Genomic DNA, 55,890 nt, shown 5'->3' on the forward strand with positions numbered 1-55,890 from the left:
AGTCGGATCTCGTCACGATCGTCCGGCTTCTGGCCGACGACGATCTCGGCAACGCCAGGGAGATCGTCTCTGATCCCGTCGATGCGCGTTATCTCTCGGCCTTCGCGGCGATCGAGGCGGATCCCAATCAGCTCTTGGCCGTCGCCATCGACGCTTCCGATCGGGTCGTCGGCTGCCTGCAACTGAGCTTCATCCCCGGCCTGTCGAGGACGGGCATGTGGCGCGGCCAGATCGAAAGCGTGCGTGTCGCAAGGGATGTTCGCGGCTCGGGCCTCGGCTCCGCCTTCATCGAATGGGCGATCGGGGAATGCGCCGCGCGCGGCTGCGGCCTCGTGCAACTTACCTCGGACAAGACGCGGGCGGATTCGATTCGCTTCTACGAGAGGCTCGGTTTCGTGGCGAGCCACGAAGGGCTGAAGCGCACGCTCTGAACAACTACTTCAGCTTGCCCTTCATCGTCGCCTCGGGAAAGCAGGTCGGCGTCATGCCGTTCTTCGCCTGCCATTCACCGATCGAACGCCGGGTCTTGTAACCCGGCAGGCCGTCGGGGCCGCCGACATCGTAGCCCTGCCGCTCCAGCGCCTTCTGCATGGCGGCGACATCGGAGCGCAGCATCTTGCCGACATCGCCCCATCGGCCTTGAAAGGCGCCGCCATTATAGGCGATCCGATCGGCGAGATTGCCGATATAGAGCGCGTAGAGATCGGAATTATTATATTCCTTGATGATATAGAAATTCGGCGTGACGATGAATTCGGGCCCGTCACGGCCGGCCGGCACCAGCATCATGCTTTGCGCTTTTAGCTCGCCGGCGGGAAAGCCCTTGCCGGAGATGCGGTCGATGCCGAGCGAGGCCCAGTGCGACAGCGGCTTTGCCAGATCCGGCCCCTCCTGGGCGCAGGAGACCGCCGCTGGTATCGACACCTCGAAGCCCCAGTCGCGGTCGCGCTGCCAGCCCTTCTTGACCAGATAGTTGGCGATCGAGGCAAGCGTATCCGGCACCGAAGTCCAGATATTGCGGTGGCCGTCGCCGTCGAAATCGACCGCATATTTCAGATAGCTCGTCGGCATGAACTGCGGCTGGCCGAGCGCGCCGGCCCACGAACCCTTGAACTCGGCAGGCGTCACGTCGCCGCCGTCGAGAATATGCAGCGCCGCCATCAGTTCGGTGCGGAACATCTCCTTGCGCGTCGACATGAAGGCCTTGGTCGCCAGCACCTCGATCGCCGGATTCGGGATCTTCGCAGCGCCGAAGCCGGTCTCCCGGCCCCAGATGGCCAGCACGATCGAGCCCGGCACGCCATAGGTCTTCTCGATCCGCTTCAGCGTCGAGCCATATTGCGCGGCAAAGCCGCGCCCGGTTGCGGCAAGCCTCTTCAGATGGTCCTCGTTGAAATAGGGACCGGGCGAGGAAAACTCCGCCTGCGTCTGCTTCTGCTCCTTCGGTGGCGGGAAACCAGGCGGGGCGAGATCGGGCAGGTTCCAGTTCAGCTCAATGCCGGAGAAGGCCGCCTTGAAGGTCTTCTCGGAAATACCGTTCGCTTTCGCCTCGGGCCAGAGATCCTTCTGCACCCAGGTCTCGAACTGCGCCTCGACGTCGGCTTTCGAAGGGGCTGCATATGAGGGGAGAGGGAGGACGGCGGTCATTATCGCCAATGCGAGTATCCGCAGCCGTCGTGGAACACCCCCCTCTGTCCTGCCGGACATCTCCCCCACAAGGGGGGAGATCGGCTGGGGGCACCCTCTCGTCCGAACCAAACGCTGCAGATCGCCGCCGCCTGGCACGCGGTCAAGATTTCGCGACGCCGGTGAAACTTGCCGATCTCCCCCCTTGTGGGGGTCCGAAGGACGGGTCGAGACCCGCGGCTCGACCCCGGGCCCGGCAGGGCAGAGGGGGGTATCTTTCGACATATACAAATCCCTCATATCACCGTCCGCGCCCGAAGGGCCGCCGCCAGCGTGCCCTCGTCGAGATAATCGAGTTCGCCGCCGACCGGCACGCCATGCGCCAGCCGGGTGATCTTCACCTCAAGCCCCTGCAATTGGTCGGTGATGTAATGCGCGGTCGTCTGTCCCTCGACGGTGGCGTTGACCGCGATGATCAGCTCCCGGATGCCGCCTTCGCCGATCCGGTCGATCAGGCCGCGAATATTCAGATCGTCGGGCCCGATCCCGTCGAGCGGCGACAGCGTGCCGCCGAGCACGTGATAGGCGGCGTTCATCGCGCCGGCCCGCTCCAGCGCCCAGAGGTCGGAGACGTCTTCGACGACGATGATGATGGATTGATCGCGCTGCGTGTCGGTGCAGACGGTGCAGGGATCGACGGTATCGACATTGCCGCAGCGCGAGCAGATCTTCACCTTGTCGTAAGCCTCGCCCATCGCATTCGACAGTGGCCCCAGCAACTGGTCCTTCTTCTTGATAAGGTGCAGTGCAGCCCGGCGCGCCGAGCGCGGCCCGAGGCCCGGCACCTTTGCCAGAAGCTGGATGAGTTTTTCGATTTCGGGGCCGGTGACTCGTTTTGCCATGCGCCGTTCTTAACTGATATGCAGCGAAAACGGAATCGCGGAAGGATCGGCCGTCCCATGAAAATCCAGGCGCTATGCATCGGCAATCCGGAACGGCTGCCGGGCAAGAGCTACAAGACCGGCATCTTCAAACATGCCGTCAACGGCGCGGTGATGATCGATGCCGAAGGGCTGGTCGGCGATGCCATCTGCAACCGCAAACACCATGGCGGCGTCGACCAGGCCGTCTATATCGAGGGATCGCTGACGCTCGATTGGTGGACGCAGCAACTCGGCCGTCCGTACGAGTCAGGCACGTTCGGCGAAAACATGGTGATCTCAGACCTCGACAATCGCGACGTTGCCGTCGGCGACCGGTTCGTCTCAGGCGATCTCGTCCTCGAGGTCAGCGCCTGCCGCATTCCCTGCGCCACCTTCGCCGCCAGGATGGCCGATCCGAAATTCGTCAAACGTTATACCGTGGCCGCCCGTCCCGGCATCTATTGTCGCGTCATCCGCGGCGGCGTCGCCGAAGCCGGAATGCCGGTGGAGCATCAGTCCTTTCCCGGCGAAAAAGTCACAATGGCGGAACTGATGGAAACTTTTGGCCGACGGCTTTCGGAGGCGGACCGGGCGCGATATCTCGCTGCTCCTATTCACTACAAGTTGCGCGCGATGCTTGACGCGCAACGGTAGGCGCAGGCTTGCCGGTGCGTCGCGAACGCGATTGTTACATCGTCCATCGCAACAGTGGTGAAAGTAAAGATTGAATCGCCGGCTGTCAGAACGGCAGCTTGAAACCGGGTGGAATCGGCAGGCCGGCGGTCAGTGCCTTGGTCTTTTCGGCGGCGAGCGCCTCGGCCTTGTCCTTGGCGTCCTTGTGGGCGGCGACGATCAGGTCCTCGAGGATCTCGACATCGTCTTCCTTGAACAGCGACGGGTCGATCTTCAGGCTCTTCAGCTCGCCCTTGCCCGAGATGACGGCGGTGACGAGGCCGCCGCCCGCCTTGCCTTCGGCCGTGAGCTCGGCGATCTCCGCCTGCATCTGCTCCATCTTGGCCTGCATTTCCTTGACTTTGCCCATCATGCCCATGATGTCGCGCATCGTCTCGCTCCTTCTTGAAATCAGAATTCTATATCGTCGCCGGGCAGGATATCACCGTCTTCCGATTCGGCGGCGGCAGGCGGCGTCGCCTCTTCCGCTTCTTCCTCGGGCGTCGGCGCCCTGACGCGCACGTCGATGATCTTGGCGCCCGGAAACTGCGCCAGGATCGCCGCGACATCCGGGTCCTGGCGGGCATCGCTGACGCGCTGTTGCTGTGCCTTGGCTTCCGCCTCCACCATCGTCGGTCCGCCTTCTTCGCGGCTGGTGCTGACGATCCAGTGGATGCCCGTCCATTCCTTCAGTTTGACGGCAAGCTCGTTCAGCAGCGTGCCCGGTGCGCCCTCGGTGAGGTTCACATCCAGCCGCCCGGATTCGATGCGGACGGGCCGCACGAAGTTGCGCACCAGTGCCTTCAGCTTGACGTCCCGTTTTTCGGCGGCGAGATCGACGATATCACTGATCGAATTGACCGGGACGAGCGGCTTCGGTGTCTCCGCCGGTTTCGTCTCGATCCGGCCGACTGGCATGGTCTCCGGCTGGCTGCTGGGCACGGCGCGCAGCATCGCCACCGGCGCGGACGCCTGCGGCTTGCCGGGCGCGATTTCCGGCGCGCGCGCCGCGACGCTGCTTTGATAGGGAACGCGCGTGCCGCCGCCGCCATTGCCGGAAGGCGGGGAGGCGGGCCGCGGGCCGGCATTGTCGGCGGAAAATTCGGCAAGCCGCCGCGCTGCATCCTCGGGCGCCGGCAGATGCGCCGCATGCGTGAGCCGGATCAGCACCATTTCGGCCGCACCCGCCGTCCGCGACGAGCCTTCCGTTTCCGGAATGCCCTTCAGCAGCATCTGCCAGATGCGCGACAGCGTCGTCACCGCGACGCCCTTGGCGAATTCCGCCGCCTTGGTGCGCTCGACTTCGCTGAGCGAAGGGTCGTTTGCCGCATCCGGCACATATTTCAGCCGCGTCACCAGATGGGTGAAATCGGCAAGATCGGTCAGCACCACCACCGGATTGGCGCCGGCCTCGTACTGGCTCTGAAATTCGCCGAGGGCTGCGGCCACATCACCCTTGACGACATGCTGGAACAGATCGACGATCCGGGCGCGGTCGGCAAGGCCGAGCATCCCGCGCACGGCTTCCGCCTGCACGGCGCCGGCGCCATGGGCGATCGCCTGGTCGAGCAGCGACAGGCCGTCGCGCGCCGAGCCTTCGGCCGCGCGTGCGATCATTGCCAGCGCATCCGGTTCGGCCTCGATGCCTTCCTTGGCGGCGATCGTCGAAAACAGCCCGACGAGATCCGACGCGCTGATGCGGCGCAGGTCGAAGCGCTGGCAGCGCGACAGCACCGTGATCGGCACCTTGCGGATTTCGGTGGTGGCGAAGATGAATTTCACATGCTCAGGCGGCTCTTCGAGCGTCTTCAGCAGGCCGTTGAAGGCCTGCGTCGAGAGCATGTGCACTTCGTCGATGATATAGACCTTGTAACGCGCCGAAACCGGGCGGTAGCGCACCTGCTCGATGATCTCTCTTATATCGTCGATACCGGTATGGGAGGCCGCGTCCATCTCGATCACGTCGACATGCCGGCCTTCCATGATCGCCTGGCAGTGCTCGCCGGGGGTGCGAAGGTCGATCGTCGGTTTGTCGATCTCCGACGTCTTGTAGTTCAGCGCCCGCGCCAGGATGCGTGCCGTCGTCGTCTTGCCGACGCCGCGCACGCCGGTCAGCATATAGGCCTGGGCGATGCGGCCGGTCTCGAAGGCATTGGTCAGGGTGCGGACCATCGGCTCCTGGCCGACCATCAGGTCCGTGAAATCCTTGGGGCGGTATTTGCGAGCCAGCACCCGGTATCCGGTGCCCGTCGAGGCGGCATCTTTTGATTGTCGCTCGGTGTCGCTCATCGCCCTGCTTGTCGCCCGGATCGTCGGGCACTTCGTGGAGAGAAGGTGGGAGGCTGGCACGATGACCCGTGCCGGGCTCGTTAGGGCTGCTTCCTTCCGGACCTGACCCGGTTGGCGAGTGGCTCGTCCACCACCAACCTCCCGGATGCACATATCGGCAATATCGTCATCAAAAGCAAGCCAACATGCGAAAAAACTGCTAGTCGTTGGAAAACATGGGAGGAATGCCTTTTGAACGGTTTCGTGCTCGACCCCCGGCTGGAAAACGACAGCACCAGCGTCATGGTCACCGGCCTCTGTGATCTCAGATTGTCGAGGGATGCCCGCTGGCCCTGGCTCATTCTCGTGCCGCGCCGGGCCGATATCACCGAAATCTTCGAGCTGACGCCGCTCGACCAGGTGCTGCTCGCCTTCGAGACGGACCTCGTCGCCAAAGCGCTCAAAGAGATCACCGGTGCTGCAAAAATCAATGTCGGGGCTCTTGGCAATATCGTCCGCCAGCTTCATGTTCATGTCATTGCCCGCTTCGAAGGCGACGCCAATTGGCCGGGTCCCGTCTGGGGGTTCGGGCGCGCGGAACCCTACGAGGACGGAAAGAGAGACGAATTCATAGCGAAGCTGCGGGAAGCCCTTTCATCATGAGTCATTCGCTTTTCGATTCGGATGTGCCGCATCCCGAACCCAGCAATCTCACGGCTTTTGCCGCCAATGACCTCAATCGCGATTCCGAGCATCGCGACGAACACTCCGTCGAAAAGGCGCTGGCAAGGGACGGCACGCATATCTTCGCCTTCGCCAGAGACAGGCTGGTGCTGAAGCATGACGGCCAGGTGCTCGATCCGCTTTTTGCCCGCTACGAGCTGCAGGAATTGCAGCCGGATTGGGACGAGACCGTGCTTCTCGGCTACCGCAAATCGGGCGAGCCGCGGCTCGCCGTCCCCGTCGGCATCGACGTCGACGATCTTGCCAGCCATTACAAGCCTGCCGACGGCCGTACTTTGTTTCGCGAAATGCTGATCGACGAGGTGCTGCTCGGCGAATTCGCCCAGGCCGCGAGCCTCATCCGCTGGAATGGCGACAACCGCTTCTGCGGCCGCTGCGGCTCGGCGATGGAGATCCACATCGGCGGCTACAAGCGGGTCTGCGCCGCCTGCGAACACATGATCTTTCCGCGCACCGACCCCGTCGTCATCATGCTGACGATCGACGAGAGCCGCGACCTCTGCCTGCTCGGCCGCAGCCCGCATTTTGCACCTGGCATGTATTCCTGCCTCGCCGGCTTCGTCGAACCCGGCGAGACCATCGAGAACGCCGTGCGCCGCGAAACGCTGGAGGAATCGGGCATCCGCACCGGCCGCATCCGCTACCACGCCTCGCAGCCCTGGCCGATGCCGCATTCGCTGATGATCGGCTGTTACGCCGAGGCGAAATCCACCGACATCAGCCGCGACGAGACCGAACTCGAGGATTGCCGCTGGTTCACCCGCGAGGAAACGATCGAGATGCTGGAACGCCCGAGCGCGACTGGCAAGGCCTCGCCGCCGAAAGGCGCGATCGCCCACCGCCTGATGCGCGACTGGGTGGAGTGGAAGCGCTAACACCATGCCGGTCGCCCGCTCGGAACGGCTGCTGACGCTGCTCCAGACGCTTCGGCGTTACCGGCGGCCGGTGACCGGCACCGTGCTTGCCGAGGAGACCGGCGTCAGCCTGCGTACGCTCTATCGCGACATTGCCAGCCTGCAGGCCCAAGGGGCGATGATCGAAGGCGAAGCCGGGATCGGCTACGTGCTGAGGCCGGGCTTGATGCTGCCACCGATGATGTTCTCCGAGGAGGAACTGGAAGCGCTGGTCCTCGGCTCGCGCTGGGTCGCGCGCGCCGCCGAACCGCGCCTGGCCGGCGCCGGCGCCGATGCGCTGGCCAAGATAGCCGCGGTGCTGCCGGCCGATATGCGGGAGATGATCGATTCGGCCGCCCTTTTCGTCGGCCCCAAGCGCCGGGACGAGGACAAGGCTGACGTTTCGGCGATCCGCCGGGCGATCCGTCTGGAGCGTATTCTCGAACTGCACTATGGCGACGAGCAGGGTCGAATTTCGCGCCGCCGCGTCTGGCCTTTCGCACTCGGCTATTTCGAGCATGTGCGGGTCCTCATGGCCTGGTGCGAGTTGCGCCAGGACTTCCGCCATTTCCGCACCGACCGCATTATCGACATGACGCTGCACGAGGTGCGTTATCCGCGCCGCCGAACGGTTCTCCTCAAGGAATGGCGCGAGCAGGACGTGCCGCTCGAGAACTGAAACGCTGCTGCCATAAACTGTCAGCAGTCGGCGTTATCATCAGTACCAGTCCACTACAGCGCCGCGCGTCTTTGGACGCGCAAAGGACGCTGTAGCATCCAAGGTTCCGCGCATCGTGCCGATGCGCTAGGGAAGGAGTACTGATCATGGCAATGCCTCCCGCCATCCATTTCGCCAACGAGCGTTTTACCGCTGAGACCTTTGCCGATGTGATTTCGGCCGAAACTTTTGCCGACGCCCACCAATCGGCGCGCTCCGGCTTGCTGCGACTGGTCATCGGCTTTCTCCGGAATCCCAGGGGAAGCCGCCCGAAACTCGATCTGGAATCGACACCGGATTCCTTGAAGCGCGACCTCGGCTTCATGGATGGGCGCGGCCCGCGCCGCGAGAATCGTTTTCCAGTCTAAATTCATCACCATTGACATTCCACCGGACGAAAACGGGGCGCCGCAGTTGCAGCGCCCCCACATCCTGCTGCCATCCATTGGCAGCAGCCGGGTCCGTCGTCCCTACCATTTCACATCAACGGGAGAGCCGAAAATGCCCAGCCCCAACCTGATAATCCTTTACGTCAAGGACCCCGGCGAAAGCGCCAGCTTCTACCGCAACCTCCTGAACCGAGAACCGGCCGTGGAAGCGCCGAATTTCGTTGCCTTTCCACTCGAGGGCGGCTTCACCCTCGGCCTCTGGCGGCGCAGCAAGGTCGAGCCGCAGCCCTCCGCCATCGGCAACCGCGGCGAAGTGGCGTTCATGGTGGCGGGGGAAAATGCCGTCGCCCGGCAGTATGAGGATTGGCGCGGCCGCGGCCTGCCGATCGCCCAGGAACTGACCGAACTGGATTTCGGCCCGACCTTCGTCGTGCTCGACCCGGACGGTCATCGACTGCGCGTCTGTGAGCCGGATAAATAATACTGATGTTGTGCCCGGAATGTGCAGCGCTTCCGGGCACATGCATAGAACAAAGACCTAAAGCAGGCCTCGCATCGCATGCCCCGTGTAGACGCCGAGGATGCGCACCTTCTCGGAGAAGAACCGCAGCTCCTCCAAGGCCCGGCGCACGTTCGGGTCGTTCGGATGGCCTTCGATATCGGCGTAGAACTGTGTCGCCACGAATCGTCCGCCGAGCTGATAGCTTTCGAGCTTCGTCATGTTGATGTTGTTGGTGGCAAAGCCGCCGAGCGCCTTGTAGAGCGCGGCCGGAATGTTGCGGACGTTGAAGACGAAGGTGGTGACGACCTTTTCCTCAGCCGAATTCCGTTGCGCCCATTCCTCGTCGCGCGACAGCACGACGAAGCGGGTGACGTTGTTTTCCGTATCCTCGACGTTTTCGGCGACGATCTCGAGCCCGTAGAGATCGGCGGCAAGGCGCGGCGCGAGCGCAGCCATCGTCCGGTCGCCGGTTTCCTTGACGAGCTTCGCCGCCCCCGCCGTATCGCCGGCGATGACAGGCTTCCAGCCATGGGCGCGGACGATCTTGCGGCACTGGCCGAGCGCGTGGATATGGCTGTGCACCGTGCGGATCTCGTCCTTGGTCACGCCAGGCAGCACCATTAGCTGGAAGCGGATCGGCATGAAATATTCGCCGATGATGTGGAGCCGCGATTCGGGCAGCAGATGGTGGATATCGGCGACACGCCCGGCGATCGTGTTCTCGATCGGGATCATCCCGATATCGGCGTCGCCATTGTCGACCGCCGTGAACGCATCCTCGAAAGTCTGGCAGGGCAGCGGCTCCATGGTCGGAAACATGTCCCGGCTGGCCATGTCGGAATTGGCGCCGAATTCGCCCTGGAAGGCGATCCTGTTGGTCTTGATGTTCATGATAGTTCCGTCAGTTCGACTTAGAGCATGATGCCGAAAAGTGTGAGCGGTTTTCGGACGACATCATGCTCTAACTCTTTAATTGAGAACAGGATTCAGATTTTAGGCCAACCGAGCCTAAAATCATCCTGTTCTGGCGGAGAGGATGCGCCGCGCTATTTCGAGGTCGGCGGGAGTATCGACACCGAGCGGAACCGTGTCAACGATCTCGGCGTCGATGCGCATGCCGGCCTCCAGCGCCCGCAGTTGCTCCAGCGATTCGCGCCTTTCGAGCGTCGAAGGTCCGAGCGAGACAAAGCGTTCCAGCGCCGCGCGCCGATAGGCGTAAAGGCCGATATGGTGGTAGAGCGGACCCTTGCCGTAAGGTGCGGTCGCCCGCGTGAAATAGAGCCCGCGCAGCCGGGTGTCGGAAACCGGCGAACCGACGACCTTGACGATGTGCGGCGCGGTTTTATCCGCTTCATTGTCGATTTCGGTCGTCAGCGTGCCGATATCGACCGCCTCGTTCTCGAGAGGGCGCAAAGCCGCGCGCACGGTTGCCGGATCGATCGTCGGCAGATCGCCCTGGACGTTGACGATGAATTTCGCCTTGCCGGCAGGATCGACTTTCTGCAGCGCCTCGAAGATCCGATCGGAACCCGATTGGTGATCCGAGCTGGTCATGACGACTTCGAAGCCGGCGGCAGAAACCGCGTCGAACACCCTGGCGTCGTCGACGGCGACGACGACGCGGCCGATCGCCGCCTCCTTGGCGCGCAGCGCCACCTGAACGATCATCGGCAGCCCGCAAATATCGGCGAGCGGCTTGCCCGGAAGCCGGGTGGAGGCCATCCGCGCCGGGATCAATACGAGCACACCGTCTAAATTTGAATCACTCATGGGTCGGGCCTTCTATTCCGGGCTGAAAAGTGTCAAAAAGTCTCACGCACAAGACCATTTAGACAGTTGCAACGATCAGCCAAAAGACATAGGTTCCGCGCGATTTCAAGATGGTCCGGTTATGGTCTGCCGGCTGCAAGGGGAGCATTGCAGATGAATTCATACGTCAATACGGCCGTGGGGGCGCTGCTCGGAACGATTTTCGTTCTGATGTCGGTCTCTATCGCGTCCGAAGGGATCTTCCATTCCGAAGCACCGGAAAAGGAAGGTTTCGCGATCGTTGCCGAAGAGGCGCCCGCCGCTGGTGGCGAAGCTGCGCCTGCCGCTGCTGCCGTTCCGATCGCGCAATTGCTTGCTTCTGCCGATGCCAAGGCCGGTGAAACGGTCTTCAAGAAGTGTCAGGCCTGTCATGACGGCACCAAAGGGGGACCGAACAAGGTCGGTCCCAACCTCTTTGGTGTCGTAGATCGCCCGATCGCCTCGCATGAGGGCTTTGCCTATTCCGCTGCCATGAAGGATTTCTCCAAGGGCAGCAGCGAAAAGTGGACCTTCGAATTCCTCAACAAGTTCCTGCTGGCGCCGAAGAAGGACGTTCCGGGCACCGCGATGGGCTTTGCCGGTCTGGCAAAGGATCAGGACCGCGCCAACGTCATTCTTTACCTGCACACGCTGGCCGATTCGCCGGTACCGCTGCCGGACCCGAACACCGCGACGCAGTAACGCGGACGCAACCATCGCACCTCGTGAAGAGCCCGGCCCGCGAAGCCGGGCTTTTTGTTGTGCGGAGCGTGTTCAGGCCCCCAGGAAATAGGCCCAGAGCGAGACGGTGATGGCGCCGAGCGCCGTCGTCACGGTGATCGTCGAGGCAGCAATGCTATGGCCGACGCCGAATCGGTTGGCGATCAGCCAGGCATTGACGCCCGTGGGCACCGAGGATGTCAGCACGATCGCCGCCGTCCATGCCGGGCTGAGGCCGAGTAGATGGCTCGCCGCCCAGACGCAGCCGGGCAGCAGCAGCAGCTTCAAGCTCGATGTCACGCTGGCGATACCGAGATTGCCGGAGATGCCGTATTTCTCCAGCGCCATGCCGAGCGAGATCAACGCCGCCGGACCGGCAATGCCGGCGATCTGCTTGACGACGGTTGCCAGGGTGACCGGCATGGCGAGACCGGAAAGATGCATGGCCATGCCGGCCGCAAGCCCGATCACCAGCGGATTGCGCACCAGATTGACGGCGATCTGGCGCAGCACCAGCACCATGCTGCGATCGCTTTTGCCGGCGATCTTGCGCTCGGCATGCTCCATCAGCACCGTGCCGGCGACCATCATCACCGGCAGATGCACGGCGAGCAGGATCGACAGCGCCACCAGTCCTTCGTCGCCGACCGTGCGCTCAACGAGCGGCAGGCCGATGAAGATATTATTGGCGAAAGCCGAGGAAACGCCGGCCAGCACGCCGATCCGCTCGTCGCGGCCGAAGAGGCGTGTGGCGGCGATATGGCCGGTCGCCCAGGTGATCGCAACGCCTGAGAAATAGACGATCCACAGCCGGAAAGGCGAGGCGCCGTGAAAATCCGCCTCGGCGATGGTGCGGAAGAGTAAGAGCGGCACGGCGATCTTGAAGACGAATTCGCTGAGCGCTTCGCCGACATTCGATGCCATCAAGCCGCTGCGGACGATCACCCAGCCGATGAGGATCAGGATGAAAATGGGAAGAACGTCGAGAATGATAGCTGACATGGGGGAGGCTGCTTTGCGCGGGGAATAAACGACCACAGCGCCGCGCCTCTCGTGAGACGCGTAAGGACGCAGCAGCACTTTGAATTCCTTATGCAGTAGCAGCAAACGGCTTGGATTGAAAAGGCAATCGCCGCCGCTCCGGCGGCATTCGGAAAACAAAAAAAGCGGGCACAGCCCGCTTTTCCGCTCCGGCCTTGCCGGATATCCGATCGCAAAGCTGCCAGTTCATCCGTGGTCAGCATCGCGCCGGTAAGATCGAGGGCATCATCCCTCGTGCGCCCGGCTGCAACCGAAAGCTGCTCATGCCGGTCTTCTTGCGACTATTTCTAGATTCGGAAAATGACAGGGGCATGACGAATAGGCGGCAGTTTGCGAAGAAATAGCCGCGCCATCCACCATTTATTCTTCCAAAGCGCGGAAATTTCGCTAAGACCAAACCCCGGCTATCACAAATCCGGGACTCCCCATTTCATGACAAGATTCGATGTTCTGACAGTCGGCAACGCAATCGTGGACATTATTGCCCGTTGCGACGACCAGTTCCTCATTGACAACCAGATCACCAAGGCGGCGATGAACCTCATCGACGCCGAACGGGCCGAACTCTTGTATTCGCGCATGGGGCCGGCGCTGGAAGCCTCCGGCGGCAGCGCCGGCAATACGGCGGCCGGCGTTGCGAACCTCGGCGGCAAGGCTGCCTATTTCGGCAATGTCGCTGCCGATCAGCTCGGCGACATCTTCACCCACGACATTCGCGCCCAGGGCGTTCACTACCAGACGAAGCCCAAGGGCACCTTTCCGCCAACGGCGCGTTCGATGATCTTCGTCACCGAGGACGGCGAGCGGTCGATGAACACCTATCTCGGCGCCTGCGTCGAACTCGGGCCCGAGGACGTCGAGGCCGATGTCGTGGCCGACGCCAAGGTCACCTATTTCGAAGGTTATCTCTGGGACCCGCCGCGCGCCAAGGAAGCGATCCTCGATTGTGCCCGCATCGCCCATCAAAACGGCCGGGAAGTGTCGATGACGCTGTCCGACAGTTTCTGCGTCGGCCGTTATCGCGGCGAATTCCTCGATCTGATGCGCTCCGGCAAGATCGATATCGTCTTCGCCAATCGCCAGGAAGCGCTGTCGCTCTACGAAACCGATGATTTCGAAGAGGCGCTGAACAGGATCGCCGCCGATTGCAAGATCGCCGCCGTGACGATGAGCGAGGATGGCGCCGTCATCCTGAAGGGCCGCGAGCGTTATTACGTCGATGCGATCAGGATCAGGGAAGTCGTCGATACGACGGGTGCCGGCGATCTCTTCGCCTCCGGCTTCCTTTACGGCTATACCCAGGGGCGCTCGCTGGAGGATTGCGGCAAGCTCGGCTGCCTCGCCGCCGGCATCGTCATCCAGCAGATCGGCCCGCGCCCGATGACCTCGCTGTCCGAGGCTGCCAGGCAGGCAGGGCTTATTTAAAGGCTTCGCCGGGATAGGCGCCCCAGATTTCCGACTGCGCTACCCAACCGGAGGCGCCGTCGGTTTCGGCGCGGCACCAGTCGCCGTTGCACTCGCCGATCGTCAGCATCACGCCGGGTTCCAGCTTGGCAACGATCGATGCGGAAGGCTGCGCCTCGCGGCGCAGATTGACGAACACGCCCTTGGCCTTCGTCTTCATCCACGGGGCGGCGATCGCCGCGCGCTGGCCTGACAGCAGCGATTGGTTGACCCAGCCTTCGGTGCCGTCGGCATCGCGGATGCGGCGCCAGTTGTCGTATTCCTGGATGATCTCCACCGGCAGGCCGGATTTCAAGTACATCCACGAAACGGCATAATCCGTTCCCGGGCCGATGCGCAGGTTGACGCGCTTGGATTTCAGCGTGACGAAACGCGGCAATGGCAGCCCGCTTGGCCCCTTGGCGGCCTGCGCATGGGCGAATTCGACAGTTCCCATGGAGGCGGCCAGAGCGATGGCAAGGGCAAGGCAGGACTTCAGGACTTTGCTGCGCATGGAAGTTTCCGTTTGCTCGAATTCGCGGGCAGGCCCGGCCTGCTCGCGGTCCGGGCTCTGACATTCCCACGGCTGCACCGCGAGTTTTGTTTGTCTTCGCGTGCGGGTCTGGTAGAAAATGCCCGGATGGGAAAATTATCACCCCTCTTGGTTAAAGACCTCTGAACAAGGCACCACAGCCAGCCATGACAGCGAAGAAAAAACCGAAGGTCTACATCACCCGCAAGCTGCCCGATGCCGTCGAAACCCGCATGCGCGAGCTCTTCGACGCCGAGCTGAACATCGACGACGCGCCGCGTTCGGTTCCCGAGCTCGTCGCCGCCGTCAAGACCGCCGACGTGCTGGTGCCGACCGTCACCGATCGCATCGACGCGGCGCTGATCGATCAAGCCGGGCCGCAGATGAAGCTGATTGCGAGCTTTTCCAACGGCACCGACCATATCGACGTCGAGGCGGCGGCGCGCAAGGGCATTACCGTCACCAACACGCCGAACGTCCTGACCGAGGATACCGCCGATATGACCATGGCGCTTATTCTCGCGGTTCCGAGAAGGCTCGGCGAAGGTGCGCGCGTGCTGACCGACAAGCCGGGCGAATGGGCGGGCTGGTCTCCCACCTGGATGCTCGGCCGGCGCATTCACGGCAAGCGCATCGGCATCGTCGGCATGGGCCGCATCGGCACGGCGGTCGCCCGCCGCGCCAAGGCTTTCGGCCTGTCGATCCACTACCACAACCGCAAGCGCGTCAATCCGGCCGTCGAGGATGAACTGGAGGCGACCTATTGGGAAAGCCTCGACCAGATGCTCGCCCGCGTCGACATCGTCTCGGTCAATTGTCCGTCGACGCCGGCGACCTTCCACCTGATCTCGGCGCGCCGGCTGGCGCTGCTGCAGCCGACCGCCTATCTCGTCAACACCGCGCGCGGCGATGTGGTCGATGAAGCGGCGCTGATCAAATCTCTGAGGGAGGGCCGGATCGCCGGCGCCGGCCTCGACGTCTTCGAAAACGAGCCTGCCGTCAATCCGAAGCTCGTCAAGCTCGCCAATGAGGGCAAGGTCGTGCTGCTGCCGCATATGAGCTCGGCGACGATCGAAGGCCGCATCGATATGGGCGACAAGGTCATCATCAATATCCGCACCTTCATCGACGGTCACAGGCCGCCGAACCGGGTGCTGCCCGGCCGTTGAAGCAGGCTAAACTGGATTCAGGCGGGGCGGATCGGCGGGAGAATCTTGCGCATCTCGACGAATGTCGTTCTGGCAAAGCCGGGATGCGCCTTTTCGGCGGTTCTCAAAAATCCCCAGGCGGTAAAGACGGCGTGATTGTCGGTGAGTTCGATGCGCGTTTCCAGCCGCAAAGCGGGAAGACCGAGCCTTGCGGCCGTCTGTTCGGCAATCGTCAACAGCCGCCTGCCGAGGCCCTTGCCCTGAAGCCCGGCCAGAACGGCGAGCTTGCCGACATAGAGACAGTCGGCCTCCGGCCGCAGGAATAGGCAGCCGATCAGCTTTTCGCCGTCGATGGCGACATGGCCGATCTCGGCCCTGGCCTTTTCGGCCAGCGACTCCGCCGTCAGCGCGAGCGCCGAGGACGGCGGATCGATCCTGCCGTTCATCGAGGCGAAGGAGGCGAGGATGAGCGCGAGCAGTTCATCCCAGCGCGTGAAATTATGATCAAGAGGAATAATCGTCATCCGGCCTGTCTTTGTGTGGTGTGGCGTCTTTTGTAGCGGACAGTGTCGAACCGGGCCTTGAGCGCGTCATAGAGCAGCAGCCGTCCGATCAGCGGTTCGCCGCTGCCGGTGACGAGCTTGATCGCCTCCATCGCCATCATCGTACCGATGACGCCGGTCAACGCGCCGATGATGCCGGCCTCGGCGCAAGATGGAATCAGCCCCGCCGGCGGCGCTTCCGGAAACAGGTCACGATAACAAGGGTTGGGCGTCCCGTCCTCGGCGCTCTCATAGGGCTTGAGAACCGTTACCGAGCCGTCGAAACGCCCGACCGCGCCGCTGACGAGCGGAATGCGTGCTTCCTCGGCCGCATCGGCGGCGGCGTAACGTGTGTCGAAATTGTCGGAGCCGTCGATCAGCAGATCGAAGCCGGACAGTTGCCGGGAGGCGGTCTCCGGAGAAAAGCGCTCCTCGAAGCGGATCAGCCGGACATGCGGATTGAGCCTGGCGATGGCGACGGCAGCACTTTCCGTCTTCAATTCGCCGATCGTACCGGAATCATGGATCACCTGGCGCTGTAGGTTCGACAGCGACACCCGGTCGTCGTCGACGATACCGAGCGTGCCGATCCCGGCTGCGGCCAGATATTGCAGCACCGGCGCACCGAGGCCGCCTGCGCCGATCACCAGCACACGGGCGGCTTTCAGCCTCTGCTGGCCGGCGCCGCCGATCTCGGGAAGCAGGATGTGGCGGTGATAGCGGGCGATTTCATCAGGGCTGAGCGGTTCCATGGCGCCGATATTATCATGGCGCCCGCCGCCGGGAAAAGCCGCCTCGCTCATTCGAACACCCTTCCCTCGGCAACCGTGAAGAACTGCGCCCTGTCGCCGAGCGCCGAAAACATCGCGCTATCGGTGCCGGTCATAAAGGCCTGGCCGCCGAGCCCGTCGATGAGGTCGAACAGCGCGGCGCGGCGGCCCTCGTCGAGATGGGCGGCAATCTCGTCAAGCAGCAGGATCGGCGCATGGCCGGTGAGATTGCCGACGAGGCGCGCATGCGCTAGCACCATGCCGACTAGCAGCGCTTTCTGCTCGCCGGTGGAGCAGCGTTCCGCCTCCATCGCCTTTTCTCGGTGATGCACGATGAGATCGGCCCGGTGCGGCCCCTCCAGCGTCCGCCCTGCGCCGGCGTCCCGGTAGCGGCTCTCCGCCAGCAGGGCCGCGTATTCGTCCTCGAGGTCGACCGACGGGCGCGAAAACTGACCATCCATAAAACCCGAAAGCTGCAGCGATGCCGAAGGGAAGGGCGAGCTTTCGCGCGTTTCCTCGATCAGCCGGGTCAGCAGGCCGAGCATCTCCTGGCGGGCGAGCGCCATGGCGATGCCGAGGCTCGCCATCTGTTCCTCGATGCCGGCAAGCCAGGAGGGGTCGAAGCGGCCTTCATCCAGCAATTTGTTGCGGCTGCGCATGGCGCGCTCGAAATCGCTGGCGCGGCGGCCATGGGCGGGATCAAGCGACAGCACCAGCCGGTCGAGAAAGCGGCGCCGGTCGGAGGAGGCGCCGGTAAACAGGCCGTCCATCGCCGGTGTCAGCCAGAGAAGCCGCAGATGGTCGGTCAGTTCGTCGGCGGTCTTGGCCGCAGTACCGTTGATCCGCAGCCTGCGGATGGTGGTTTCTTCGCCGGTTTCGACGCCGGTGCCGATTTCGACTTCGCCTTCCATGCCGTCGAGCGCGGCGAAGATCGAGAAACGGCCGGCCGCGCCGACACGGGTAATGTCGCCATAGGCGGCCCGGCGCAGGCCGCGGCCCGGCGACAGCAGCGAAACCGCTTCCATCAGATTGGTCTTGCCGGCGCCGTTGTCTCCCGTCAGCACGGCGTGCCGGCCGTCAAGGGCAAAGGCCGCCGCCGCATAATTGCGGAAGTCTGTCAGCTTCAGACGGGAAAGAGCAACCTTGTGCGGCATCGAATGTCCGGAATCGTGAAGCGTGACAGCTAAGCCTAAGCGGCGTTGATGGCAAGGCTCGCGGCTTTGCTGCGGTGATCGCCGGCGCCACTGGCCGGCAGGGACCTGTTTCGGGCGCAATGGCGCGTGGGACCGAATTCTCGTTAAAAATACAACCTGAAGACGGATGCTCCGACGTCGCCGGGGCGCGGTGGCCGCCGGTCTTTTTCAATGCCCGCTAGCCCCGGATATGCGAGGTTTTGCCACAATTGCTCCCGCGACTGACGTAACGTAAGGCCAAAAAAAAGCTGGTTGAATTTTGCAACTGTACGGTTGAGTTATCCTGTGAAAACGATATGGTAAACGAAGTGTTTATGTATCAGAGAGTGAAGAAGTGCCAGATCCGGTTGATATTATCGTTGGTCGCAACGTAAGACAGTTTCGCGCCCTTCGCCGTGTGTCGCAGCTCGAGCTTGGCGAAGCACTCGGACTGACTTTCCAGCAGATCCAGAAATACGAAAAAGGGACGAACCGCGTTTCCGCCAGCAAGCTGCATCAGATCGCGATGTTTCTCGATGTCGAGATCTCCGCTCTGTTCGAGGGAGCCGGCATGTCGCAATTCGGCGGCCGTATCGAACTCAGCCCCGACGCCTATGCGCTGGCACTGACCTATGACAGGCTGAACTCGTCGGCCGGCAAGGAAGCGGTCAAGACCATCCTGACGATCATGAGTGGGGAAACGGTCGAAAGCGCGGCCTGATCTCGCCGGAGCCCGATCAGGCGCCCGTTCAAGCTCTGCAGCATGTCACGGTCAGCGCCAGTGTTAGTGGATCTCGCATTCATGCAGCGCCATCAGCAGGTCGTCCTGGGTCTGGTGGCCGGCATGATAAAGGTCGATGGCGATACTGGCGATGGAAAGCCCCTGCTGGCTGCGAAGCTTGATGTTGCGCTCGGCGCACCATGTGTAGATGGCGCCGGCGAGAACGTCGACGTCTTCGGACTGGGAGGTAAAGGCTGGCGCCATGGCAGATACCCTTGATTTGGTTGTTCCCGCGCGTCTGAAGGACGCTGTCTCATTGTGAGTCCGCGCAAAATCCTTTCCTGATATCGATTCCGATTTTCAAGGTTATGCGCTGAAGGCAGAGACTGAATTCATTTGGAAAACTTGCAAGCGGCATCATTCGGCTGCGTTAATGTAAGCCATGTTCCGCTCCGCCGTCGTGCCGATCCGGGACAAATTCCTCGATGCGAACGGTGGATGTGCCAAATCGGGACCCATGGAATCCAAAAAGCCGGAGACGTTTCCGTCCCCGGCTTTCGAGATGGATTATCGATCGCGGCTCAGCCTTCGAAGAATTCCTTCATCCGGGCGAAGAAGCCCGTCGATTCGGGATTGTTCTCCTTGGAGGAAAGCTGCTCGAATTCCTGCAGCAGCTCGCGCTGGCGCTTGGTCAGCTTTTGCGGCGTCTCGATCTGGATCTGGATGTAGAGATCGCCTGTCTGCGCCGAACGCAGCACCGGCATGCCCTTGCTCTTCAGGCGGAACTGTTTGCCGGCCTGCGTGCCCTCGGGCACGCTGACGCGCGACTTGGTGCCGTCGAGCGTCGCCACGTCGAAGGTGCCGCCGAGCGCGGCCGTCGTCATCGAGATCGGAACGGCGCAATAGAGATCGGCGCCGTCGCGCTGGTAGAATTCATGCGGCTTCACCGACAGGAAGATATAGAGGTCGCCTGCCGGTCCGCCGCGGGCGCCGGCTTCGCCCTCGCCCTGCAGGCGGATGCGTGTGCCGTCCTCGATGCCGGCGGGAATGTTGACCGAGAGCGAACGCTCCTCCGTCACCCGGCCCTGGCCGTGGCATTTCGGGCAGGGATCGGGAATGATCTGGCCGCGGCCGTGGCAGGTCGGGCAGGTCCGCTCGATCGAGAAGAAGCCCTGTGCGGCGCGCACGCGCCCGCTTCCCTGGCAGGTGCCGCAATTCTTCGGCTGCGTGCCGGGTTTGGCGCCCGATCCCGAACAGACGTCGCAGGTGATCGAGGTGGGAACGCGGATTTGCGCCGTCTTGCCGGAGAAGGCCTCTTCCAGCGTGATTTCCATATTGTAACGAAGGTCGGCGCCGCGCTCGCGGCCGCCCGACGAGCGTTGGCGCGCCCGTCCGCCGCCCATCATCTCGCCGAAGATGTCCTCGAAGATGTCGGAGAAGCCGCCGCCGGCAAATCCGCCGCCGCCACCGCCGCCCATGCCGCCATGCTCGAAAGCAGCATGGCCGTAGCGATCATAGGCCGCCCGCTTCTGCGGGTCCTTGAGCATCTCGTAGGCTTCGTTGATTTCCTTGAACTTGCGTTCGGCGTCCTTGTCATCCGGGTTTTTGTCCGGATGGAATTTCATCGCCAGCTTGCGGAAGGCGCTCTTCAGCTCTTTCTCATCCGCCGTCTTGGCTACACCCAGAGTTTCGTAAAAGTCCGCTTTTGCCATTAAGGATTAAACCCCGGAAATGGATTTCCGGCTGCCATGGTGAGCAGCCGGATCAAGTGTTGAAGCATAACCACGCCGTCGCGGATTACGCGGACTTTTTGCGGTCGTCGTCCTTGATTTCCTCGTAGTCGGCATCGACGACATTGTCGCCGCCTTCCGCGGAGGCATCGCCGGCAGCGCCGCCTTCGGCCTGCTGCGCTTCATAGATCGCCTGGCCGAGTTTCATCGACACTTCCATCAGCGTCTGGGTCTTGGCCTTGATGTCGTCGGCATCCGGCTCGGTTGCTTCCGAAGCGGTCTTCAGCGCGGCGATCGCATCGGAGATCGCGGTGCGGTCGGCCTCGGAAACCTTGTCGCCGTAATCCTTCAGCGACTTTTCGGTCGAGTGGATCAGGCTTTCGGCCTGGTTCCGGGCTTCGACGGCCTCGCGGCGCTTCTTGTCCTCGGTGGCATGGGCTTCGGCATCTTTCACCATCTTCTCGATGTCGGCGTCGGAAAGACCGCCGGAAGCCTGGATGCGGATCTGCTGTTCCTTGCCGGTGCCCTTGTCCTTGGCCGAAACCTGCACGATGCCGTTGGCGTCGATGTCGAAGGTGACTTCGATCTGCGGCATGCCGCGCGGCGACGGCGGCAGGCCGACGAGGTCGAACTGGCCGAGCAGCTTGTTGTCGGCAGCCATTTCACGCTCGCCCTGCGAAACGCGGATGGTCACGGCCTGCTGGTTGTCTTCGGCGGTCGAGAAGGTCTGGCTCTTCTTCGTCGGGATCGTCGTGTTGCGTTCGATCAGGCGGGTGAAGACGCCACCGAGCGTTTCGATGCCGAGCGACAGCGGCGTGACGTCGAGCAGCAGCACGTCCTTGACGTCGCCCTGCAGAACACCGGCCTGGATGGCGGCGCCGAGTGCGACCACTTCATCCGGGTTGACGCCCTTGTGCGGCTCCTTGCCGAACAGCTGCTTGACGACTTCCTGGACCTTCGGCATGCGGCTCATGCCGCCGACGAGAACCACTTCGTCGATTTCGGCCGCGGTGACGCCGGCATCCTTGAGGGCTGCCTTGCACGGCGCGATCGTGCGCTGGACCAGATCGTCGACCAGGCTCTCGAGCTTGGCGCGGGTCAGCTTCAGCGTCAGGTGCTTCGGGCCGGAGGCATCGGCGGTGATGAACGGCAGGTTGATTTCGGTCTGCTGCGAGGACGAAAGCTCGATCTTGGCCTTTTCGGCAGCTTCTTTGAGGCGCTGCAGGGCAAGCTTGTCGTTCTTCAGGTCGATGCCGTTGTCGCGCTTGAATTCGCCGACGAGATATTCGACGAGACGCATGTCGAAGTCTTCACCGCCGAGGAACGTATCGCCGTTGGTGGACTTCACTTCGAAGACGCCGTCGCCGATCTCGAGGATCGAGATATCGAAGGTGCCGCCGCCAAGGTCGTAGACGGCAATCGTCTTGCCTTCTTTTTTGTCGAGGCCGTAGGCGAGCGCGGCAGCGGTCGGCTCGTTGATGATGCGCAGAACTTCAAGACCGGCGATGCGGCCGGCATCCTTGGTTGCCTGGCGCTGAGCGTCGTTGAAATAGGCGGGAACGGTGATGACGGCCTTTTCGACCTTTTCGCCGAGGTAGGACTCGGCGGTTTCCTTCATCTTCTGAAGGATCATCGCGGAAATCTGTGCGGGCGAGTAGCCCTTGCCATTGGCTTCGACCCAGGCGTCGCCATTGTCGCCCTTGACGATGGTGAAGGGAACGAGGTGCTTGTCCTTCTCGACGGTCGGATCTTCATAGCGGCGGCCGATCAGGCGCTTGACTGCAAAGAGCGTGTTTGTCGGGTTGGTGACCGCCTGGCGCTTGGCCGGCTGGCCGACGAGGCGTTCGCTATCCTCGGAAAAGGCCACCATGGAAGGGGTCGTGCGCGCACCTTCCGCATTCTCGATAACCTTCGCGTCCTTGCCGTCCATGACTGCGACGCAGGAATTCGTCGTTCCAAGGTCGATACCAATTACTTTTGCCATGTCATTCTCTCCTTGAAGCAAGCTGTCTGAACCCCGAGAAGGCATTCCCTGACAGCCCCTTACGGGATGGGTCTACTTAAGATTACGCAATCGTGATTGCGGTGATGCGGCGTATATAAGGAGCGGTTTTCTGGACTGCAAGGCGGGAAATGGCCCGGAATCCAGCAAAACGAATGTGTTGCAGTCAATTTTGACAGTCGCCGGGAACGAGCCCGCCCGCCGTCCGGAAAGCGGCCGATTTATAGACCATCCGGTTTGTCCAGGCCATGCAGCAAAACATCTCACTGGCCCATGATCAGATCGAGCAGCGTCGTGCGCCGCGGCTGGACGGAAGAGGTCGACTGCGGCCCCCCGACGTCGCCGGGCGGCACTATGCCGTCGTAGCCGGAACCGCCGCCTTCGGCAATGTCGCCTGGAGGAACCGGCCCGTTGCCGGAGGTCGCGCTCGGTTGCCGGACAGGCGCCTGCGGATAGCGGTTTGAATTGCCGTCGCCGCCGAAGACACCGGAAATAATGCCGCCGATCGTCGAGGGCGGCGCCTCTGCCGTCATCGGCTGCCCGTTGGCCAACTGTCCATCGCCTGGTGCTGTCTGCGCCATCGGCTGGCCATTGGGATCGTCGATCAGCTGGCCGTTGCCGAAGAGCGGCGCCGGCGAAAGACCCTTATGGGCGGCGATCATGAATTCCTTCCAGGCTTTGGCAGGAAGACCGCCGCCCGTCACCTTCTTCATCGGCTTGCCGTCATCATTGCCGAACCAGACGCCGGTGGTGAGGTTGCTGGTGAAGCCGACGAAAAGCGCGTCGCGCGAATTCTGCGTCGTGCCGGTCTTTCCCGCTGCCTGCCAGCCGGGGATCTTGGCGCTCTTGCCGGTGCCGTTGTCGATGACGCCCATCATCATCGCATCCATCTCGGCGGCGATCTGCTCGGACAGCACGCGCGGGGGGCTGTCATAGGTGTTTTCGTAGAGAACCTTGCCCTCGGCGGTCGTCACCCGGCGGATGACGTGCGGCGTCGCCTTGTAGCCGCCGTTCATGAAGGCCGCATAGGAGGCGGTGAGCTCCATCAGCGACACCTCGGACGTGCCGAGCGCGATCGAGGCGTTCGGCTGCAGCTCGCTTTCGATGCCGAGCCGGTGGGCGAGCTTGATCACCTGATCCGGCCCGTCATACATCACCAGCTGAGCGGCCACCGTGTTCAGCGACTTGGCGAGTGCGGTCGCCAGCGTTACCTCGCCATTGTATTTCTTCTCGTAATTTTCGGGCGTCCAGTCACCGATACGGATCGGCGCGTCGTTGAACACCGAAAAGGGCGTCAGTCCTTTTTCGAGTGCGGCGGCATAAACGAAGGGCTTGAACGAGGAGCCTGGCTGGCGTTTGGCCTTAACGGCGCGGTTGAACTGGCTCGTCGCATAGTCCCTGCCGCCGACGAGCGCCCGGATTGCGCCGGTGCCGTCGATCGACACCAACGCCGCCTGAGAGGCGTCGAGCTTTCCGCCCTCCTTGTCGAGCACGTCGACCAGCGATTGCTCGGCCTTCTTCTCCAGCGACTTGTCGATGGTGGTATCGACGATGACGTCCTCCTTGACGTCGCCGATCAGGCCCGGCAGCTCGTCCATCACCATGTCGGCGACATAGTGTCCGGCACCAGACCAATAGCTCTTGGCGGAAGCCGGGGTCTGCGACATTGCGGTCTTGACCTCGGAATCGGTGATGAAGCCCTGTTCGCGCATTGCCGCAAGCACGAGCTGCGCGCGCGCATTGGCGGCGTCCGGGTCGCGGGCCGGCGAAAGTCGCGACGGCGCCTTGAGCAGGCCGGCCAGCACCGCGGCCTCTCCGAGGTTGACGTCACGCGCCGACTTGTTGAAATAACGGCGCGACGCCGCCTCGACGCCATAGGCGTTCGATCCGAAGAACACCCGGTTGAGATACATGGCAAGGATCTGGTCCTTGGTGTATTTCTGCTCCAGCCAGAGCGAAAGCAGCACCTCCTGCACCTTGCGTTCCAGCGTCCTTTCAGGGGAGAGGAAGAGGTTCTTGGCAAGCTGCTGCGTCAGCGTCGAGCCACCCTGCACCATGTGGCCGGCCGTGAAGTTGGTGACGATCGCCCGGCCGAGGCCGAGCGGGTCGACGCCGAAATGCGAATAGAAACGCCGGTCCTCGATGGCGATGACGGCTTCCGGAATATAGGGCGACATGTTTTCGAGCGACAACGCCTCGCCGCCGGTGGCGCCGCGATTGGCGATGACGCTGCCGTCGACGGCGGTGATCTTGACGTTCGGTGGTCGTTCCGGAATCGCCCAAGTGCTGGCGCTCGGCATGCGCGAGCCATAATAGACGACAAGCCCGGCAACGCCGATGCCGACCCAGATGAACAGCACGATACACCAGTAGACCACCCGGCGCAGGAAGCCGAAAAAACTGCCGCCTTCGCGCTCCCGCGGCTCGCGCCGCCGCCGCGGGGCAGGGCGTTCCGGCGGCGGCTTGGAGCTGCCACGCCGTGTGGATCGGCTCCCGGCAATGCGGTCATCGGCATCGAGGGAAAACTGGTCATCGTCGCGTGCCGGGCGGCCGCTGAAGGACGGTTCGATTCTGTCGCCTGATCTACCTCTGCCCGCCATCGCCGACCGGTCACACCCCATGTTCGATCGCGAAGCGTGACTTCGCACAACGGCACTCTTCTACTGCGCCACGCATCAAAAGACGCGCAAAGGACGCGGCAGCACTTTGAACTGCTGCATAATTTTCCCCTTAAACCGATTCCGATTGAAGGATGAAATCATGCGGCAGGCGCCGTCATCCGATTGAACTGTAAATGCGGCGATTTAACGGGGTGTTAATAATGGAAAGCAGAACCCGCCGGGGGCGCTCAGAACTGACGGGCCTCGTAATCCTCGAGGGTCTCCGGGTCCTGCTTATATTCCCACACGCCGAGATGAAATCGGCGCCATATCTGGCCGGAAGGGTTGAGAGGCGCGCCGTCGGTAAGGCGGACGGCAAGGATAGGATTGTGTTTATGCCAAACGGTAATGTCTGTCGCGGTTGCCCGGGCGCCGAAAAGCCCGAAGAAAGCCAGGTAGTCTTGCACCATCAGGGTCCAGCCTCGAACGGATAATCGATCCGCAACATCATGAAAGTGCAATAAAGAATCCCGCAGCACAAGGGCATCACGGTGCCCTCACATCAAATTGTCGGTGATCTTCCAGGAGGAGCGAAGAAGCAGCTGAAGATGCGTTGCGGGCCGAAATGCGCGCGCTGCGTTCGGCACTCTGCGCATATCTTTTGACTGGTTGGTGGAACCAATGGGCTCCGCGATGGTTTAGGAGGAAGCGGGACAGCCCCTCACGTCCCGCGCCCGGATCGGCCGTCTCCCCTCAACACGCGCCGATCGACATCAGGCCCGGTGCATCCCCTCATGGGAGCGCCGGGCTTTTTCTTGCCTGCCCGCCGGTGGCCGGGCAGGCGAAAGGGACGGCGCTGCCGCCGCCCCTTCCTATCTTATTGGTCGCAGGAAGGATCGCCGGGCCGGCAATCCAAATCCCTGCGATCGAGTCTGCGATCCCCGTCTCTCCGGTCGTCCCGTCGATTGTCGTCGCGGCCGTCCCGGTCGCCATTTCGGTCGCGCCAGTCTCTGTCGCGATCCCGATCTCGCCGATCTCTGTCGCCGTCCCGGTTGCGATCGCCGTCGCGCCAGTTCCGATCGCGATCCCGCCAATCCCGATCCCGATTATCGCGATCTCTGTCACGATCCCGATTATCGCGGTCGCGATAATAGTAGTCCGGGCCGCGGCTCCAGCGGTCGCGCTCACGATAGAAATCGCGGTTGCGGTAGTAACGATCCCAGTAATTGTCGACGCTGAAGCGGATGACCGGAATGCCGAGCGGACGGTAATATTGCGGACCGACATAGATGCGGCGCTGCTGATAGAGGGCTTGCACATATTGGCCGGAGACCCAGCCGCGGCCACCGTAGAACTCCACGTCGCACCAGTTGAGATCGGAAAGGCAGCCGCGGATCTCAACGGAGGAGCCGGCGGGTATGACCGCGACGGCGGGATATCGGGTGCTCGGACCCGCGCGCATGTTGACGTTCGCCGTCGCATAGCCTTCGGCAGCCTGCGCGATCACGGGCGCCAGCATGAACAGGCCGGCCGCGGCAATTTTAGCAAACAGATTTTTCACGCTTTCTCACTCCTCGTAGGCGCATTTGGCCATCGCCTGGCTGCACATGCCTGGCGTCCGCCGTCTGAAACGAAAGGTCGAGCGACCGCCCGCATTTGCGAAAGCGTTATCATTCACCTTGTCTTTCAATGACTTATATGCGGCCCGCGATGAACGTAGCTTGAACGCGAAACTGCTGCCAATGCCTTGAGGCCGTCGAGTGCTTCCAATGACGCGGCGATCCCGCGCGCCGTTAACGATCTGTTAACCTTTCCGAGGCAGTCTGGCTGCAATACCCGCTTCTCGTTGACCACGGATGTACTGGCACCGAGCGGGCGGATGACGAAAGGCCGGTTTTCACCGGCCTTTTTGTTGTCGCGATCTGGCAGTCCGTTTCGTTCAGGCGGCGAGCGCCTGAAGAATCCGCACCCAGGAGCGGATACCCTTGTGGTAGGAGACAAGCTCGTATTTCTCGTTTGGCGAATGGATGCGGTCGTCGCTGAGGCCGAAGCCGACGAGCAGCGATTCCATGCCGAGCATTTTCTGGAAGTCGCCGACGATCGGGATCGACCCGCCCATGCCGATGACGATGGCGGGTTTCGGCCACTCGTCGGACAGCGCCGTCTTCGCCTTGGTCAGAACCGGCGAATCATAGGAGAGGTGGATCGCCGGCGAGCCGCCATGCGGATGGAACTCGACCGAGCAGTCGGCCGGAATCTTTGAACGCATATAGGCGCGGAAAGCCTCGCGGACGGCGGCCGGATCCTGCGTGCCGACGAGGCGGAACGAAACCTTCGCCGAAGCCTTGGCGGCGATCACAGTCTTGAAGCCTTCGCCGGTATATCCGCCCCAGATGCCGTTGATTTCGGCGGTCGGCCGCGCCCAGGTGAGCTCCAGCACTGAACGGTCCTTTTCGCCGGAGGGAATGGAAAGGCCGACTTCGCCGAGGAAGGTCTCGGCGGTCTTGCCGAGCGTCTCCCATGACGCCTTGATGTTGTCGGGAGTTTCCTCGACGCCGTCGTAGAAACCGTCAAGCGTGATGCGGCCCGTCTTGTCATGCAGGCCGGCGAGAGCCTCGACGAGAATGTGGATCGGATTGGCCGCAGCGCCCCCGAAGAGACCGGAATGCAGGTCGCGGTCGGCGGCCGTGACGGTGACTTCCTCGCCGACAAGGCCGCGCAGTGCGGCGGCGATCGCCGGCGTGTCGCAGTCCCACATGCCGGTATCGCAGACCAGCGCATAATCGGCCTTGAGTTCGGCGGCATTGGCTTCGAGGAAGGGCTTCAGCGACGGCGAGCCGGATTCTTCTTCGCCTTCGAAGAGAACGGTGATGCGGCAGGGAAGCGCGCCGTTGATTTCCTTATAGGCGCGGCAGGCCTCGACGAAGGTCATCAACTGGCCCTTGTCGTCGGAGGTGCCGCGGCCTGTCAGGATCTTGCGGCCGTCGCCGACATCCTTGATCGACGGCTCGAAGGGGTCGTTTTCCCAAAGCTCGATCGGGTCGACCGGCTGAACGTCGTAATGGCCGTAAAACAGAACGTGCGGCGTGTCGGTGGACGCGCCGGCATGGTGGGCGACGACCATCGGATGGCCTGGCGTGTCGCGAACGGAGGCTTCGAAGCCGAGCGTTTCGAGATAGCGGACGAGCCATTCGGCGGCCTTGCGGCATTCGGGTTTGTAGGCGGGATCGGTGGAAATCGACTGGATGCGCAGCAGCTCGAACAGCTTTTCGAGGCTCGATGAAAGATTCTGGTCCGCACGCGAAAGAACCGGTTGTATGTCGGCCATTTTCGACTCCTTTTCGAATTTGGCGGGACGATAGACCAAAGTAGGAAAGCAGGCGAGGCGGAAAAGGAAAAAATCAGGGGCGCGCAAGCGTGCCGAAACGACGTGGATCCAACCTCGTGGAGGGGGCGCCTCGCGATAATAAAGAAAGATCTAATTCAATTTACAGTTAATTAGCAGAACCTAAATAGCATCGACCGAAAATCAGCTGTTCGGGGGGCGCGCAGATGTTTTCGGTCATTGCCTGTATTCGCGACAATCACGACTGGCGCCTGGTCATCGTGGCGGCCGCGGTCTGTCTGGTTGGCGCCATGGCGGCGATGCTGCTGCTTTCCCGTGCCCAGGAGTGCGACGCCGGGCAGCGCAAGCTCTGGATCGGTGCGTCGGGCTTTGCCTTCGGCACCGGCGTATGGGCAACGCATTTCATCGCGATGCTCGCTTATGATGGCGGCACGCCGATCAGTTACGCGCTCGACCTGACGCTGCTTTCCTTTTTGCTGTCGGTCGCAGGCTCATGGGTGGCGATCCTTGCCGCCTCGCAACGTGAGGGACGGTTTTCCCGTATCCGCGGCGGGGTTCTGATGGCGTTCGGCATCGCCTCCATGCACCTGACCGGCATGCAGGCGATCGAGACACAGGCGGTCATCCTCTACGATCCGGTGATGACGCTGACGGCGGTCGTCACCGGAATGCTGCTGTCGAGCGCCGCCTTCCATATCTTCTTCAATCTGAAGGGCATAAGGCGTCTCCTGACCTCGTCGCTGGTCTTCGTCCTCGCCATCTGCACCCTTCACTTCATCTCGATGGGCAGCATTACGCTTGTGCCGGACCCCGGCATGCAGGTTCCCACATTGGTGCTCGACACCCGGGTGCTCGCCGCCATCGTCGTGGTGGCGGCAACGGCTCTTATCCTGGTCGCGCTTGCCGTGGTCTTCGTCCAAAGCCATTTGACGGATCTGCGCGGACTTGCCAATGCCTCGCAGGAGGGGCTGCTGATCCTGCGCGACGGCCGGATCATCGATGTCAACGAACGGTTCCAGGCCTTGTCGGGCTGGAAGCTTGCCGATCTCTCGGGCAAGGCGCCCTCGGATGTGCTGACGGTCGTTCAGGGACCTCGGGAGAACAGGTCCGGCGAGACGCTGCTGAACACCCGCACCGGCAGAGAGATTGCCGTGGAAGCAAACGCCAGCAGGATCGTTTATCGCGGCCGCAATTGCGAGGTGCTGGCGGTGCGTGACCTCACCGAGCGCAAGCAGGCCGAGGAGATGATCGAGCATCTCGCCCACCACGACGTGCTCACCGATCTGCCGAACAGGTCGCTGTTCGACACCCGTATCCGACAGGCGCTGCAGGTGGCGGAACGCAAGAACACCGAGGTCGCGCTGTTCTGTCTCGACCTCGATCGGTTCAAGGCCGTCAATGACATTTTCGGCCACGCCGAAGGCGACCGCATTCTCCGCAAGGTCGCCTCCATCCTGCGCCGGGTGGCCAGCGAGAACGATACGATCGCCCGGCTCGGCGGCGACGAATTCGCCATCATCCAGTCCGCCGGACAGCAGCCGGCGTCGGCGCAAAAGCTTGCGGCTGATATCATCGACGAATTCGCCGCCGAGATGGACACGGCTCGTGACCCCACAGCCGTCGGCGTCAGCCTCGGCATCGCGTTCTATCCGCGGGACGGGCGCACGGCCGAAGAACTCTGCAACAATGCCGATACCGCGCTCTACCGGGTCAAGCATGATGGCCGCGGCAGGGCCTGTTTCTTCGACGCGGAAATGGACGAAGCGGCGCGCAACCGCCGCCAGATCGAAAGCGACCTGCGCCACGCGATCATCCGCAACCAACTCCATGTCAGCTATCAGCCGATCCTCAACGCGCAGAACGGCGAGATCAGCGGCTACGAGGCCTTGATGCGTTGGCACCGGCCGGGCCATGGCCTGACCGAGCCCGACATTTTCATCCCGATCGCCGAGGAAAGCGGATCGATCGTTCAGCTCGGCGAATGGATATTGCAGCAGGCCTGCATGGAGGCCGCGCGCTGGCCGCAGCCGCTGAGGATCGCGGTCAATGTTTCGCCGGTGCAGTTCATGCTGCCCAACCTGTGCGAGCGGGTCGAGGCGGTCCTCGCCGAGACGGGGCTCGCAGCCGATCGGCTGGAGCTTGAGATCACCGAGACAGCCCTGATCCGCGATCGCGACCGGGTGATGGCAACGCTGCAGCGCCTGCGTCGGTTGGGGGTGCACATCGTCATGGACGATTTCGGCACCGGCTACTCTTCACTGTCGAACCTGCGCTCGTTTCCCTTCGACAAAATCAAGGTCGACCGCAGCTTCACCGGCGTGCTGGAGCATGATGCGGCGGCGCGATCGATCGTGCGCGCGATCATCGGCCTCGGCCACAGCCTCGGCATGCCCGTCGTCACCGAGGGTGTGGAAACGGAAATGCAGCGCCGGATCGTCGTCGAGGAAGGCTGCGCGCAGGTGCAGGGCTTGTTGCTCGGCAAGCCGGATATCGAGCCGAGCATGAAGCCAGCCGTTCGCAAAAGCATCCTGTCGGAGCAGGCCGGAACCGGCATGCCGCCGCGACGGCGTACACGCCTCGCCAGCGAATAATCCCAGCGAATGATCGCCCTCAGAGCGCCTTGGCGTTTTCCAGAAGCCGACGGATATATTCGAGCGTCAGTTCGCGCTCGAAAACCCGAAAGCCTTTAAACAGCGCAAGGTCGGCCTCGCGCGCGGTTTCGATCGCCTCGGCCTCCATGGCGCGGGCCTTCGGCGTCAGGAAGAGCAGTTGCGCCCGCTTGTCGGATGGATGCGGCCGGCGCTCGATCAGCCCGTCGCGGACCATGCGCGACAGCGTATTGGCCATGGTCGCCTGCTCGATATCGACCCGCTCGAGAAGCTGTTTCTGGGTCAGCCCGTCCTCGGCCCAGAGTTCCAGCAGAATGGGAAACTGGCCCGGAGAAAAACCGAGGCCGACCGCGCGCTGATGCAGCGAGCGGGCAAAACCCTTCGCCAGCTGGCTGGCAAGGTAAGCTCCCGAATCCATGCGGTTAAATCCCATGATTGCAAGTTAGGCTCAAAACCATCCCGGAGACAATGCAGCAAATCGCATGCGATACTTCAAAATATGCGAGGGGCGACGATAATTTCGAGGGCCTGGAAAAACAAAAGTCGCCATGGCCTGGAGGTTGGCCATGGCGACCTTAAAGTGGGGACAAAGGCCCGGAGAGGGGGATAAGGCCTTTGTCCAAGCCTGACGCGGCGGGGGACAAGCCGGTAATCAGACCCGCGGCGCGATCAAGCGCCGGTGACATGGATTTGTGCCTGAGAATGTGGTTTTTCAAGGGAGGGCGATCGTTACAAATCGGTAACAGTTTGGTGAGCGGAATCTTCCGCGCCACTCGCCGAACTTTAGATGGACCTCGTCCCGTGCCCGCGCTATCCATGCAGCCATGAAAAAAGGCGATCACCTCTTCCTAGTCGATGGTTCCGGATTCATCTTCCGGGCGTTTCATGCACTGCCACCACTGACCCGCAAGACCGACGGCCTGCCGATCGGCGCCGTTTCCGGTTTCTGCAACATGCTGTGGAAGCTGTTGAGGGATGCGCGCAATACCGATGTCGGCGTCACGCCGACCCATCTTGCGGTCATCTTCGACTATTCCGCCAAGACGTTCCGCAAGGATCTCTACGACGCCTATAAGGCGAACCGCTCCGCCCCGCCGGAAGAGCTCGTTCCCCAGTTCGGCCTGATCCGCGAGGCGACCCGCGCCTTCAACCTGCCCTGCATCGAGACCGAAGGCTTCGAGGCCGATGATATCATCGCCACCTATGCCCGCCAGGCCGAGGCAATAGGGGCTGATGTCACCATCGTCTCTTCGGACAAGGACCTGATGCAGCTCGTCAGCCCGAATGTCCATATGTATGACAGCATGAAGGACAAGCAGATCGGCATTCCCGATGTGATCGAGAAATGGGGCGTGCCGCCGGAAAAGATGATCGACCTGCAGGCGATGACCGGTGATTCCGTCGACAATGTGCCCGGCATCCCTGGCATCGGCCCGAAAACTGCCGCCCAGCTGCTGGAGGAATACGGCGATCTCGACACGCTGCTCGACCGCGCTACCGAGATTAAGCAGGTCAAGCGCCGCGAGACGATCCTTGCCAATATCGATATGGCCAGGCTCTCTCGCGACCTCGTGCGGCTGCGCACCGATGTGCCGCTCGACCTCGATCTCGACGCGCTGGTGCTGGAGCCGCAGAACGGCCCGAAGCTGATCGGCTTCCTCAAGACGATGGAATTCACGACGCTGACGCGCCGCGTCGCCGAAGTCTGCGATTGCGATGCCAGCGCCATCGAACCGGCGATCGTCCACATCGAATGGGGCAAGGCTGCCCATGGCCCCGATCTCGACGCGGCCGAGCCGGACCCGGTTGCCGGCGGCATCCCCGAGATCTCGGGCGAATCGGTGCCGGTGCCGCCGCGTGCCAAGGCCAAGGCTTCGGTCGAAGGCGCCTTTTCGCCTGCCGATCTCGCCAAGGCGCGGGCCGAAGCCTTTGCCACACTGCCCTTCGATCATTCGACCTATGTGACGATACGCGATCTCGCCACGCTCGACCGGTGGATCGCCGATGCGCGCGATACCGGCCTCGTTGCTTTCGATACCGAGACGACCTCGCTGGATGCGATGCAGGCCGAGCTTGTCGGCTTCTCGCTGGCGATCGCCGACAATACGGCCGATCCCACCGGCACGAAGATCCGCGCCGCCTATGTGCCGCTCACCCATAAGAACGGCGTCGGCGATCTGCTCGGCGGCGGCCTCGCCGACAACCAGATCCCCATGCGCGATGCCTTGCCGCGGCTGAAGGCCCTGCTGGAGGACGGTGCGGTCCTCAAGGTCGCGCAGAACCTGAAATACGATTATCTGCTGTTGAAGCGTTACGGCATCGAGACCAAGAGCTTCGATGACACGATGCTGATCTCCTACGTGCTCGACGCCGGCACCGGCGCCCATGGCATGGATCCGCTCTCGGAAAAATTCCTCGGTCATACGCCCATCCCCTACAAGGATGTGGCCGGCAGCGGCAAGGCGAACGTCACCTTCGATCTCGTCGATATCGACCGCGCCACCCATTATGCCGCCGAAGATGCCGACGTGACGCTGCGGCTGTGGCTGGTGCTGAAGCCGCGGCTGGCGGCCGCCGGATTGACCAGCGTCTATGAACGGCTTGAGCGGCCGCTGCTGCCGGTGCTGGCGCGCATGGAAGCCCGCGGCATCACCGTCGACCGGCAGATCCTGTCGCGCCTGTCCGGCGAACTGGCCCAGGGTGCTGCGCGCCTGGAAGACGAGATCTATACGCTCGCCGGCGAGCGGTTCAATATCGGCTCGCCGAAGCAGCTCGGCGATATCCTGTTCGGCAAGATGGGTCTTGCCGGCGGCAGCAAGACGAAGACCGGGCAATGGTCGACCTCTGCCTCGGTGCTCGAGGATCTGGCCGCCGCCGGTTTCGAGCTGCCGCGCAAGATCGTCGACTGGCGCCAGCTCACCAAGCTGAAATCCACCTATACCGACGCGCTGCCCGGTTATGTGCACGCGGAGACCAAGCGGGTCCACACCTCCTATTCGCTGGCATCGACGACGACGGGACGCCTGTCCTCCTCCGAGCCGAACCTGCAGAACATTCCGGTGCGCACCGCCGAAGGCCGCAAGATCCGCACCGCCTTCATCTCGACGCCGGGTCACAAGCTGATCTCCGCCGACTACAGCCAGATCGAATTGCGCGTGCTTGCCCATGTGGCCGAGATCCCGCAGCTGACCAAGGCCTTCGAGGATGGCGTCGACATTCACGCGATGACGGCGTCGGAAATGTTCGGCGTGCCGGTCGAAGGCATGCCGGGCGAAGTGCGCCGCCGCGCCAAGGCGATCAATTTCGGCATCATCTACGGCATTTCGGCCTTCGGCCTTGCCAACCAGCTGTCGATCGAGCGGTCGGAAGCCGGCGACTACATCAAGAAGTATTTCGAGCGTTTCCCCGGAATCCGCGATTATATGGAAAGCCGCAAGGCCATGGCGCGCGACAAGGGCTATGTCGAAACCATCTTCGGGCGGCGAATCAACTACCCCGAAATCCGCTCTTCCAATCCGTCGGTGCGCGCCTTCAACGAGCGCGCCGCGATCAACGCGCCGATCCAGGGCTCGGCTGCCGACGTCATCCGCCGGGCGATGATCAGGATGGAGCCGGCGCTCGCCGAGGTCGGTCTTGGCGAGCGTGTCCGCATGCTGCTGCAGGTGCATGACGAACTTATTTTCGAAGTCGAGGATGAGGATGTCGAAAAGGCGATGCCGGTTATCGTCTCGGTCATGGAAAACGCCACCATGCCGGCGCTCGAAATGCGCGTGCCGCTGAGGGTCGACGCGCGCGCCGCCAGCAATTGGGACGAGGCGCATTAGCCTCGTCTCCACAAAATCGGCAAAGATTTTTCCGTTTAATTCAACTCACTGAAATCGCAGCGAATTAGCGACGGGAGCCGTATCGGAACGATACGGCGGGAAGGAACTTATTAACCTTCCTTTTCTATCCCGGTAGGGTCGTAATTTGTTAGGCATGAGTGAGTAGCGGACGCATGCGTTTTCCCAGAACCAATTTGACGGACGCCGGGGACTTTTCCAGCGGGATTGAAACGGACCTTCCGGCGGTAGAGCCGGGAGAAAAGCCGGCGGCGCCGATCTGGCAGAGCAATTTTTCCCTCGCGCCGAACGTCCGTTTTACCCGCACGCCGGAAACGCTAATCAGCAAGCGGCGGGCGCCGGATGAACCCATCCGCGATGATTCGCAGATGGGACAGCAGGCGATACGGATCGAGCCGGTCGCCGTCGATGTGCCCTTCGATATCTATCTGCCGGAGCCGGACGAACTTCCCGCAGCACCGCAGATGATCGAACTGCAGCCATCCTTCGTTCCCGACGAGCCGGCCGCGCCTTCCTTCCGGGCCACCGCCGAGCTTTCTTCCATTTCGGATTTCGCCTTCTGGGAGGTCATGGCCTTCGAAGAGGCCGAGCCGGTTCGCCCCCCTGCCGTGATCTCGTTCCCGAAGGCCGAGACGGCGCCAGAATCGATCACGTCGCTGTTCCGCATCATGGAATGGCGCCCGGGCCGGCCGATCGCTGCTCCCGTCGCCTCCCGCCCGGTTCCGCCGGCGGCTGCGACCTCCGCAAAGCCTGCCCCGCGCCCTCCGGCCGCCATATCCCTGGAACGGCCGCGGCGCATCCCCGTCGAGATCCCTGTTGTGCCGGCCCCTGCGCCTCAGCCGGCGCCTACTCTTCACGTCGCCCCAGCCCCTCAGGCCGCCCCTGTGCCCCAGCGCACGCCGCCCGTTGCCGCGGTTCTGCCGTCGCCGCGCCTGGCGGCAAGGCCGGAAAGGATCGACGCCTCCGGTTATCAATTCCCGCCGCGCGCCCTGTTGCAGGAGCCGCCGGAGCGACTGGGCGAGATCATGTCGCAGGAGACGCTGGAGCAGAATGCCGGGCTTCTGGAAAGTGTGCTTGAAGATTTCGGCATCAAGGGCGAGATCATCCATGTCCGCCCCGGTCCCGTCGTCACTCTTTATGAATTCGAGCCGGCGCCGGGCGTGAAGTCGTCGCGCGTCATCGGCCTGGCCGACGATATCGCCCGCTCGATGTCGGCGCTTTCGGCCCGTGTCGCCGTCGTGCCCGGCCGCAACGTCATCGGCATCGAATTGCCGAACGTCACCCGCGAAACCGTCTATTTCCGCGAAATGATCGAGAGCCAGGATTTCGAGAAGAGCGGCTATAAGCTGGCACTCGGCCTCGGCAAGACCATTGGCGGCGAGCCTGTCATTGCCGAGCTCGCCAAGATGCCGCATCTGCTCGTCGCCGGCACCACCGGCTCGGGTAAGTCGGTCGCCATCAACACGATGATCCTGTCGCTGCTCTACCGTATGACGCCGGAACAGTGCCGGCTGATCATGGTCGACCCGAAGATGCTCGAACTCTCCGTCTATGACGGCATTCCCCATCTCCTGACGCCCGTCGTTACCGATCCGAAGAAGGCGGTGATGGCGCTGAAATGGGCCGTGCGCGAGATGGAGGAGCGTTACCGCAAGATGTCGCGCCTCGGCGTGCGCAATATCGACGGTTACAACGACCGCGTGGCGCAGGCCCGCGACAAGGGCGAGACCATCCACGTCATGGTCCAGGTCGGCTTCGACAAGGGCACAGGCGCCCCGATCGAGGAAAGCCAGGCGCTGGACCTGACGCCGATGCCTTATATCGTCGTCATTGTCGACGAAATGGCCGACCTGATGATGGTCGCCGGCAAGGAAATCGAAGGCGCGATCCAGCGTCTGGCCCAGATGGCGCGCGCGGCCGGCATCCATCTGATCATGGCGACGCAGCGCCCGTCGGTCGACGTCATCACCGGCACGATCAAGGCGAACTTCCCGACCCGCATTTCCTTCCAGGTCACCTCGAAGATCGACAGCCGCACCATCCTCGGCGAACAGGGCGCAGAACAGCTGCTCGGCCAGGGCGACATGCTGCATATGCAGGGCGGCGGGCGGATTTCCCGCGTCCACGGTCCCTTCGTCTCGGATGCCGAGGTCGAGAAGGTCGTTGCCCATCTGAAGACCCAGGGCCGCCCCGAATATCTCGACACCGTTACCGCCGACGAGGAGGAAGAGCCCGAAGAGGAAGAAGCCGGCGCCGTCTTCGACAAGAGCGCCATGGCCTCCGAGGATGGCAACGAGCTCTACGAGCAGGCGGTCAAGGTCGTCATGCGCGACAAGAAGTGCTCCACCTCCTACATCCAGCGCCGCCTCGGCATCGGCTACAACAGAGCCGCCTCATTGGTCGAGCGCATGGAAAAGGAAGGCCTGGTCGGCCCGGCCAACCATGTCGGCAAGCGCGAGATCGTTTCCGGTCGGGGTGACGGCGATTAATCAGGCGCGGAGTGCGTTACGCACTCTGCCAATTGCACTGTCTCGCTGACGAATGCGGTCTTTCCACCGGTGTAGACGCCCCAATCGCCGCCTGCCTCTACAGCCAGGCGGCGTTTCAGATCGGCATAGGCCGTGGCCCTTTCGGGGTGATCCCGAAGGTAGTCTCGAAACAGGATGCGCTCCCGATGGGCGCGGTTACCGGGCTCGCAGAGATAGAGCTTGAACCCATAGGCTTCGTGATCTCGGGTGAACGCCCAGCGTTTCTCTCCCCTATCGCCGTGGAAGACAAAATCGGCAGCGCGCAGCATTTCGATCGCCATTGGCAGAACGTCGTCGGAGATCGTGACGACATCGAGATCGATCTTCGGCTTGGCCGCCAGGCCGGGCACCGACGTGCTGCCGATATGGTCGATGGACAGCACGAGATTGCCGAGCAGGGTGGAGATCTCGGCGCTGATGTCAGCAAAGAGCCGCGGCCAGGAAGGATCGTAGTCGACCACTTTGATGGCGCGCATGCCCTTCCTCTCAATTGCGGTCAATGCACCTCGGCGAGCAGCCCGTCGAGGATCGTGACTATCTTCTGCTTGGCCTCTTCGAGCGAGCCGCTATTGTCGAGTTCCGCCACGTCGTAGTCGCCGCGCACCGTCAGCGGCCCGCGGGCAAGTCTGGCCATGATATCCTCATGCGTCTCGCGCCCGCGCGCCTCCAGCCGGCTGGCAAGCACTTCCGGGCGAGCGGTGACGTTGATCACCTTGAGCCGCGGGAAAGCCGCCTGGAAACGGTGAAGCGCCGAGCGCGAGCCATTGGCGACGACGACATGGCCGCGCGACAATGCCACCGAGACCTCGGCCGGAATGCCGTATTTCAAGCCGTGCGCCTCCCACCAGACGGCGAAGGAGCCCGACTGCTCCATGGCGGCAAATCCTTGGAGGGAGACGGAAAGATGGTCTTCGCCGCCGGCGTCGCGGTGGCGGGTGATGACGCGGCGGGTGAAATGAACCTCGGCACGGCCGGCGAAATGCCGGGCGGCAAGGTTCATCAGCGTGTCCTTGCCGGCGCCGCTCGGCCCGACGACGACGACCATGATGCCGCGCTCGGCTCCGGCTCCTGGATGGGGTTCGTACGGGCTCATGCGACACGGCGTCCTTGGCGCCAGACGGAGCGTGTCACCGGCACGCCATGCGAACGGTGGACGCGGACGAGATCGGCGCGCAGCCCGGTGGCGATCCGGCCGCGGTCGTTGAGACTGACGGTGCGCGCCGGCGTCGACGTCACCATGGCGATCGCCTTCGGCAGGGTGATGCTCTCGACTTCATCGGCGAGGATGAAGGGCGCATGCAGCAGGCTGAGCGGCACGTAATCGGAAGACAGCACGTCGAGCACGCCCATCTCGGCGAGGTCGCGGGCGGCGATATTGCCGGAGTGGGATTTGCCGCGCACGATGTTCGGCGCGCCCATCAGCACGCTCATGCCATGTTCGTGCGAGGCGCGGGCGGCATCGAAGCTGGTCGGGAATTCGGCAAGCCGCACGCCGTTGTCGATCGCCTCGTCGACATGGGAGAGCGTCGCGTCGTCATGGCTTGCGACGGTGATGCCGCGCTCGGCGCAGACCTTGGCGATGGCATTGCGATGCGGTGTCGAATTGCGCGCCGATTCCGCCTGGCGCTTGGCGACGAAGCGCGCGAAGACCTCGTCGCTTAAGCCCCGCTTCTTCTGATAATAGAAGATATATTGATCCATCGTCTGGAACTGCCGCTGGCCGGGGGCATGATCCATCAGCGAGACCAGGCGCACATGCCGGTCGTTTTCGAAATCGGCGAAATGTTCGAGCACATTGTCGGCCGAGACCTCGCAGCGCAGGTGGAGGAGATGCTCGGCGCGCAGCCGGCCTTCCTTCTCCGCCGACTGGATGGCATCGGCCATCTCGCGCATCTCGCCATGTTCGAAGCCGCCGTCCTCATCAGCCCCCATGCGCAGGCAGTCGAACACCGTGGTGATGCCCGAGGTGACGATCTGGGCGTCATGCGCCTGAACCGCGGCCGTCTTGTTCCAGCGGATGCCGGGACGCGGCTGATAATGACCTTCGAGATGGTCGGTATGCAGCTCGACGAGGCCGGGAATGATGTAATCGCCTTCGAAATCTTCGCCGGCTACCGAGTTGCCTTCGGAAATGTCGGCGATCTTGCCGTCGCGAATGACAATCGAGCCCGCGAGGATGTCATCCTCGAGAACGATGCGGGCGTTGGAAAACACGGTCTCTTTGCTCATCTCGTCGGGTCTTTCAGCTTTTGGCGCCGGAAAGCGGCAGCCAGGAATGAACTTTGAACGGGGCGCCGCGCGTTTCCTCGGTGAAGACGGCGAGGCCGGAAATCGCAAGCGGCCGGTTGGTGAAAACGGCAAAACGCTCGGTCAGAATGGTTTTCATCACCGCGGCGCGTGGCTCGGGCACCTGGCCGGTGAGCGTCATGTGGAAGCCGAAATCCTCCATCACATAGGGATAACCCCAGCGCTGCAGATTGGCGCGCTGGCTGTCGCTGAGCTTCTCCGGGTTGCGCCGCGCCATATCGGCTTCGGACAACGCTGCGCGAAACGGTTCGAAGGACCTTACCACCTTCGCGGCGAAATCCTGAAGCGGTTGATGAACAGAACCCGGAACAAGGGCAAAAAAACGGCCGAGCTGGCCAAGCACCAGTTCGGGAATCTCGAAGGCTTCAGTGCGCGCGGCAAACTCCTCGACGACGGCCATCAGATCCCTCTCGGTGACCGAAGCGGCGAGCGAAAACGGCGCCTTGATCGTCGCGTGAAAGCCGTAGCGGCGCGGATCGGCGGTCAGGTCGAACTGCTCTGCCGCACCGAGTTGCTCATGCTCCGGTGCAGGATAGGTCTCGTCACTGAATGCATCGCGGCCGAGCCAGCGCGAGGCCGCGCCGGTCAGGGGATCATCCTTCGGCGGCGAGAAATAGAGAGCGTAGCGCAAGGCTTTTATCCTGGGGATCGTCGAAATGGGGAGCGCAATGTGCAGTGATTTGGCGGCGAACCGCAAGCAGGTTCCCGGCTAAAAGATTTCCGTGACAGAATGATGATGGCGGCAGCGCCGCCACAGCCTTTCCGGCCGATGGCTCAGTGGGTTTTCGTGCCCATCAGCCGGTGGCGCAGCGCGTTCGAGGCGGCGTCGAAAAGGAAGACGACGAGCAGGATCAGGATGACCATGTAGGCGACGTTTTCCCAGTTGGCGTTGGTGCGCATCGCCTCCCAGAGTTTGAGACCGATGCCGCCGGCGCCGACGGCGCCGATAATCGTTGCACCACGCACGTTCGATTCCCATTGGTAGAGCGTCTGGCTGACGATGACGGGAACGATCTGCGGCATAATGCCGTAACGATGGACCAGCACGGTTTGAGCGCCGGTTGATTGGATGCCTTCCCGTGGCTTGTTGTCGATATTTTCCAGCCCTTCGGAATAGAGCTTGCCGAGCGTGCCGGTCTCGGTGAGGAAGATCGCGCCGCTGCCGGCAAGCGGGCCGGGGCCGAGGGCGCGGGTCAGGAACAGCGCCCAGATCAGCATGTCGACCGACCGCAGGAAATCGAAGAAACGCTTGAGGATCTGATTGAGGAGCCGGTTCGGCGTGATGTTGCGTGCCGCCAGGAAGGCGAGCGGGAAAGCGGCGAGCGACCCCAGCAGCGTTCCGAGGAATGCCATGACGATCGTCTGGAAAAGTTTGGTCCAGACGTCGCCATGCTGCCATTCGCTGTTGTTCCAGATGTCGTCGAAGGCGAGCGACAGGTTGGACTGGTCGGGCTTGATGCGCGGCCCCGAGACGATGAGGCTGACGACCTCGCCGATCGGCTTGTCGAAGAAGGACGATTGCGTGTCGAAGACGAAATTCGCCCAGCCGATGAAACGCTTGCGGATTTTCACCCGGTCGACGGAAATGCTGACATTGCCGGCAAAGCCGAGATCGGCAAGCACATTGTCGTCATAGACGGTCATCCAGCCGGGCACTGGCCCGACCACCTTAGGCGCACCGCTCGTGACCTCGACGGGGACGCTGATGCCATGCGCGGTGACGATCGTCTGGCTCTTCGAGACCGTGACGGTGCGGCTGGCGCCGCTGATCGAAACGGTGATGCTGTCATCGGGATTGTCGACGAGCCAGTCGGGATGGGGATTGTCGCCGAGCGGCGAGAAGCGCGGATACCGCACTTCGATCGAGCCGTCGTCCTTAATGCGGAATTCCGGCTGAACGTCGTAGCTTACCCATTGGCTGAGATAGATGCCGACGCGCTCCCAATGGGCTTCGGCGAACAGCTTGGGCAGGTCGAAAAACCAGACGGCATAGAGGCTGTAGAGCAGCGTCGCGATCAGGATCATCAGCCCGCCGAAACGCTGGCGGAACGAGCGGTGGAAATATTCCGGATAGTGCGCTTCGATCTCGTGCATCCGGTTGGCGTCGATCACCGTCATGGCGGCCTCAATGTTGCAGGAGGAAGGCGTGCTCGCCGACGAGGCGGCGACGCAGCCATGCTGAGAACTGGTCGACGGCGACGATCGTCACGAACAGCAGCAGAACGAGCGCCATCGTCTTGGCGCCGAAGCCGCGCGAGATCGACAGCTTCAATTCTTCGCCGATGCCGCCGCCGCCGACGGCGCCGATGATGGTCGAGGCGCGCACGTTGATCTCGAGCCGCAGCAGCGCATAGGAGGTGAAGTTCGGCAGCACCTGCGGCAGGGCGGCGAAGCGCACGCGCTCGCACCAGTTGGCGCCGACCGCTTTCATGCCCTCATGCGGCTTCATGTCGATATTCTCGGCCACCTCGTAGAAAAGTTTGCCGAGCGCGCCGATCGTGTGCAGGGTGATGGCGATGATGGCGGCGACCGGCCCGATCGACAGGATCGCCGAAAACAGGCCGGCAATGACGATCTCGGGGAAGGCGCGCAAAAATTCCATCAGGCGTTTGGTGAAGATGCGCAGCGGCCATGAACGCGTCAGGTTGCGCGCGGCAAAGAAGCTCAAGGGAACGGCAAAGACGAAGGCGACGATCGTCGAGATCAGCGCCACGTTGATCGTCACGATCATCAGCTCGAAATATTCGGGAATGTAGAAGGCGCCTGAGATATAGACGCGGCCCTTGTCGAAATTGAATTCCTCCCCGCCCTTGTCGTTCACGCTCGCTATGTCGAACAGCGCGCGCCAGACGTCGTTCCAATCCTTAGGGATGAGCCAGCTCAGGAAATCGAAAAGATGCGGCAGGCGGTCGAAGAAATGGCCGGCATTGCTCTCGTCGGCGAAGCGGACGGAGCTTGCGAAAGCCGCAATCAGAATAACCAGGCCGAGGATGGTGTAGAAGCGGCGCCTGGCGACCATCCGCTCCCAGGCGGTGCGGATCTCCCTGGTGCTCTGCATCTGCGGCTGTGTATCGGCAACAGTCATGGACGCCTCGCCCGGTTACAAAGAAGGGCGGCCGTTTCCGGCCGCCCCGCATTCAAGAGGCCGATCAGCCGCCGATGGCAGCTTTGCGGACTTCGACGACGGTGTTGTAGAACTCGTGCTTAACGGGGGCATAGCCCTTGTAGTCGCCGCCTTCGATCGCGGCGAAGCACTTGTGATCCTTTTCCGGCAGCGCCGTGAAGAAGGCTGCAAGCTTCGTCTGCCAATCCTCACCGAGAGCGTTGCGAACGACGAGCGGGCCGTTCGGGATCAGCGGCGACCGCCAGACTTCAACCAGCTTGTTCGGATCGACGGCGCCCTTGTCGACTTCCTTGCGGAACGTGCCCGAGGTGTAGCCGTCCTTGAAATCGCCGATGCCCGACGAGTCGTCGACGGCGACGTCGACCTTTCCGTCATAAGCGGCGAGAAGGTTGTTCTCGTGGCCGCCATTGAACTGCGTGGAAGCGAAGAACTTGTCGTTCGGCATGCCCGTGTCCTTCGGGATCTGCGTCAGCGGAACGAGATAACCCGAGGTGGAGTCCGGATCGGCGTAGCCGAGCTTCTTGCCCTTGGCGTCCTGGATGGTCTTGATACCGGATGATTTCAGGGCGAGGCCGATCGAGTGGTAGCCGGTCGAACCATCCTTCTGCTGCGTCGTGAGGATCGGCGTGACAGCCTTCGGATCCTTGATGTAGACGGCTGCGTAGCCCGAAGCGCCGAGTTCGGCGAAGTCGAGCGTGCCGCCGAGCAGGCCCTGGATGACGCCGTCATAATCGGCGGCCGGGAACAGCGAGACCTTCTCGAAGCCGAATTCCTGCTTCAGGTGGTCGGCGAGGCAGGCATAATTGCGCAGGCGGTCGGTTTCGTTTTCGCCGCCGAGGATGCCGATGCGGAATTCCTTGAGATCTGCAGCATTGGCGGCGCCGGCGAGCGCGAAGAGCGCCGTTGCCGCAAAGAGTGCTTTCTTCAACATGTGTCTCTCCTATTGACCGGTATTCCCCGGTCTCCCGTTACGAAGAAGTGTGCCCTTGACGCGGGCGCTCGATCGCGGCCGCCTCGCTCAGAGGCCGGCCAGCGCCAGCGGTTGGACGCCGGCGGGTTGATTGTCTGCCCGCTCGGGAGCGATGTTGATCGACGTCGAGGTCATCGTTTCGTCGATGCCGGCGCCGTCCTTGTCTGTCCCGTAGATCGCCTTCACCGCCTCGGCGGTCAGCTCCGACGGCTTGCCGTCGAAGACGACGCGGCCGCCGGCCATGCCGACGATGCGCTCACAATAGTTGCGGGCGGTATCGAGCGTGTGGAGGTTAGTGATGACGGTGATGCCCTCGCGCTCGTTGATGTCGCGCAGCGCATCCATGACGATCTTGGCGTTCAGCGGATCGAGCGAGGCGATCGGCTCGTCGGCGAGCACCATCTTCGGGCTCTGCATCAGCGCCCGCGCAATCGCCACGCGCTGCTGCTGGCCACCGGAAAGCGTGCCGGCCGGCTGTAGTGCCGTCTGTTCGATGCCGAGGCGTTCGAGGGCTGCGATGGCGTATACACGTTCTTCGCGGGTGAAGATGTTGAGCAGGCTGAGAAGCGTCGAGCGGTGGTTGAGGCGGCCGAGCATGACATTGGTGAGAACATCGAGGCGCGGCACCAGGTTGAACTGCTGGAAGATCATTGCGCAGTCGCGTTGCCAGTTGCGCAGCGCCCCGCCGCGAAGCCCGGAAACCTCGACGCCGGCGAAATGAATGGTGCCGGAGCTCGGCTCCTGCAGCCGGTTGATCATCCGCAAGAGCGTCGACTTGCCGGCGCCGGAACGGCCGATGATGCCGACCATCTGGCCCTGCGGGATGGCGAGCGTGATGGAATCGACGGCGAGCTTTTTTCCGAAACGGCGTGTGACATTCTTGAGCTCGAACATCATGCTCTTCCCTTGCGATCCAGGCCTTTGGTCAGGATCGCATTAGTCCCGCTTGATGAACCTCGCGTGTCATATTTGTGTAGTTCGTGTCACAATTCTCAGCGCCTATATCGGAGGTTTAGCCACCATATCTCGCTAGAAAATCTTCCGCGCTCAGGTTGCGAAAATCCTGCAACGCCTGGCGCAGAAGGTCATGGTCCCAGTCCCACCAGGCAAGCCTGTCCATGCGCTCGCCGACCGCTTTCGAAAAGCGCTCGCGGATCAATTTAGCCGGCACCCCGCCGACGATCGAGTAGGCCGCGACATTCTTCGAGACGACCGCGCCGGCGCCGATCACCGCGCCGTTGCCGACGCTGATGCCCGGCAGGAGCGTCGCCCCATGGCCGATCCAGACGTCGTGGCCGATCGTCACCCGGTTTGCGCGCCGCCAGGCGAAGAAGTCTTCCTCCATGTCGCCGTCCGGCCAGTAGTCGGCGGCGCGATAGGTGAAATGATGCAGTGTCGCGCGCCAGGTCGGATGGTTGGTGGCGTTGATGCGCACGGCGGCGGCAATATTGACGAACTTGCCGATCGTCGCGCACCAGATGGAGCCGTCCTGCATGATGTAGGAATAGTCGCCGAAGGTGGCTTCGCTGATGCGGCAGCGTTCGGAAACCTCCGTAAAGCGCCCGAAGCTGGACTCGCTGACCGAGGCTGTCTCGTGGATAGAGGGTTCAATGCCCAGCTTGCGGCTCATGCGGCGATCTTTCCGGGAGAGAAGAGCTGGACGTCGAGAATGCGGTCGGCGACCGCCTCGCGGACTTCTTCGTCGTGGAAGATGCCGAGAAGGGCGACGCCCGCCTGCTTCTTCTCCTCGATCATGCCGACGACGACGGCACGGTTCCTGGCGTCGAGCGAGGCGGTGGGTTCGTCGAGGAGCAGGATTCTGTGCTCGGTGATGAAGCCACGGGCGATGTTGACGCGTTGCTGTTCGCCGCCGGAGAAGGTGGCGGGCGGGAGTTGCCAGAGCGCTTCCGGCAGGTTGAGCCGGGCAAGCAGGGCGCCGGCCTTCTCCCGTGCCGCGACGGCGTCTTCGCCGCGCGCCACCAGCGGTTCGGCGACCACGTCGATTGCCGCCACGCGCGGCACGGTGCGCAGGAACTGGCTGACGTAACCGAGCGTATGGCGCCGGACGTGGAGCACGGTGCGCGGGTCGGCGGCGGCGAGGTCGACGATGCGCCCGTCGTGGCGGATGAGGATCTGGCCGGTATCGACGGCGTAATTGCCGTAGATCATCTTCAGCAGCGAACTCTTGCCGACGCCCGATGGGCCGCCGAGCACGACGCATTCGCCTGAGGCGACCGAGAAGGCGACATTGGAAACGACGGGCAGCCGGATGCCGTCGCGCAGATGCATGGTGAAGCTCTTCGAGACTTCGGAAACGACGAGGGGCGTTGGCATGATGTCTTCTTTCCTGGTTTGCACCGATTGCTCAGACCTGCAGGATCGAGGAGACCAGCAGCTGCGTGTAGGGTTCGCGCGGATCGTCGAGCACCCGGTCGGTAAGCCCGTGTTCGATGACGTAGCCGTCCTTCATCACCATCATCCGGTGCGAGAGCAGGCGGGCGACGGCGAGATCGTGGGTGACGACGATCGCCGAGAGGCCGAGATCGTTGACGAGGCCGCGCACCAGATCGAGCAGGCGCGCCTGCACCGAGACGTCGAGGCCGCCTGTGGGTTCGTCCATGAAGACAAGGCGCGGGCCGGTGACGAGGTTGCGGGCGATCTGCAGGCGCTGGCGCATGCCGCCGGAAAAGGCGCGCGGCTGGTCGTCGATGCGGTCGGCGTCGATCTCGACCCGTTCCAGCCAGTCGATCGCGGAGGCGCGGATCTTGCCATAATGCCGGTCGCCGATTGCCATCAGCCTTTCGCCGACATTGGCGCCGGCCGACACCGCCATGCGCAGGCCGTCGGCCGGGTTCTGATGCACGAAGCCCCAATCGGTGCGCATCAGGAAGCGCCGCTCGGCCTCGTTCATCCGGTAGAGATCGCGGTAGCTGCCGTCGCGCATGTGGTATTCGACGCTGCCGGTGCTTGGCAGCAGCCGGGTGGAGAGGCAGTTCAGCAGCGTCGTCTTGCCGGAACCGGATTCGCCGACGATGGCCAGCACTTCGCCCGGCCAGAGATCGAAGGAAACGTCGCGGCAGCCGATGCGGTTGCCGTAGAATTTCGAAACGTCGTGGACTTTGAGAAGCGGGATATCGCTCATTCTGCAGCCTCCCGGGCCAGCATTTCGCCGGCATGCCCCTGCGCGCGGCGGTCTTCGCAATGATCGGTGTCGGAGCAGACGAACATGCGCCCGCCCTTGTCGTCGAGAACCACTTCGTCGAGATAGACATCTTCAGCGCCGCAAAGGGCGCAGGGCTTGTCGAAGCGCTGGATGTCGAAGGGATAGTCCTCGAAATCCAGGCTGACGACGTCGGTATAGGGCGGAACCGCATAGATGCGCTTCTCGCGGCCGGCGCCGAAGAGCTGCAGCGCCTCCGACATGTGCATCTTCGGATTGTCGAATTTCGGCGTCGGCGACGGGTCCATCACGTAGCGGCCGTGGACCTTCACCGGATAGGCGTAGGTCCTGGAGATCCGGCCGTTATGGGCGATATCCTCGTAGAGCTTCACATGCATGAGGCCGTATTCCTCGAGCGCATGCATCTTGCGGGTCTCGGTCTCGCGCGGCTCAAGGAAGCGCAGCGGCTCGGGGATCGGCACCTGGTAGACGAGTACCTGACCGGCCTTCAGTTTTTCCTCGGGGATGCGGTGGCGCGTCTGGATGATCGTCGCCTCGCCGGTATGCGTCGTCACCGCGACATTGGCGACCTTCTGGAAGAAAGCGCGGATGGAAACGGCATTGGTCGTGTCGTCGGCGCCCTGGTCGATGACCTTCAGCACGTCGTCGGGCCCGATGATCGAGGCCGTCACCTGCACGCCGCCGGTGCCCCAGCCGTAGGGCATCGGCATTTCGCGCGAGGCGAAAGGCACCTGATAGCCGGGAATGGCGATCGCCTTCAGGATGGCGCGGCGGATCATCCGCTTGGTCTGTTCGTCGAGATAGGCGAAGTTGTAGCTGGCCAGATCGCTCATTCGGCGGCTTCCTTCATGTCTTCGCCGGCGTTGCGGGCGGCTTCGAATTCGCGGCGCATGCGGCGGACGAGATCGAGTTCGGCCTGGAAGTCCACATAATGCGGAAGTTTCAGGTGTTCGACGAAGCCGGTCGCCTGGACATTGTCGGAATGGGAGATGACGAATTCCTCGTCCTGGGCCGGCGCAGTGATATCCTCGCCGAGCTCTTCAGCCCGCAATGCGCGATCGACCAGCGACATCGCCATCGCCTTGCGCTCGCTCTGGCCGAAAACCAGGCCGTAGCCGCGGGTGAATTGCGGCGGCGCCTTGGCCGACCCCTTGAACTGGTTGACCATCTGGCATTCGGTGACCTGGATCGTGCCGAGCGAGACGGCAAAGCCGAGTTCCGGCACGTCGAATTCCACCTCGACCTCGCCGATGCGGATTTCGCCGGTGAAGGGGTGGTTACGGCCGTAGCCGCGCTGGGTGGAATAACCGAGCGCCAGCAGGAATCCTTCGTCGCCGCGGGCGAGCGCCTGCAGGCGCAGATCGCGGGTCATAGGGAATTCCATCGGCTCGCGGGTCAGGTCGCCGATCTGGTGATCTTCGGGCATGTCGCCGTCAGCCTCGATCAGGCCTTCCTCGCCGAGGATCTCGGAGACGCGCATGACGCGGCCGGCCTCGGCGGCGCGCTGGGCGGGCGCCTCGACCGCCTCGTCTGAAAGCAGGGAGGGATCGAGCAGACGGTGCGTATAGTCGAAGGTAGGCCCGAGAAGCTGGCCGCCCGGCAGATCCTTGTAGGTCGCCGAGATGCGTCGTTCGATCGTCATATCAGCCGTGTCGAGCGGCCTGGAATAGCCGAAACGCGGCAGCGTCGTGCGGTAGGCGCGCAGAAGGAAGATCGCCTCGATCATGTCGCCTCGCGACTGGCGCACCGCGAGGGCGGCGAGGGTGCGGTCGAAAAGCGAGGCTTCGGCCATTACCCGGTCGACGGCGAGGGCCAGCTGCGCCACGATCTGGTCGATGCCGATCGCCGGCAGCGAACGGTCGCCGCGGCGGCGGTCGGCCAGCAGGCGGTGGGCATTGGCGATGGCGGCCTCGCCACCTTTGACGGCAACATACATGAGCTCAGATCTCCGTTGCTGTGATCTTGGTGGTGCGCGGCAGGCAGAGAAAACGCCCGCCCGATGTCAGCACGATGTCGATGCCGCGCGGGAAGAGCGCGCGGTTCTCGGTCCAGAGCCGCAGGAAAGTCTCCGGCAGGCCGACAGGCGCAATTTCCGTCACACTCTGAATACCGGGACCCATCAGCGCCAGCCTGCGCCCACCTTCGAGTTCGGAAAGTTCGATCACGAGCGTCGTCGAACGGTCGGGATATTCCTGCGTGCCTGAGGCGAAGAGGCTGAAGGGACAAAGCGCGGTGCCCGCTTCCGTGAAGGCGAAACGCGCCTCGGCCTTCTCCGTGGTCAGCGGCGCGCCGGTGTGGAAACCGAGCCACTCCGGCACGGCCGATTTCGCCAACCCCTGGGAAAGCCAGACCGGCGTGTCGTGGTCGCAAAGTGTAAGAGCGATCGCGCCCGCGGCAACGCCGAGCGGCAGAGGCGGCGCAGCCTCGGGCTGGACGGTCTGGATCGTGCCGGGGCGGGCCATGCCGTCCATCAGCATTTTGAAAACGCTCTGGGCGTGGAAGACCGGGTCGGCAAAACCGCCGGTGAGAGCTTCTGTCTTCAGGCCCATCAGTTGTCTCCCCTGACCATGGTGAAGAAGTCGACGCGGGTCGCCGCCGTCTCCTCCGCCTTGCGGCGTTCGGCAGCGGCGATCCGCTCAGCGATCGGTAAAAGCAGCGCCCGTTCGACGAAATCCTTGGTCGCCTCCTCCTGCCAGAGTGCGTCGAAGATCGCCGCAAGCCGGGCCTTCTCACGGTCGGTGCCGAGCGCCTGGGCATGTCCGACAGAGCCGGAGTCGAGCCGGACCGTGGCCCGGGTCACCGTCACTTCGCCGAGGTTGAAGGGGGCGCCGCCGCCGCCGATGCGGCCGCGCACCATCACCAACCCGGTCTGCGGCCCGCGCACCGGATGCGTTGCGGGCTTTTCCGGCAAGGCATCCCAGACTGCCTGGAGTTCGCTGCGTTCCGCGCGCGCCAGCAGATCGGCGGCGCGTTTGCGCCCGGATGCCGTCTGTGACGCAGCGTCTGTCCTGTCCGCCGATATCATCGCCACTTCCTCTTAAATATCTATTGATATAGACAACCATACAAGCTATACCTACGCTTAAATCGATGTCGTGACAAGCGTGTGACATCGGGCACGGGAATGGGGGCGGAATGGCGGGATTGAAGCAGGTGCAAAGGCAGACCGGCGTGGCGCTCTGGCGCCAGATTGCCGACCGGATTCGTGAGGCGATCGGCAATGGAGCCTATGACGAAACCGGAATGGTGCCGCCGGAAACGGTCCTGGCGCTGCAATTCGGCGTCAACCGGCACACGGTGCGCAGCGCCCTGGCGGCCTTGGCGCAGGAGGGGATCGTCCGCGCGGTACAAGGTCGCGGCACGCTGATCGAGCGCAAGGAGCGGCTGAATTTCCCGATCACCCGGCGCACCCGCTTCACGTCAGGCATCGGCGACCAGGCGCGCGAGATGCGCAGCCTACTGCTCGATGAGGTGCAGGAGGAAGCAGGCGCCGAGGTCGCCCGCTGGCTGGGTCTGAAGCAGGGAGAGCAGGTGATCCGGCTGGAAACATTGCGTCAGGCGGACAAGCGGCCGGTGTCAAAAGCGACGAGCTGGTTTCCCGCCCAGCGCTTCGCCGGGATTGGTGAAGCCTATCGCAAGCACGAGTCGATCACCAAGGCCTTTGCCGATCTTGGCCTGCCGGACTATGTCCGTGCGACGACCGAAGTGACGGCCGCCCATGCGAATACGGCCGATCTGGCCGATCTGGAACTGACGCCCGGCGCGATCCTGCTGATCGCCAAGGCGATGAACACCGATCTTGACGGTGTGCCGGTGCAATATTCGATCAGCCGCTTTGCGGCCGACCGAGTGCAGTTCACGATTGAGAACTGAGGGCAGCCTTCCCTGTCGGAACAGGGAAGGCAAATTGCATTCAATGCGCGCCGGACATGTCGCCGAGGACTTCCTTCGACGCCACGGTCGAATCCGCCTTCAGCGTGTAGACCATCGGAACGCCGGTCGCGAGATTGAGGGCCAGCACGCCTTCCTTGGTCAGCTTGTCGAGCACCATGACCAGCGAGCGCAGCGAATTGCCGTGTGCGGCGACCAGCACTTTCTCGCCCCGAAGCACGCGCGGCAGGATTTCGGTGAGATAATAGGGCCAGACGCGGGCGCCGGTGTCGCGCAGGCTTTCGCCGCCGGGCGGCGGCACGTCGTAGGAACGGCGCCAGATGTGCACCTGTTCCTCACCCCATTTGGCGCGGGCATCGTCCTTGTTGAGGCCGGAGAGGTCGCCGTAATCGCGCTCGTTCAACGCCTGGTCGCGGATCGTCGGGAGATCGGGCTGACCGACCTTGTCGAGGATGAGCTTCAGCGTGTGCTGCGCGCGCACCAGCACCGAGGTATAGGCGACGTCGAATTTGATGCCGTATTCGGCAAGTGCGGCGCCGCCGGCATTGGCTTCCTCGATGCCGAGCGCCGTCAGATCGGGATCCTTCCAGCCGGTGAAGAGATTCTTCAGGTTCCAGTCACTCTGGCCGTGGCGAACGAGGACGAGGGTTCCGCTCATGAATATGCCTCCGATATGTCGTTATTGGGAAGAAAGCCCGAGCACGTCGAGCATGGAATAGAGACCCGGCTTCTTGTCGCGCGCCCAGAGTGCGGCCTTGATGGCGCCGCGCGCAAAGATCGAGCGGTCGGCAGCGCTGTGCGACAGGGTGACGATCTCGCCTTCGCCGGCGAAAAGCACGGAATGCTCGCCGATGACGGAGCCGCCGCGCAGGGTCGCAAAGCCGATCGTTCCGGCTTGCCGGGCGCCCGTATGACCGTCACGTATGCGAACCGATTTGGCGGCGAGATCGATATTGCGCCCCTTGGCCGCGGCCTCGCCGAGCAGAAGGGCGGTGCCGGACGGCGCATCCACCTTATGCTTATGGTGCATTTCCAGGATTTCGATGTCCCAATCAGCAGGCTCGAGCGCCCGGGCGGCCTGCTCGGCGAGCACGCTGAGCAGATTGACGCCGAGGCTCATATTGCCTGACTTGACGATACGGGCATGGCGAGCTGCCGCCTCGATCCTGGCATTGTCGTCGTCCGAGCAGCCGGTGGTGCCGACGACATGGACGATGCGGGCCTGCGCGGCGAGCCCTGAAAATTCCACTGTCGCCGCCGGCGAGGTGAAGTCGAGCACACCCTCGGCGTCGAGGAAGGCCTGGAGCGGATCGTCGCCGATGATCACGCCCGTCGGGCCGAGACCGGCGATCTCGCCGGCATCCTTGCCGATAAAGGGCGAATCGCTGCGTTCGACCGCGGCATGCAGTGTGGCGCCCTCGATCGAATGGATGAGCCGGATCAGCGTCTGCCCCATGCGCCCGGCTGCGCCAACCACCACCAGTTTCATCGCAGCATCGCTCATGTCAGTCTCACCAGGTCAGTTTGAATCGGAAGCCGAAGGCCGCTGCAGATTGTTGAGGCGAGCGTAAAGACCGTCGCTGACCTTCGCAAGCGTCTCGTGATTGCCTTCCTCGACGACGCGGCCCTGCTGCATGACGACGATCTTGTCGGCGCGCACCACGGTCGAAAGCCGGTGGGCGATGACGACGACGGTGCGTCCGGTCATTGCCTCGTCGAGCGCCTTCTGCACGGCCGCTTCGGATTCGGTGTCCAGCGCCGAGGTCGCCTCGTCGAGCAGCAGGATCGGCGCATTGCGCACCAGCGCGCGCGCAATCGACAGCCGCTGACGCTGGCCGCCCGAAAGCGTCACGCCGTTTTCGCCGACCGGCGTGTCGTAACCCTGCGGCTGTGCCGAGATGAAGTCATGTGCATAGGCAAGCCGGGCTGCCGCTTCCACCTCGGCATCGGTCGCTTCCGGCCGGCCATAGCGGATATTGTCGCGGATCGTGCCCTCGAACAGGTAAGGCTGTTGCGAGACATAGGCGAGCTGATGGCGCAGCGACTTCTTGGTGATGTGGGCGATGTCCTGTCCGTCGATCAGGATCTCGCCCTCGCGCGGATCGTAAAAGCGCGGAATGAGGTTGATGACCGTGGATTTGCCGGCACCCGAAGGGCCGACCAACGCCGTGGTCGCGCCGCCCTCGGCGATGAAACTCACACCGCTCAGCACGCTCTCATTGCCGTAGCCGAAGGAAACGTTGCGGAATTCGATCCGCGCTTGCGTCACGGTCAGCGGCTTTGCATCCGGCAGGTCGCGCTGGCGCGGCTCCATGTCGAGCAGTTCGTAGATCATCCGCGCGTTGACGACGGCCCGCTCCATCTGCACCTGCAGACGGGCAAGCCGGCGGGCCGGATCATAGGCAAGCAGCAGCGCCGTGACGAAGGAGAAGAAGGCGCCCGGCGGCACATTGTAATAGATCGAGCGGTAGGCGGCATAGGCGAGTACGCTGGCGACGGCAAAGCCCGCGAAACTCTCGGTCAGCGGCGAGGTGCGCTCGGAAAGCCGGGCAATCCGGTTCGCCCTGTTTTCGGCGCCCTTGATGAGCTTGGTGACCTTGCGTTCCAGCTCGTCTTCCATCGTGAAGGCTTTGACGATGGCGATGCCCTGGATCGTCTCCTGCATGGCGCCGAGAACGTGGCTGTTCAAATGCACCGCCTCGCGCGTTGCCGAGCGCAGCCGCTTGGAAACATAGCGCAGCGCATAAAGCAGCGGCGGCGCCATGATGAACACCGCAAGGCTGAGCAATGGATCCTGGAGGATCATTACTGCCAGCAGCGAAACGAAGGTCAAAAGGTCGCGCACCGACGAGGTGATCGTCAGGTTGAGCACGTCGCGGATGCCGCTGACGTTCTGGCTGACCTGCGCGGCGATATGAGCGGAGCGGGCCTCGCTGAAGAAGCCGACCGAAAGCGTCATCAGATGCGAATAGAGCCGGCGCTGGTAGCGCGCGACGATATCGTTGCCCACCTTGGACAGCGCCACGGCCTGGCCGTAGCTTGCAAACCCGCGCAGCACGAAGGCGATGAAGATCGAAAGACAGATGATCCAGACGACGTCGGCGCGCCGGTTGGCGAAGGCCTCGTCGATAATCGCCCGCATGATCCAGGCGGTAAAGGCCGTCGAAAGCGCCACCACGATCAGGCAGGCAATCGCAAAGACATAGCCCCAGAGATGGTCGCGGCCGTTTTCAGCGATGATACGCTTCAGGATGCCGGTTACGGTATCACTGCTGACGCTCTGCGTTCTGCTTTCCGCCGCTTCCAAAAATCGGGTTTCCTGTCTCGCACCGAACGCGGCGCAGGGGGCGACGCGTACTTTTGCCGGCTCTATAAAGAGTTGGGATTGGTTTGGCTAGAGCGCCGGGCTCAGCGTCGCCAGCGGCGGCCTTCCGTCGAGACGCCGAAATTCGCCGGCATGCGCGCATAGGAAGAAAGCCCGGCAAGCGCTGCCAGCGGATGTGTCACCACATAGGTCGGGATGGTGCGAAGCAGCGCCGAATGTGGCGCCTTGTCCTCGAAGGCCAACCGGAATTCCGGTCTCTTCAGCGCCGGGAGGATCTTCTGCGAAATGCCGCCTGAGAGATAAACGCCGCCGCGCGCCATGAACACCATCGCCATGTCGCCCGCCACCCGGCCGAGATAGGTGGCAAACAGCGACACGGTCTCGATCGCCGCCTTGTCGCTGCCGGCAAGCGCGTGCGAGGTGATGTCGGCCGGATCCTTCATCGTCGGCTGGATGCCGTCGACGATACAGATGGCATGGTAGAGATTGACGAGGCCGCGCCCGCAGAGGATCTGCTCGGCCGAGACGCGGCCTTCGATCGTCTCGATGTGGGGGAAGAGTTGATAGTCGCGCTTGCTGCGCGGTCCGAGATCGATATGGCCGCCTTCGCCGGGAACCGGGATCCAGCTGTGCTGGGCATGCACCAGCCCGCCGACACCGAGACCGGTGCCCGGCCCGAGCACGACGCGGGACGCGATCATATCGCCGGTGGCGTCGCCGACGCGTTCGCGGTTCTCATCCGAAAGCGCGGCGACGGCGAGCGCCTGCGCCTCGAAATCGTTGACGACGAGCACGTCCTCCATGCCGAGGCCTTCGATCATCGTCTTCGGCCGCACCACCCAGTCGCAATTGGTCAACGGGATCTCGTCGTCGTTGATCGGGCCGGCGACGGCAAGGATCGCCGAGCGCGGCTGCACGGCTGTCTTGTCGAGTACGCCTTGCTGGATCGCTTCGTCGATCGTGGCGAAATCCGCCGTGCGCACGTTCGGAAATTGCTTCGGCTCGGCATAGGCGTCGGTCAGGATGGAGAAGCGGGCATTGGTGCCGCCGATATCGCCGATCAGGATCGGGAAGGGCAGCGGAGCGGTGCTGTGGTTCGGTTTTGGCATGGCCGGTTCCGTGCTGATCAGGCTTCGAGTGTGGGAAGAAGTTTTATAGCGGTCGCGTGGTTGAGCGCCATCGGAATATCGTAAACGATGGCGAGCCGCATCAGCGCCTTGACGTCGACATCGTGCGGCATTGGCGTCAACGGGTCGACAAAGAAGATCAGGGCATCGACCTCGCCGGTCGAAATCAGCGCGCCGATCTGCTGGTCGCCGCCGAGCGGTCCGCTTTTCAATCTGGTGACGTCGAGATCCGGAGCGGCATCGAGCACCCGCCCACCGGTCGTACCGGTGGCGACGATCTTCCAGCCGGAGAGAATATCCCTGTTGGCGCGGGCGAAATCCGCCATATCGTCTTTCTTCTGGTCATGTGCAATCAAAGCAAGGCATTTGCCGCCGGCCATGAACCCAATCTCCGCCCAAGCAATTCAATCGATTTGACCGCTTCTATACCAAGAATTTGCGATTTGAAAGACAGCGCCTCTTCGGCCCGCCCCAGCCCCTCGGGCACCCTCATTGGATCGCCGGCTTGTCGTTCGGAACCGGGCCGACATCCGGCAATTCTTCTTCCTCATCGGCGGCCGGCTCCGCTGCCGGAGCGGCGGTGAGCGCGCTTGCGGCGGAAGGTCCGCCATAAGTGGCGGCCTGCATAGAGGTGACGGAAGCGGCGTCGAGCACGGCGGCACAGGCCTTCGGCAGGTCGGAAACCATCATTTCGCG

55 protein-coding genes and 1 other RNA gene (2 of these 56 only partly in view) are annotated in these 55,890 nt (G+C 62.9%); 15 read left to right on the forward strand and 41 right to left on the reverse strand.

Annotated features, from left to right (window positions below; genetic code table 11):
• A protein-coding gene (locus AMK05_RS00815) for a GNAT family N-acetyltransferase (protein WP_064835684.1) crosses the window boundary here: on the forward strand, positions 1-431 show its 3' portion. It extends 25 nt beyond the left edge of the window; the window shows 431 of its 456 coding nt (coding positions 26-456); its start codon lies beyond the left edge, outside the window; the stop codon is at positions 429-431.
• 4 nt (positions 432-435) lie between these two features.
• On the opposite strand, the gene AMK05_RS00820 is transcribed toward AMK05_RS00815, so the two are convergent.
• Positions 436-1,707: a lytic murein transglycosylase gene (locus AMK05_RS00820; protein WP_064835686.1), complete on the reverse strand. Its 1,272-nt coding sequence runs from the start codon at positions 1,705-1,707 to the stop codon at positions 436-438.
• A 215-nt stretch (positions 1,708-1,922) separates the two neighbouring features.
• The gene (gene recR / locus AMK05_RS00825) at positions 1,923-2,528 is read right to left on the reverse strand and encodes a recombination mediator RecR (RefSeq protein WP_003589338.1); all 606 of its coding nucleotides are present in this window, start codon (positions 2,526-2,528) and stop codon (positions 1,923-1,925) included.
• 57 nt (positions 2,529-2,585) lie between these two features.
• On the opposite strand from recR, the gene AMK05_RS00830 reads away from it, so the two are divergent.
• Entirely contained in the window at positions 2,586-3,203 is a 618-nt protein-coding gene (locus AMK05_RS00830) for an MOSC domain-containing protein (RefSeq protein ID WP_171899734.1), read from the forward strand.
• Between the two features lie 85 nt (positions 3,204-3,288).
• Here AMK05_RS00830 and AMK05_RS00835 read toward each other — a convergent pair whose 3' ends face one another.
• The 3 genes from AMK05_RS00835 to ffs all read right to left on the reverse strand — a co-directional run bounded on the left by AMK05_RS00835 (position 3,289) and on the right by ffs (position 5,652).
• On the reverse strand, positions 3,289-3,612 hold the full coding sequence (locus tag AMK05_RS00835; RefSeq protein ID WP_064693315.1) for a YbaB/EbfC family nucleoid-associated protein: 324 nt from the start codon (positions 3,610-3,612) through the stop codon (positions 3,289-3,291).
• A 20-nt stretch (positions 3,613-3,632) separates the two neighbouring features.
• Entirely contained in the window at positions 3,633-5,510 is a 1,878-nt protein-coding gene (locus AMK05_RS00840; RefSeq protein ID WP_064835690.1) for a DNA polymerase III subunit gamma/tau, read from the reverse strand.
• Between the two features lie 45 nt (positions 5,511-5,555).
• Positions 5,556-5,652: signal recognition particle sRNA small type (gene ffs, locus AMK05_RS00845), an RNA gene on the reverse strand.
• 89 nt (positions 5,653-5,741) lie between these two features.
• On the opposite strand from ffs, the gene AMK05_RS00850 reads away from it, so the two are divergent.
• From AMK05_RS00850 to AMK05_RS00870, 5 genes are all read left to right on the forward strand, one after another.
• Entirely contained in the window at positions 5,742-6,152 is a 411-nt protein-coding gene (locus AMK05_RS00850; RefSeq protein ID WP_064835692.1) for an HIT domain-containing protein, read from the forward strand.
• Complete coding sequence (gene nudC, locus AMK05_RS00855) at positions 6,149-7,108, forward strand: NAD(+) diphosphatase (protein ID WP_064826674.1); 960 nt, start codon at positions 6,149-6,151, stop codon at positions 7,106-7,108. The genes AMK05_RS00850 and nudC overlap by 4 nt, the downstream gene beginning before the upstream one ends.
• Positions 7,109-7,112: 4 nt before the next feature.
• Positions 7,113-7,805 (forward strand): helix-turn-helix transcriptional regulator, encoded by a 693-nt coding sequence (locus AMK05_RS00860; protein WP_064835694.1) that lies wholly within the window; start codon positions 7,113-7,115, stop codon positions 7,803-7,805.
• A 146-nt stretch (positions 7,806-7,951) separates the two neighbouring features.
• Positions 7,952-8,212, forward strand: coding sequence for a hypothetical protein (locus AMK05_RS00865; RefSeq protein WP_064835696.1), 261 nt, complete (start codon positions 7,952-7,954; stop codon positions 8,210-8,212).
• A gap of 133 nt (positions 8,213-8,345) precedes the next feature.
• Positions 8,346-8,714, forward strand: a complete 369-nt coding sequence (locus AMK05_RS00870; protein WP_064835698.1) for a VOC family protein — start codon at positions 8,346-8,348, stop codon at positions 8,712-8,714.
• 57 nt (positions 8,715-8,771) lie between these two features.
• On the opposite strand, the gene AMK05_RS00875 is transcribed toward AMK05_RS00870, so the two are convergent.
• Together AMK05_RS00875 and AMK05_RS00880 are read right to left on the reverse strand one after the other, a co-directional pair.
• A complete protein-coding gene (locus tag AMK05_RS00875) occupies positions 8,772-9,626 on the reverse strand; it encodes a prephenate dehydratase (RefSeq protein ID WP_064835700.1) in 855 nt (284 codons plus the stop codon).
• Positions 9,627-9,749: 123 nt separating this feature from the next.
• Positions 9,750-10,505, reverse strand: coding sequence for a 3-deoxy-manno-octulosonate cytidylyltransferase (locus AMK05_RS00880; protein WP_064835702.1), 756 nt, complete (start codon positions 10,503-10,505; stop codon positions 9,750-9,752).
• Positions 10,506-10,658: 153 nt separating this feature from the next.
• Between AMK05_RS00880 and AMK05_RS00885 the strand changes: the two genes are divergently transcribed.
• A complete protein-coding gene (locus AMK05_RS00885) occupies positions 10,659-11,225 on the forward strand; it encodes a c-type cytochrome (protein ID WP_064835704.1) in 567 nt (188 codons plus the stop codon).
• A 72-nt stretch (positions 11,226-11,297) separates the two neighbouring features.
• Here AMK05_RS00885 and AMK05_RS00890 read toward each other — a convergent pair whose 3' ends face one another.
• On the reverse strand, positions 11,298-12,245 hold the full coding sequence (locus AMK05_RS00890; protein ID WP_064841229.1) for an AEC family transporter: 948 nt from the start codon (positions 12,243-12,245) through the stop codon (positions 11,298-11,300).
• 471 nt (positions 12,246-12,716) lie between these two features.
• Between AMK05_RS00890 and AMK05_RS00895 the strand changes: the two genes are divergently transcribed.
• Positions 12,717-13,709, forward strand: coding sequence for an adenosine kinase (locus AMK05_RS00895; RefSeq protein WP_064835706.1), 993 nt, complete (start codon positions 12,717-12,719; stop codon positions 13,707-13,709).
• Here AMK05_RS00895 and AMK05_RS00900 read toward each other — a convergent pair.
• Entirely contained in the window at positions 13,702-14,241 is a 540-nt protein-coding gene (locus tag AMK05_RS00900; RefSeq protein WP_049731252.1) for an SH3 domain-containing protein, read from the reverse strand. The genes AMK05_RS00895 and AMK05_RS00900 overlap by 8 nt on opposite strands.
• A 185-nt stretch (positions 14,242-14,426) precedes the next feature.
• On the opposite strand from AMK05_RS00900, the gene AMK05_RS00905 reads away from it, so the two are divergent.
• Complete coding sequence (locus AMK05_RS00905) at positions 14,427-15,428, forward strand: 2-hydroxyacid dehydrogenase (RefSeq protein WP_064835708.1); 1,002 nt, start codon at positions 14,427-14,429, stop codon at positions 15,426-15,428.
• 17 nt (positions 15,429-15,445) lie between these two features.
• Here AMK05_RS00905 and AMK05_RS00910 read toward each other — a convergent pair whose 3' ends face one another.
• The 3 genes from AMK05_RS00910 to recF are packed head-to-tail and all read right to left on the reverse strand — an operon-like array spanning position 15,446 to position 17,873.
• A complete protein-coding gene (locus tag AMK05_RS00910; protein ID WP_064835710.1) occupies positions 15,446-15,931 on the reverse strand; it encodes a GNAT family N-acetyltransferase in 486 nt (161 codons plus the stop codon).
• Entirely contained in the window at positions 15,928-16,752 is an 825-nt protein-coding gene (locus AMK05_RS00915; RefSeq protein WP_064835712.1) for a molybdopterin-synthase adenylyltransferase MoeB, read from the reverse strand. Before AMK05_RS00915 ends, AMK05_RS00910 begins: the two co-directional genes overlap by 4 nt.
• Complete coding sequence (gene recF / locus AMK05_RS00920) at positions 16,749-17,873, reverse strand: DNA replication/repair protein RecF (RefSeq protein ID WP_064835714.1); 1,125 nt, start codon at positions 17,871-17,873, stop codon at positions 16,749-16,751. Before recF ends, AMK05_RS00915 begins: the two co-directional genes overlap by 4 nt.
• Positions 17,874-18,246: 373 nt before the next feature.
• Between recF and AMK05_RS00925 the strand changes: the two genes are divergently transcribed.
• Positions 18,247-18,612 carry a helix-turn-helix domain-containing protein gene (locus AMK05_RS00925; RefSeq protein ID WP_064835716.1) on the forward strand — a complete coding sequence of 122 codons (366 nt, stop codon included), beginning with the start codon at positions 18,247-18,249 and terminating at the stop codon, positions 18,610-18,612.
• A 63-nt stretch (positions 18,613-18,675) separates the two neighbouring features.
• On the opposite strand, the gene AMK05_RS00930 is transcribed toward AMK05_RS00925, so the two are convergent.
• From AMK05_RS00930 to AMK05_RS00960, 7 genes are all read right to left on the reverse strand, one after another.
• A complete protein-coding gene (locus tag AMK05_RS00930) occupies positions 18,676-18,876 on the reverse strand; it encodes a hypothetical protein (protein WP_049731246.1) in 201 nt (66 codons plus the stop codon).
• A 317-nt stretch (positions 18,877-19,193) separates the two neighbouring features.
• Positions 19,194-20,324: a molecular chaperone DnaJ gene (gene dnaJ, locus AMK05_RS00935; RefSeq protein WP_012559503.1), complete on the reverse strand. Its 1,131-nt coding sequence runs from the start codon at positions 20,322-20,324 to the stop codon at positions 19,194-19,196.
• 85 nt (positions 20,325-20,409) lie between these two features.
• Complete coding sequence (dnaK, locus tag AMK05_RS00940; RefSeq protein ID WP_064835718.1) at positions 20,410-22,326, reverse strand: molecular chaperone DnaK; 1,917 nt, start codon at positions 22,324-22,326, stop codon at positions 20,410-20,412.
• Between the two features lie 281 nt (positions 22,327-22,607).
• Positions 22,608-24,944, reverse strand: coding sequence for a transglycosylase domain-containing protein (locus AMK05_RS00945; RefSeq protein WP_064835720.1), 2,337 nt, complete (start codon positions 24,942-24,944; stop codon positions 22,608-22,610).
• A 248-nt stretch (positions 24,945-25,192) separates the two neighbouring features.
• The gene (locus AMK05_RS00950; RefSeq protein ID WP_064835722.1) at positions 25,193-25,414 is read right to left on the reverse strand and encodes a hypothetical protein; all 222 of its coding nucleotides are present in this window, start codon (positions 25,412-25,414) and stop codon (positions 25,193-25,195) included.
• A gap of 407 nt (positions 25,415-25,821) precedes the next feature.
• Positions 25,822-26,505, reverse strand: a complete 684-nt coding sequence (locus AMK05_RS00955) for an SH3 domain-containing protein (RefSeq protein WP_064835724.1) — start codon at positions 26,503-26,505, stop codon at positions 25,822-25,824.
• A 378-nt stretch (positions 26,506-26,883) separates the two neighbouring features.
• Complete coding sequence (locus tag AMK05_RS00960) at positions 26,884-28,272, reverse strand: M20/M25/M40 family metallo-hydrolase (RefSeq protein ID WP_064835726.1); 1,389 nt, start codon at positions 28,270-28,272, stop codon at positions 26,884-26,886.
• A gap of 224 nt (positions 28,273-28,496) precedes the next feature.
• On the opposite strand from AMK05_RS00960, the gene AMK05_RS00965 reads away from it, so the two are divergent.
• Positions 28,497-30,881: a bifunctional diguanylate cyclase/phosphodiesterase gene (locus tag AMK05_RS00965; protein ID WP_064835728.1), complete on the forward strand. Its 2,385-nt coding sequence runs from the start codon at positions 28,497-28,499 to the stop codon at positions 30,879-30,881.
• Positions 30,882-30,900: 19 nt separating this feature from the next.
• Here AMK05_RS00965 and AMK05_RS00970 read toward each other — a convergent pair whose 3' ends face one another.
• Positions 30,901-31,317: a MarR family winged helix-turn-helix transcriptional regulator gene (locus AMK05_RS00970; RefSeq protein ID WP_003583451.1), complete on the reverse strand. Its 417-nt coding sequence runs from the start codon at positions 31,315-31,317 to the stop codon at positions 30,901-30,903.
• Between the two features lie 406 nt (positions 31,318-31,723).
• Between AMK05_RS00970 and polA the strand changes: the two genes are divergently transcribed.
• Together polA and AMK05_RS00980 are read left to right on the forward strand one after the other, a co-directional pair.
• Positions 31,724-34,723, forward strand: coding sequence for a DNA polymerase I (gene polA / locus AMK05_RS00975; protein WP_064835730.1), 3,000 nt, complete (start codon positions 31,724-31,726; stop codon positions 34,721-34,723).
• Positions 34,724-34,896: 173 nt separating this feature from the next.
• Entirely contained in the window at positions 34,897-37,230 is a 2,334-nt protein-coding gene (locus AMK05_RS00980; RefSeq protein WP_064835732.1) for a DNA translocase FtsK, read from the forward strand.
• On the opposite strand, the gene AMK05_RS00985 is transcribed toward AMK05_RS00980, so the two are convergent.
• The 15 genes from AMK05_RS00985 to phnG form a co-directional block, all read right to left on the reverse strand.
• Entirely contained in the window at positions 37,227-37,745 is a 519-nt protein-coding gene (locus AMK05_RS00985) for a GrpB family protein (RefSeq protein WP_064835734.1), read from the reverse strand. The genes AMK05_RS00980 and AMK05_RS00985 overlap by 4 nt on opposite strands.
• 20 nt (positions 37,746-37,765) lie before the next feature.
• On the reverse strand, positions 37,766-38,362 hold the full coding sequence (phnN, locus tag AMK05_RS00990; protein ID WP_064835736.1) for a phosphonate metabolism protein/1,5-bisphosphokinase (PRPP-forming) PhnN: 597 nt from the start codon (positions 38,360-38,362) through the stop codon (positions 37,766-37,768).
• The gene (locus tag AMK05_RS00995) at positions 38,359-39,498 is read right to left on the reverse strand and encodes an alpha-D-ribose 1-methylphosphonate 5-triphosphate diphosphatase (protein ID WP_064835738.1); all 1,140 of its coding nucleotides are present in this window, start codon (positions 39,496-39,498) and stop codon (positions 38,359-38,361) included. The genes phnN and AMK05_RS00995 overlap by 4 nt, the downstream gene beginning before the upstream one ends.
• Before the next feature lie 13 nt (positions 39,499-39,511).
• Positions 39,512-40,207 carry a DUF1045 domain-containing protein gene (locus tag AMK05_RS01000; protein ID WP_064841230.1) on the reverse strand — a complete coding sequence of 232 codons (696 nt, stop codon included), beginning with the start codon at positions 40,205-40,207 and terminating at the stop codon, positions 39,512-39,514.
• A gap of 143 nt (positions 40,208-40,350) precedes the next feature.
• On the reverse strand, positions 40,351-41,694 hold the full coding sequence (gene phnE / locus AMK05_RS01005) for a phosphonate ABC transporter, permease protein PhnE (protein ID WP_064835740.1): 1,344 nt from the start codon (positions 41,692-41,694) through the stop codon (positions 40,351-40,353).
• Between the two features lie 7 nt (positions 41,695-41,701).
• Positions 41,702-42,661: a phosphonate ABC transporter, permease protein PhnE gene (gene phnE / locus AMK05_RS01010; RefSeq protein ID WP_064835742.1), complete on the reverse strand. Its 960-nt coding sequence runs from the start codon at positions 42,659-42,661 to the stop codon at positions 41,702-41,704.
• 64 nt (positions 42,662-42,725) lie between these two features.
• A complete protein-coding gene (gene phnD, locus AMK05_RS01015) occupies positions 42,726-43,631 on the reverse strand; it encodes a phosphonate ABC transporter substrate-binding protein (protein ID WP_054182174.1) in 906 nt (301 codons plus the stop codon).
• A gap of 87 nt (positions 43,632-43,718) precedes the next feature.
• Positions 43,719-44,564 (reverse strand): phosphonate ABC transporter ATP-binding protein, encoded by an 846-nt coding sequence (gene phnC, locus AMK05_RS01020; protein WP_064835744.1) that lies wholly within the window; start codon positions 44,562-44,564, stop codon positions 43,719-43,721.
• A 118-nt stretch (positions 44,565-44,682) separates the two neighbouring features.
• Entirely contained in the window at positions 44,683-45,300 is a 618-nt protein-coding gene (locus AMK05_RS01025; RefSeq protein WP_064835746.1) for a DapH/DapD/GlmU-related protein, read from the reverse strand.
• Positions 45,297-46,004: a phosphonate C-P lyase system protein PhnL gene (gene phnL / locus AMK05_RS01030; RefSeq protein WP_064835748.1), complete on the reverse strand. Its 708-nt coding sequence runs from the start codon at positions 46,002-46,004 to the stop codon at positions 45,297-45,299. Before phnL ends, AMK05_RS01025 begins: the two co-directional genes overlap by 4 nt.
• A 31-nt stretch (positions 46,005-46,035) precedes the next feature.
• Entirely contained in the window at positions 46,036-46,812 is a 777-nt protein-coding gene (gene phnK / locus AMK05_RS01035; protein ID WP_064835750.1) for a phosphonate C-P lyase system protein PhnK, read from the reverse strand.
• Positions 46,809-47,684: an alpha-D-ribose 1-methylphosphonate 5-phosphate C-P-lyase PhnJ gene (locus AMK05_RS01040; protein WP_064835752.1), complete on the reverse strand. Its 876-nt coding sequence runs from the start codon at positions 47,682-47,684 to the stop codon at positions 46,809-46,811. The genes phnK and AMK05_RS01040 overlap by 4 nt, the downstream gene beginning before the upstream one ends.
• Positions 47,681-48,787 carry a carbon-phosphorus lyase complex subunit PhnI gene (locus AMK05_RS01045; RefSeq protein ID WP_064835754.1) on the reverse strand — a complete coding sequence of 369 codons (1,107 nt, stop codon included), beginning with the start codon at positions 48,785-48,787 and terminating at the stop codon, positions 47,681-47,683. Before AMK05_RS01045 ends, AMK05_RS01040 begins: the two co-directional genes overlap by 4 nt.
• A gap of 4 nt (positions 48,788-48,791) precedes the next feature.
• A complete protein-coding gene (phnH, locus tag AMK05_RS01050) occupies positions 48,792-49,400 on the reverse strand; it encodes a phosphonate C-P lyase system protein PhnH (protein ID WP_064835756.1) in 609 nt (202 codons plus the stop codon).
• Positions 49,400-49,876 carry a phosphonate C-P lyase system protein PhnG gene (gene phnG / locus AMK05_RS01055; RefSeq protein WP_064835759.1) on the reverse strand — a complete coding sequence of 159 codons (477 nt, stop codon included), beginning with the start codon at positions 49,874-49,876 and terminating at the stop codon, positions 49,400-49,402. The genes phnH and phnG overlap by 1 nt, the downstream gene beginning before the upstream one ends.
• A 110-nt stretch (positions 49,877-49,986) precedes the next feature.
• On the opposite strand from phnG, the gene phnF reads away from it, so the two are divergent.
• Positions 49,987-50,724 (forward strand): phosphonate metabolism transcriptional regulator PhnF, encoded by a 738-nt coding sequence (gene phnF / locus AMK05_RS01060; protein ID WP_064835761.1) that lies wholly within the window; start codon positions 49,987-49,989, stop codon positions 50,722-50,724.
• A 40-nt stretch (positions 50,725-50,764) separates the two neighbouring features.
• Here the strand turns inward: phnF and AMK05_RS01065 are convergent, their stop codons facing one another.
• The 6 genes from AMK05_RS01065 to mepA form a co-directional block, all read right to left on the reverse strand.
• The gene (locus AMK05_RS01065; protein ID WP_064835763.1) at positions 50,765-51,400 is read right to left on the reverse strand and encodes a 2,3-bisphosphoglycerate-dependent phosphoglycerate mutase; all 636 of its coding nucleotides are present in this window, start codon (positions 51,398-51,400) and stop codon (positions 50,765-50,767) included.
• A 21-nt stretch (positions 51,401-51,421) separates the two neighbouring features.
• Positions 51,422-52,246, reverse strand: a complete 825-nt coding sequence (dapB, locus tag AMK05_RS01070) for a 4-hydroxy-tetrahydrodipicolinate reductase (RefSeq protein WP_064835765.1) — start codon at positions 52,244-52,246, stop codon at positions 51,422-51,424.
• Between the two features lie 15 nt (positions 52,247-52,261).
• Positions 52,262-54,049, reverse strand: a complete 1,788-nt coding sequence (locus AMK05_RS01075; protein WP_064835767.1) for an ABC transporter ATP-binding protein — start codon at positions 54,047-54,049, stop codon at positions 52,262-52,264.
• A 101-nt stretch (positions 54,050-54,150) separates the two neighbouring features.
• The gene (locus tag AMK05_RS01080) at positions 54,151-55,176 is read right to left on the reverse strand and encodes a glucokinase (protein ID WP_064835768.1); all 1,026 of its coding nucleotides are present in this window, start codon (positions 55,174-55,176) and stop codon (positions 54,151-54,153) included.
• A gap of 17 nt (positions 55,177-55,193) precedes the next feature.
• Positions 55,194-55,574: a methylglyoxal synthase gene (locus tag AMK05_RS01085; RefSeq protein ID WP_064835770.1), complete on the reverse strand. Its 381-nt coding sequence runs from the start codon at positions 55,572-55,574 to the stop codon at positions 55,194-55,196.
• Positions 55,575-55,683: 109 nt separating this feature from the next.
• A protein-coding gene (mepA, locus tag AMK05_RS01090) for a penicillin-insensitive murein endopeptidase (RefSeq protein WP_064835772.1) crosses the window boundary here: on the reverse strand, positions 55,684-55,890 show its final stretch. The gene runs 870 nt beyond the window's last position; the window shows 207 of its 1,077 coding nt (coding positions 871-1,077); its start codon lies off the right edge, out of view; the stop codon is at positions 55,684-55,686.

Origin of the sequence: Rhizobium sp. N324 (genome assembly GCF_001664485.1) — a bacterium.
In the GTDB taxonomy this organism is placed as follows: Bacteria; Pseudomonadota; Alphaproteobacteria; order Rhizobiales; family Rhizobiaceae; genus Rhizobium.

Excerpts from the sequence above, each read along its gene's own strand:
- phnG (WP_064835759.1), bottom strand. The coding sequence starts at position 49,876 with ATGATATCGGCGGACAGGACAGACGCTGCGTCACAGACGGCATCCGGG.
- phnL (WP_064835748.1), bottom strand. The coding sequence starts at position 46,004 with ATGCCAACGCCCCTCGTCGTTTCCGAAGTCTCGAAGAGCTTCACCATG.
- nudC (WP_064826674.1), top strand. The coding sequence starts at position 6,149 with ATGAGTCATTCGCTTTTCGATTCGGATGTGCCGCATCCCGAACCCAGC.
- recR (WP_003589338.1), bottom strand. The coding sequence starts at position 2,528 with ATGGCAAAACGAGTCACCGGCCCCGAAATCGAAAAACTCATCCAGCTT.
- AMK05_RS01065 (WP_064835763.1), bottom strand. The coding sequence starts at position 51,400 with ATGAGCGGAACCCTCGTCCTCGTTCGCCACGGCCAGAGTGACTGGAAC.
- dnaK (WP_064835718.1), bottom strand. The coding sequence starts at position 22,326 with ATGGCAAAAGTAATTGGTATCGACCTTGGAACGACGAATTCCTGCGTC.
- AMK05_RS01040 (WP_064835752.1), bottom strand. The coding sequence starts at position 47,684 with ATGAGCGATCTGGCCAGCTACAACTTCGCCTATCTCGACGAACAGACC.
- AMK05_RS00840 (WP_064835690.1), bottom strand. The coding sequence starts at position 5,510 with ATGAGCGACACCGAGCGACAATCAAAAGATGCCGCCTCGACGGGCACC.
- AMK05_RS00880 (WP_064835702.1), bottom strand. The coding sequence starts at position 10,505 with ATGAGTGATTCAAATTTAGACGGTGTGCTCGTATTGATCCCGGCGCGG.
- AMK05_RS00915 (WP_064835712.1), bottom strand. The coding sequence starts at position 16,752 with ATGAGCGAGGCGGCTTTTCCCGGCGGCGGGCGCCATGATAATATCGGC.
- dapB (WP_064835765.1), bottom strand. The coding sequence starts at position 52,246 with ATGAGCGATGCTGCGATGAAACTGGTGGTGGTTGGCGCAGCCGGGCGC.
- AMK05_RS00820 (WP_064835686.1), bottom strand. The coding sequence starts at position 1,707 with ATGTCCGGCAGGACAGAGGGGGGTGTTCCACGACGGCTGCGGATACTC.
- AMK05_RS00890 (WP_064841229.1), bottom strand. The coding sequence starts at position 12,245 with ATGTCAGCTATCATTCTCGACGTTCTTCCCATTTTCATCCTGATCCTC.
- AMK05_RS00860 (WP_064835694.1), top strand. The coding sequence starts at position 7,113 with ATGCCGGTCGCCCGCTCGGAACGGCTGCTGACGCTGCTCCAGACGCTT.
- AMK05_RS00960 (WP_064835726.1), bottom strand. The coding sequence starts at position 28,272 with ATGGCCGACATACAACCGGTTCTTTCGCGTGCGGACCAGAATCTTTCA.
- AMK05_RS00995 (WP_064835738.1), bottom strand. The coding sequence starts at position 39,498 with ATGAGCAAAGAGACCGTGTTTTCCAACGCCCGCATCGTTCTCGAGGAT.
- recF (WP_064835714.1), bottom strand. The coding sequence starts at position 17,873 with ATGCCGCACAAGGTTGCTCTTTCCCGTCTGAAGCTGACAGACTTCCGC.
- phnN (WP_064835736.1), bottom strand. The coding sequence starts at position 38,362 with ATGAGCCCGTACGAACCCCATCCAGGAGCCGGAGCCGAGCGCGGCATC.
- phnC (WP_064835744.1), bottom strand. The coding sequence starts at position 44,564 with ATGTTCGAGCTCAAGAATGTCACACGCCGTTTCGGAAAAAAGCTCGCC.
- polA (WP_064835730.1), top strand. The coding sequence starts at position 31,724 with ATGAAAAAAGGCGATCACCTCTTCCTAGTCGATGGTTCCGGATTCATC.
- phnD (WP_054182174.1), bottom strand. The coding sequence starts at position 43,631 with ATGTTGAAGAAAGCACTCTTTGCGGCAACGGCGCTCTTCGCGCTCGCC.
- AMK05_RS01045 (WP_064835754.1), bottom strand. The coding sequence starts at position 48,787 with ATGTATGTTGCCGTCAAAGGTGGCGAGGCCGCCATCGCCAATGCCCAC.
- AMK05_RS00985 (WP_064835734.1), bottom strand. The coding sequence starts at position 37,745 with ATGCGCGCCATCAAAGTGGTCGACTACGATCCTTCCTGGCCGCGGCTC.
- AMK05_RS00965 (WP_064835728.1), top strand. The coding sequence starts at position 28,497 with ATGTTTTCGGTCATTGCCTGTATTCGCGACAATCACGACTGGCGCCTG.
- phnF (WP_064835761.1), top strand. The coding sequence starts at position 49,987 with ATGGCGGGATTGAAGCAGGTGCAAAGGCAGACCGGCGTGGCGCTCTGG.
- AMK05_RS01080 (WP_064835768.1), bottom strand. The coding sequence starts at position 55,176 with ATGCCAAAACCGAACCACAGCACCGCTCCGCTGCCCTTCCCGATCCTG.
- AMK05_RS00870 (WP_064835698.1), top strand. The coding sequence starts at position 8,346 with ATGCCCAGCCCCAACCTGATAATCCTTTACGTCAAGGACCCCGGCGAA.
- AMK05_RS00945 (WP_064835720.1), bottom strand. The coding sequence starts at position 24,944 with ATGGCGGGCAGAGGTAGATCAGGCGACAGAATCGAACCGTCCTTCAGC.
- AMK05_RS01085 (WP_064835770.1), bottom strand. The coding sequence starts at position 55,574 with ATGGCCGGCGGCAAATGCCTTGCTTTGATTGCACATGACCAGAAGAAA.
- AMK05_RS00950 (WP_064835722.1), bottom strand. The coding sequence starts at position 25,414 with ATGGTGCAAGACTACCTGGCTTTCTTCGGGCTTTTCGGCGCCCGGGCA.
- AMK05_RS00865 (WP_064835696.1), top strand. The coding sequence starts at position 7,952 with ATGGCAATGCCTCCCGCCATCCATTTCGCCAACGAGCGTTTTACCGCT.
- phnE (WP_064835740.1), bottom strand. The coding sequence starts at position 41,694 with ATGACGGTGATCGACGCCAACCGGATGCACGAGATCGAAGCGCACTAT.
- AMK05_RS00830 (WP_171899734.1), top strand. The coding sequence starts at position 2,586 with ATGAAAATCCAGGCGCTATGCATCGGCAATCCGGAACGGCTGCCGGGC.
- phnE (WP_064835742.1), bottom strand. The coding sequence starts at position 42,661 with ATGACTGTTGCCGATACACAGCCGCAGATGCAGAGCACCAGGGAGATC.
- phnH (WP_064835756.1), bottom strand. The coding sequence starts at position 49,400 with ATGGGCCTGAAGACAGAAGCTCTCACCGGCGGTTTTGCCGACCCGGTC.
- dnaJ (WP_012559503.1), bottom strand. The coding sequence starts at position 20,324 with ATGGCAAAAGCGGACTTTTACGAAACTCTGGGTGTAGCCAAGACGGCG.
- AMK05_RS00930 (WP_049731246.1), bottom strand. The coding sequence starts at position 18,876 with ATGGCGCCAGCCTTTACCTCCCAGTCCGAAGACGTCGACGTTCTCGCC.
- AMK05_RS00970 (WP_003583451.1), bottom strand. The coding sequence starts at position 31,317 with ATGGATTCGGGAGCTTACCTTGCCAGCCAGCTGGCGAAGGGTTTTGCC.
- AMK05_RS00900 (WP_049731252.1), bottom strand. The coding sequence starts at position 14,241 with ATGCGCAGCAAAGTCCTGAAGTCCTGCCTTGCCCTTGCCATCGCTCTG.
- phnK (WP_064835750.1), bottom strand. The coding sequence starts at position 46,812 with ATGAGCGATATCCCGCTTCTCAAAGTCCACGACGTTTCGAAATTCTAC.
- AMK05_RS01025 (WP_064835746.1), bottom strand. The coding sequence starts at position 45,300 with ATGAGCCGCAAGCTGGGCATTGAACCCTCTATCCACGAGACAGCCTCG.
- AMK05_RS00835 (WP_064693315.1), bottom strand. The coding sequence starts at position 3,612 with ATGCGCGACATCATGGGCATGATGGGCAAAGTCAAGGAAATGCAGGCC.
- AMK05_RS00910 (WP_064835710.1), bottom strand. The coding sequence starts at position 15,931 with ATGACGATTATTCCTCTTGATCATAATTTCACGCGCTGGGATGAACTG.
- AMK05_RS00875 (WP_064835700.1), bottom strand. The coding sequence starts at position 9,626 with ATGAACATCAAGACCAACAGGATCGCCTTCCAGGGCGAATTCGGCGCC.
- AMK05_RS00885 (WP_064835704.1), top strand. The coding sequence starts at position 10,659 with ATGAATTCATACGTCAATACGGCCGTGGGGGCGCTGCTCGGAACGATT.
- AMK05_RS00905 (WP_064835708.1), top strand. The coding sequence starts at position 14,427 with ATGACAGCGAAGAAAAAACCGAAGGTCTACATCACCCGCAAGCTGCCC.
- AMK05_RS00895 (WP_064835706.1), top strand. The coding sequence starts at position 12,717 with ATGACAAGATTCGATGTTCTGACAGTCGGCAACGCAATCGTGGACATT.
- AMK05_RS00980 (WP_064835732.1), top strand. The coding sequence starts at position 34,897 with ATGCGTTTTCCCAGAACCAATTTGACGGACGCCGGGGACTTTTCCAGC.